Source organism: Streptomyces sp. NPDC002232 (genome assembly GCF_042890295.1).
Classification (GTDB): Bacteria; Actinomycetota; Actinomycetes; order Streptomycetales; family Streptomycetaceae; genus Streptomyces.
Map to the genome: position 1 here is coordinate 56,049 of NZ_JBIARV010000002.1, position 55,712 is coordinate 111,760.

General features: G+C 74.9%; 50 protein-coding genes and 1 riboswitch (2 of these 51 cut by a window edge). Of the genes, 26 read left to right on the top strand and 24 right to left on the bottom strand.

Annotation, left to right across the window (positions count from 1 at the left end):
* Both ACFYXU_RS07030 and ACFYXU_RS07035 read left to right on the top strand, forming a co-directional pair.
* Positions 1 to 1,692, top strand: the 3' portion of a protein-coding gene (locus ACFYXU_RS07030; RefSeq protein ID WP_389408364.1) for a glycoside hydrolase family 15 protein. 93 nt of this gene lie to the left of the window's left edge; only the last 1,692 of its 1,785 coding nucleotides appear in the window; its start codon lies off the left edge, out of view; it ends in the stop codon at positions 1,690 to 1,692.
* Positions 1,693 to 1,697: 5 nt separating this feature from the next.
* Complete coding sequence (locus ACFYXU_RS07035; protein WP_376508843.1) at positions 1,698 to 2,453, top strand: SDR family oxidoreductase; 756 nt, start codon at positions 1,698 to 1,700, stop codon at positions 2,451 to 2,453.
* Between the two features lie 67 nt (positions 2,454 to 2,520).
* Here the strand turns inward: ACFYXU_RS07035 and amaP are convergent, their stop codons facing one another.
* Genes amaP through ACFYXU_RS07060 form a run of 5 tightly spaced genes read right to left on the bottom strand, consistent with a single transcriptional unit; the run spans position 2,521 to position 4,842 of the window.
* A complete protein-coding gene (amaP, locus tag ACFYXU_RS07040; RefSeq protein ID WP_376508841.1) occupies positions 2,521 to 3,108 on the bottom strand; it encodes an alkaline shock response membrane anchor protein AmaP in 588 nt (195 codons plus the stop codon).
* A 22-nt stretch (positions 3,109 to 3,130) separates the two neighbouring features.
* On the bottom strand, positions 3,131 to 3,760 hold the full coding sequence (locus ACFYXU_RS07045; RefSeq protein ID WP_389408363.1) for a DUF6286 domain-containing protein: 630 nt from the start codon (positions 3,758 to 3,760) through the stop codon (positions 3,131 to 3,133).
* Entirely contained in the window at positions 3,757 to 4,122 is a 366-nt protein-coding gene (locus tag ACFYXU_RS07050; protein WP_389408362.1) for a hypothetical protein, read from the bottom strand. Before ACFYXU_RS07050 ends, ACFYXU_RS07045 begins: the two co-directional genes overlap by 4 nt.
* Before the next feature lie 9 nt (positions 4,123 to 4,131).
* On the bottom strand, positions 4,132 to 4,323 hold the full coding sequence (locus ACFYXU_RS07055; RefSeq protein ID WP_361399670.1) for a hypothetical protein: 192 nt from the start codon (positions 4,321 to 4,323) through the stop codon (positions 4,132 to 4,134).
* Positions 4,324 to 4,365: 42 nt separating this feature from the next.
* The gene (locus tag ACFYXU_RS07060; RefSeq protein WP_329856399.1) at positions 4,366 to 4,842 is read right to left on the bottom strand and encodes an Asp23/Gls24 family envelope stress response protein; all 477 of its coding nucleotides are present in this window, start codon (positions 4,840 to 4,842) and stop codon (positions 4,366 to 4,368) included.
* A 92-nt stretch (positions 4,843 to 4,934) separates the two neighbouring features.
* On the opposite strand from ACFYXU_RS07060, the gene ACFYXU_RS07065 reads away from it, so the two are divergent.
* Positions 4,935 to 5,666, top strand: coding sequence for a hypothetical protein (locus ACFYXU_RS07065; protein ID WP_389408361.1), 732 nt, complete (start codon positions 4,935 to 4,937; stop codon positions 5,664 to 5,666).
* Positions 5,667 to 5,676: 10 nt separating this feature from the next.
* On the opposite strand, the gene ACFYXU_RS07070 is transcribed toward ACFYXU_RS07065, so the two are convergent.
* The 3 genes from ACFYXU_RS07070 to ACFYXU_RS07080 form a co-directional block, all read right to left on the bottom strand.
* Complete coding sequence (locus ACFYXU_RS07070) at positions 5,677 to 6,477, bottom strand: enoyl-CoA hydratase/isomerase family protein (RefSeq protein ID WP_384570849.1); 801 nt, start codon at positions 6,475 to 6,477, stop codon at positions 5,677 to 5,679.
* A gap of 131 nt (positions 6,478 to 6,608) precedes the next feature.
* The gene (locus ACFYXU_RS07075; protein WP_006123601.1) at positions 6,609 to 6,830 is read right to left on the bottom strand and encodes a helix-turn-helix domain-containing protein; all 222 of its coding nucleotides are present in this window, start codon (positions 6,828 to 6,830) and stop codon (positions 6,609 to 6,611) included.
* 366 nt (positions 6,831 to 7,196) lie between these two features.
* Positions 7,197 to 8,795 (bottom strand): ABC-F family ATP-binding cassette domain-containing protein, encoded by a 1,599-nt coding sequence (locus ACFYXU_RS07080; RefSeq protein WP_329856404.1) that lies wholly within the window; start codon positions 8,793 to 8,795, stop codon positions 7,197 to 7,199.
* Positions 8,796 to 9,094: 299 nt separating this feature from the next.
* Here ACFYXU_RS07080 and ACFYXU_RS07085 point away from each other — a divergent pair, with 299 nt between their 5' ends.
* Positions 9,095 to 9,985 (top strand): neutral zinc metallopeptidase, encoded by an 891-nt coding sequence (locus ACFYXU_RS07085; RefSeq protein ID WP_329856405.1) that lies wholly within the window; start codon positions 9,095 to 9,097, stop codon positions 9,983 to 9,985.
* 56 nt (positions 9,986 to 10,041) lie between these two features.
* Entirely contained in the window at positions 10,042 to 10,446 is a 405-nt protein-coding gene (locus ACFYXU_RS07090) for a VOC family protein (protein WP_329856406.1), read from the top strand.
* Between the two features lie 116 nt (positions 10,447 to 10,562).
* On the opposite strand, the gene ACFYXU_RS07095 is transcribed toward ACFYXU_RS07090, so the two are convergent.
* Positions 10,563 to 11,960, bottom strand: a complete 1,398-nt coding sequence (locus tag ACFYXU_RS07095; RefSeq protein WP_376508830.1) for a hypothetical protein — start codon at positions 11,958 to 11,960, stop codon at positions 10,563 to 10,565.
* An 89-nt stretch (positions 11,961 to 12,049) separates the two neighbouring features.
* Positions 12,050 to 13,177 carry an alpha/beta hydrolase gene (locus tag ACFYXU_RS07100; RefSeq protein WP_389408360.1) on the bottom strand — a complete coding sequence of 376 codons (1,128 nt, stop codon included), beginning with the start codon at positions 13,175 to 13,177 and terminating at the stop codon, positions 12,050 to 12,052.
* 399 nt (positions 13,178 to 13,576) lie between these two features.
* Between ACFYXU_RS07100 and ACFYXU_RS07105 the strand changes: the two genes are divergently transcribed.
* The 7 genes from ACFYXU_RS07105 to ACFYXU_RS07135 all read left to right on the top strand — a co-directional run bounded on the left by ACFYXU_RS07105 (position 13,577) and on the right by ACFYXU_RS07135 (position 21,993).
* Positions 13,577 to 14,842 (top strand): inorganic phosphate transporter, encoded by a 1,266-nt coding sequence (locus ACFYXU_RS07105; protein WP_361399685.1) that lies wholly within the window; start codon positions 13,577 to 13,579, stop codon positions 14,840 to 14,842.
* Positions 14,843 to 14,858: 16 nt separating this feature from the next.
* The gene (locus tag ACFYXU_RS07110) at positions 14,859 to 15,062 is read left to right on the top strand and encodes a hypothetical protein (protein WP_389456803.1); all 204 of its coding nucleotides are present in this window, start codon (positions 14,859 to 14,861) and stop codon (positions 15,060 to 15,062) included.
* A gap of 121 nt (positions 15,063 to 15,183) precedes the next feature.
* Positions 15,184 to 15,316: riboswitch (cobalamin riboswitch) on the top strand.
* Between the two features lie 34 nt (positions 15,317 to 15,350).
* Positions 15,351 to 16,325 carry a cobalamin biosynthesis protein gene (locus ACFYXU_RS07115; protein WP_389408359.1) on the top strand — a complete coding sequence of 325 codons (975 nt, stop codon included), beginning with the start codon at positions 15,351 to 15,353 and terminating at the stop codon, positions 16,323 to 16,325.
* Entirely contained in the window at positions 16,322 to 17,830 is a 1,509-nt protein-coding gene (locus ACFYXU_RS07120; protein ID WP_376508824.1) for a cobyric acid synthase, read from the top strand. The genes ACFYXU_RS07115 and ACFYXU_RS07120 overlap by 4 nt, the downstream gene beginning before the upstream one ends.
* A gap of 118 nt (positions 17,831 to 17,948) precedes the next feature.
* Complete coding sequence (locus ACFYXU_RS07125) at positions 17,949 to 20,000, top strand: putative cobaltochelatase (RefSeq protein WP_376508822.1); 2,052 nt, start codon at positions 17,949 to 17,951, stop codon at positions 19,998 to 20,000.
* The gene (gene cobO, locus ACFYXU_RS07130) at positions 20,000 to 20,608 is read left to right on the top strand and encodes a cob(I)yrinic acid a,c-diamide adenosyltransferase (protein WP_329856419.1); all 609 of its coding nucleotides are present in this window, start codon (positions 20,000 to 20,002) and stop codon (positions 20,606 to 20,608) included. The genes ACFYXU_RS07125 and cobO overlap by 1 nt, the downstream gene beginning before the upstream one ends.
* Positions 20,602 to 21,993, top strand: coding sequence for a cobyrinate a,c-diamide synthase (locus ACFYXU_RS07135; RefSeq protein ID WP_389408358.1), 1,392 nt, complete (start codon positions 20,602 to 20,604; stop codon positions 21,991 to 21,993). The genes cobO and ACFYXU_RS07135 overlap by 7 nt, the downstream gene beginning before the upstream one ends.
* A 2-nt stretch (positions 21,994 to 21,995) precedes the next feature.
* Here the strand turns inward: ACFYXU_RS07135 and ACFYXU_RS07140 are convergent, their stop codons facing one another.
* The gene (locus ACFYXU_RS07140) at positions 21,996 to 22,724 is read right to left on the bottom strand and encodes a ZIP family metal transporter (RefSeq protein WP_329856422.1); all 729 of its coding nucleotides are present in this window, start codon (positions 22,722 to 22,724) and stop codon (positions 21,996 to 21,998) included.
* A gap of 66 nt (positions 22,725 to 22,790) precedes the next feature.
* Between ACFYXU_RS07140 and cobC the strand changes: the two genes are divergently transcribed.
* Positions 22,791 to 24,305: an Rv2231c family pyridoxal phosphate-dependent protein CobC gene (gene cobC, locus ACFYXU_RS07145; protein ID WP_389408357.1), complete on the top strand. Its 1,515-nt coding sequence runs from the start codon at positions 22,791 to 22,793 to the stop codon at positions 24,303 to 24,305.
* Positions 24,306 to 24,421: 116 nt separating this feature from the next.
* Here the strand turns inward: cobC and ACFYXU_RS07150 are convergent, their stop codons facing one another.
* The 3 genes from ACFYXU_RS07150 to ACFYXU_RS07160 form a co-directional block, all read right to left on the bottom strand.
* Positions 24,422 to 25,417, bottom strand: a complete 996-nt coding sequence (locus ACFYXU_RS07150; protein ID WP_376508816.1) for an SCO1860 family LAETG-anchored protein — start codon at positions 25,415 to 25,417, stop codon at positions 24,422 to 24,424.
* A gap of 288 nt (positions 25,418 to 25,705) precedes the next feature.
* The gene (locus ACFYXU_RS07155; protein WP_384565209.1) at positions 25,706 to 26,425 is read right to left on the bottom strand and encodes a siderophore-interacting protein; all 720 of its coding nucleotides are present in this window, start codon (positions 26,423 to 26,425) and stop codon (positions 25,706 to 25,708) included.
* A 69-nt stretch (positions 26,426 to 26,494) separates the two neighbouring features.
* Positions 26,495 to 27,580 carry an amidohydrolase family protein gene (locus ACFYXU_RS07160; protein ID WP_376508812.1) on the bottom strand — a complete coding sequence of 362 codons (1,086 nt, stop codon included), beginning with the start codon at positions 27,578 to 27,580 and terminating at the stop codon, positions 26,495 to 26,497.
* Positions 27,581 to 27,811: 231 nt separating this feature from the next.
* Between ACFYXU_RS07160 and ACFYXU_RS07165 the strand changes: the two genes are divergently transcribed.
* Positions 27,812 to 28,909: a pyridoxal-phosphate-dependent aminotransferase family protein gene (locus ACFYXU_RS07165; protein ID WP_376508871.1), complete on the top strand. Its 1,098-nt coding sequence runs from the start codon at positions 27,812 to 27,814 to the stop codon at positions 28,907 to 28,909.
* Positions 28,910 to 28,965: 56 nt separating this feature from the next.
* Here the strand turns inward: ACFYXU_RS07165 and ACFYXU_RS07170 are convergent, their stop codons facing one another.
* Positions 28,966 to 30,036, bottom strand: a complete 1,071-nt coding sequence (locus tag ACFYXU_RS07170) for an alkene reductase (RefSeq protein ID WP_389408356.1) — start codon at positions 30,034 to 30,036, stop codon at positions 28,966 to 28,968.
* A 113-nt stretch (positions 30,037 to 30,149) separates the two neighbouring features.
* Between ACFYXU_RS07170 and ACFYXU_RS07175 the strand changes: the two genes are divergently transcribed.
* Positions 30,150 to 30,659: a MarR family winged helix-turn-helix transcriptional regulator gene (locus ACFYXU_RS07175; protein ID WP_329856430.1), complete on the top strand. Its 510-nt coding sequence runs from the start codon at positions 30,150 to 30,152 to the stop codon at positions 30,657 to 30,659.
* Between the two features lie 215 nt (positions 30,660 to 30,874).
* Here the strand turns inward: ACFYXU_RS07175 and ACFYXU_RS07180 are convergent, their stop codons facing one another.
* From ACFYXU_RS07180 to ACFYXU_RS07195, 4 genes are all read right to left on the bottom strand, one after another.
* Entirely contained in the window at positions 30,875 to 31,933 is a 1,059-nt protein-coding gene (locus tag ACFYXU_RS07180; RefSeq protein ID WP_389408355.1) for an aminotransferase class V-fold PLP-dependent enzyme, read from the bottom strand.
* A 90-nt stretch (positions 31,934 to 32,023) separates the two neighbouring features.
* Positions 32,024 to 32,731, bottom strand: coding sequence for a DsbA family oxidoreductase (locus ACFYXU_RS07185; RefSeq protein WP_389408354.1), 708 nt, complete (start codon positions 32,729 to 32,731; stop codon positions 32,024 to 32,026).
* A gap of 65 nt (positions 32,732 to 32,796) precedes the next feature.
* On the bottom strand, positions 32,797 to 33,273 hold the full coding sequence (locus ACFYXU_RS07190; protein ID WP_361399724.1) for a GNAT family N-acetyltransferase: 477 nt from the start codon (positions 33,271 to 33,273) through the stop codon (positions 32,797 to 32,799).
* A gap of 67 nt (positions 33,274 to 33,340) precedes the next feature.
* A complete protein-coding gene (locus ACFYXU_RS07195; RefSeq protein ID WP_376508804.1) occupies positions 33,341 to 34,324 on the bottom strand; it encodes a GlxA family transcriptional regulator in 984 nt (327 codons plus the stop codon).
* 70 nt (positions 34,325 to 34,394) lie between these two features.
* On the opposite strand from ACFYXU_RS07195, the gene ACFYXU_RS07200 reads away from it, so the two are divergent.
* Positions 34,395 to 35,756 carry an MFS transporter gene (locus tag ACFYXU_RS07200; protein ID WP_376508802.1) on the top strand — a complete coding sequence of 454 codons (1,362 nt, stop codon included), beginning with the start codon at positions 34,395 to 34,397 and terminating at the stop codon, positions 35,754 to 35,756.
* A gap of 106 nt (positions 35,757 to 35,862) precedes the next feature.
* On the opposite strand, the gene ACFYXU_RS07205 is transcribed toward ACFYXU_RS07200, so the two are convergent.
* On the bottom strand, positions 35,863 to 37,428 hold the full coding sequence (locus ACFYXU_RS07205; protein WP_389408353.1) for a phosphatidylinositol-specific phospholipase C domain-containing protein: 1,566 nt from the start codon (positions 37,426 to 37,428) through the stop codon (positions 35,863 to 35,865).
* A gap of 85 nt (positions 37,429 to 37,513) precedes the next feature.
* Entirely contained in the window at positions 37,514 to 38,428 is a 915-nt protein-coding gene (locus ACFYXU_RS07210) for an AraC family transcriptional regulator (RefSeq protein WP_376508798.1), read from the bottom strand.
* A 90-nt stretch (positions 38,429 to 38,518) separates the two neighbouring features.
* Between ACFYXU_RS07210 and ACFYXU_RS07215 the strand changes: the two genes are divergently transcribed.
* The gene (locus ACFYXU_RS07215; protein ID WP_376508797.1) at positions 38,519 to 39,526 is read left to right on the top strand and encodes a zinc-dependent alcohol dehydrogenase family protein; all 1,008 of its coding nucleotides are present in this window, start codon (positions 38,519 to 38,521) and stop codon (positions 39,524 to 39,526) included.
* Positions 39,527 to 39,626: 100 nt separating this feature from the next.
* Here ACFYXU_RS07215 and ACFYXU_RS07220 read toward each other — a convergent pair whose 3' ends face one another.
* Complete coding sequence (locus ACFYXU_RS07220; RefSeq protein WP_389408352.1) at positions 39,627 to 41,120, bottom strand: aldehyde dehydrogenase (NADP(+)); 1,494 nt, start codon at positions 41,118 to 41,120, stop codon at positions 39,627 to 39,629.
* A gap of 150 nt (positions 41,121 to 41,270) precedes the next feature.
* Here ACFYXU_RS07220 and ACFYXU_RS07225 point away from each other — a divergent pair, with 150 nt between their 5' ends.
* Positions 41,271 to 42,041, top strand: a complete 771-nt coding sequence (locus ACFYXU_RS07225) for an IclR family transcriptional regulator (RefSeq protein ID WP_376508793.1) — start codon at positions 41,271 to 41,273, stop codon at positions 42,039 to 42,041.
* A gap of 9 nt (positions 42,042 to 42,050) precedes the next feature.
* On the opposite strand, the gene ACFYXU_RS07230 is transcribed toward ACFYXU_RS07225, so the two are convergent.
* On the bottom strand, positions 42,051 to 42,548 hold the full coding sequence (locus ACFYXU_RS07230) for a cupin domain-containing protein (RefSeq protein WP_376508791.1): 498 nt from the start codon (positions 42,546 to 42,548) through the stop codon (positions 42,051 to 42,053).
* Positions 42,549 to 42,711: 163 nt separating this feature from the next.
* On the opposite strand from ACFYXU_RS07230, the gene ACFYXU_RS07235 reads away from it, so the two are divergent.
* From ACFYXU_RS07235 to ACFYXU_RS07245, 3 genes are read left to right on the top strand one after another with little or no spacing between them, the layout of a single operon-like run.
* The gene (locus ACFYXU_RS07235) at positions 42,712 to 43,710 is read left to right on the top strand and encodes a hypothetical protein (protein WP_389408351.1); all 999 of its coding nucleotides are present in this window, start codon (positions 42,712 to 42,714) and stop codon (positions 43,708 to 43,710) included.
* A complete protein-coding gene (locus ACFYXU_RS07240) occupies positions 43,707 to 44,939 on the top strand; it encodes a sensor histidine kinase (RefSeq protein ID WP_389408350.1) in 1,233 nt (410 codons plus the stop codon). The genes ACFYXU_RS07235 and ACFYXU_RS07240 overlap by 4 nt, the downstream gene beginning before the upstream one ends.
* The gene (locus tag ACFYXU_RS07245) at positions 44,936 to 45,595 is read left to right on the top strand and encodes a response regulator (RefSeq protein ID WP_389408349.1); all 660 of its coding nucleotides are present in this window, start codon (positions 44,936 to 44,938) and stop codon (positions 45,593 to 45,595) included. The genes ACFYXU_RS07240 and ACFYXU_RS07245 overlap by 4 nt, the downstream gene beginning before the upstream one ends.
* A 156-nt stretch (positions 45,596 to 45,751) precedes the next feature.
* Here ACFYXU_RS07245 and ACFYXU_RS07250 read toward each other — a convergent pair whose 3' ends face one another.
* The gene (locus ACFYXU_RS07250) at positions 45,752 to 46,834 is read right to left on the bottom strand and encodes a hypothetical protein (protein ID WP_376508787.1); all 1,083 of its coding nucleotides are present in this window, start codon (positions 46,832 to 46,834) and stop codon (positions 45,752 to 45,754) included.
* 145 nt (positions 46,835 to 46,979) lie between these two features.
* Here ACFYXU_RS07250 and ACFYXU_RS07255 point away from each other — a divergent pair, with 145 nt between their 5' ends.
* From ACFYXU_RS07255 to ACFYXU_RS07275, 5 genes are all read left to right on the top strand, one after another.
* A complete protein-coding gene (locus ACFYXU_RS07255) occupies positions 46,980 to 48,428 on the top strand; it encodes a peptidoglycan D,D-transpeptidase FtsI family protein (RefSeq protein WP_389408348.1) in 1,449 nt (482 codons plus the stop codon).
* Between the two features lie 157 nt (positions 48,429 to 48,585).
* Entirely contained in the window at positions 48,586 to 48,981 is a 396-nt protein-coding gene (locus ACFYXU_RS07260; protein WP_376508869.1) for a hypothetical protein, read from the top strand.
* An 80-nt stretch (positions 48,982 to 49,061) separates the two neighbouring features.
* Positions 49,062 to 50,228, top strand: a complete 1,167-nt coding sequence (locus ACFYXU_RS07265) for an MFS transporter (RefSeq protein ID WP_389408347.1) — start codon at positions 49,062 to 49,064, stop codon at positions 50,226 to 50,228.
* 687 nt (positions 50,229 to 50,915) lie between these two features.
* A complete protein-coding gene (locus tag ACFYXU_RS07270; protein WP_361399761.1) occupies positions 50,916 to 52,982 on the top strand; it encodes a SpoIIE family protein phosphatase in 2,067 nt (688 codons plus the stop codon).
* Positions 52,979 to 55,712, top strand: partial view of a SpoIIE family protein phosphatase gene (locus ACFYXU_RS07275; protein ID WP_376508780.1) — the 5' portion only. 38 nt of this gene lie beyond the right edge of the window; the window shows 2,734 of its 2,772 coding nt (coding positions 1-2,734); its start codon is at positions 52,979 to 52,981; its stop codon lies beyond the right edge, outside the window. The genes ACFYXU_RS07270 and ACFYXU_RS07275 overlap by 4 nt, the downstream gene beginning before the upstream one ends.

The window sequence follows — 55,712 nt, forward strand, 5'->3', positions numbered from 1 at the left end:
CCCCGCTTCGACTCCGCCGCCTGCTTCGCCGCCGTCCTCGGCGACGAGGACAACGGCCACTGGACGATCGCGCCCAAGGGCGCCACGACCTGCGCCTCCCGCCGCTACGCCGGGGACTCCCTCGTCCTGGAGACGTACTGGGAGACCCGCACCGGCACGGTCAAGGTCGTCGACTTCATGCCGCAGCGGGACAGCGCGCCCGACCTCATGCGGATCGTGGAGGGGATCAGCGGCACCGTCGAGATGACCTCCGTGCTGCGGCTCCGCTTCGACTACGGCTCGATCGTGCCCTGGGTGCGCAGGGCCGACGGCCACCGGGTCGCGGTCGCCGGACCCGACTCCGTCTGGCTGCGCAGCGAGCCCGAGGTGAAGACCTGGGGCCAGCAGTTCTCCACCCAGTCCGCCTTCACCGTCACCCCCGGCGAGAAGGTGGCCTTCGTGCTGACCTGGCACCCCTCGCACGAGCCGCGCCCCGACCTGGTCGACCCCCACGAGGCCCTGGAGGGGTGCCTCGCGGACTGGCGGGAGTGGTCGGCCCGCTGCACCTACCGGGGCCCCTACCGGGAGACGGTGCTGCGCTCCCTGATCACCCTCAAGGCGCTCACCTACGCCCCCACCGGCGGGATCATGGCCGCCCCCACCACCTCCCTGCCGGAGGAGATCGGCGGCGTGCGGAACTGGGACTACCGCGCCTGCTGGCTGCGGGACTCCTCCCTCACCCTCGGCGCGCTGCTCGCCGCCGGATACGAGGACGAGGCCGCCGCCTGGCGGGACTGGCTGCTGCGCTCGGTCGCCGGAGACCCCGCCGACCTCCAGATCATGTACGGACCGGCCGGGGAGCGCCGGCTGCCCGAGACGAACCTGCCCTGGCTGCGCGGCTACGCGGACTCCGCGCCGGTCCGGACCGGGAACGCCGCGGTGGACCAGTTCCAGCTCGACGTGTACGGCGAGGTCATGGACTCCCTGCACCGGGCGCGCGAGGCCGGGATCCCCTCGGAGCGGCACGCCTGGAACCTCCAGCTGAGCCTGCTCGGCTTCCTGGAGTCCACCTGGCGGGAGCCCGACGAGGGACTCTGGGAGGTCCGCGGCCCGCGCCGCCACTTCACCCACTCGAAGGTGATGGCCTGGGTCGCCGCGGACCGCGCGGTCCGCACCCTGGAGGCCGACCCCTCGCTCCCGGGGGACGCGGCCCGCTGGCGGACGATGCGGGACGAGATCCACGCCCAGGTGTGCGCGCGGGCGTACGACCCCGTGCGCAACACCTTCACCCAGGCGTACGGCTCGACCGGGCTGGACGCCGCCACCCTCCTCATCCCGCAGGTCGGCTTCCTGCCGCCGGACGACCCCCGGGTGGTGGGGACCGTGGACGCCGTGCGGGACGAGCTGATGCACGGCGGCTTCCTGCGCCGTTACAGCCCCGACTCCACCTCCCTGGACGGGCTGCCGGGGCAGGAGGGGACCTTCCTGGTGTGCTCGTTCTGGCTGGCGGACGCACTGCGGCTGACCGGCCGCGTCGAGGAGGCCCGGGAGCTCTTCGAGCGGCTCGTCGCCCTCACCAACGACGTGGGGCTCCTGGCCGAGGAGTACGACCCGGTGGCAGGCCGTCAGCTGGGGAACTTCCCGCAGGCGTTCAGCCACATCGGACTCGTGGGGACCGCCATCGCGCTCGACGCCGGGGAGACGGCAGGATAGGTCCCATGGATCTGGGACTGAAGGACCGTGTGTACGTGGTGACCGGTGCGACGCGGGGGCTCGGCCGTGCCTCGGCCGAGGCGCTGCTCGCGGAGGGCGCGAAGGTGCTGGTCACCGGGCGCGAGGAGAAGACGGTCGCCGAGGCGGTGGCCGAGCTCGGCGAGGGCGCGGCGGGCATCGCCGCCGACAACACCGACCCGGGCACCCCCGCCCGGGTGATCGCCGAGGCGCGCGCCCGCTTCGGCGGCTTCGACGGCATCCTCATCAGCGTCGGCGGCCCGGCGCCCGGCTTCGCGGCGGACAACACCGACGAGGAGTGGGCGGCCGCCTTCGACACCGTCTTCCTGGGGGCGGTGCGGCTGGCCCGGGCGGCCTCCGAGACGCTCGGCGAGGGCGGGGTCATCGGCTTCGTCCTGTCCGGTTCGGTCCACGAGCCGATCCCGGGCCTGACCATCTCCAACGGGCTGCGCCCCGGCCTCGCCGGCTTCGCCAAGTCGCTCGCCAACGACCTGGGCCCGCGCGGGATCCGGGTCGTCGGCCTGCTGCCGAACCGGATCGACACCGACCGGGTCCGCTCCCTGGACGCGCTCTCCGGCGACGCGGACGCGGCCCGCGCGGCGAACGAGCTGACGATCCCGCTGCGCCGCTACGGCACCCCGGCGGAGTTCGGGACCACGGCGGCCTTCGTGCTCTCCCCGGCCGCCTCCTACCTGACGGGCCTGATGCTGCCGGTGGACGGCGGGGCGCGCGCCGAGTTCTGAAGCCGGGGCTGTCGCCCGGGGCACGCTCCGACTTCTCAGGGTCGGGGCGCGCCCTCAGCGACGGTGCTCAGGCGACCCGGCGGGCGCGGTGCTTGACCGCGCGCAGCCGCGCCTCGGTCGGCAGGGCGGACAGCCCCGTCGCCGTACGGGCGTGGGCGAGGGCCTCGGTGCTGAGGGCGGTGAGGGCGTCGCCCGGCGCGGCGTGCGGCTCCAGGAGGAGCGCGACCCGGGTGCGGGGGGCTCCGCGGCGGCCGGTGAGCGAGACCTTGGCCCGGGCCACGCCGTCCTGCGCGGCGGCGTCCGCCTCCAGGACGTCCTCCAGGGCGCGGCCGCGCAGGACCGCCTCCTCGCCGTCGCCGGTGTCGACGAGGACCTCGGCGAGCCGGGCCCGCCGGAACTGGGCGACCAGCCACCACAGGGCGAGCAGGACGACGATCCCGAGGACGGCGATGACCACCGGCCACCACCAGCCCTCGTTCCGCCAGCGCTGGCGCTGGGCGGTGGTGAGCAGGACGTCGGAGGGGCCCGACCAGGGCCACCAGGACGGTACGGGCAGGTCGGTGGCGGCCGCGAGGACGGCGCCGCCGCCGACCACGAGGATCAGCCCGGCGAGCCCGAGCAGGACGCGGTTGACGCGCCGGAGGACGACGGTCACGGGCGGTTCCCTCTCCGGTTCCTCACGAGGCCTTCCCTTCCTTCCGGGGCGGCCGGGCCACCCGTACGGTCAGCGCGAGCGGATGGGCAAGGCCCAGTTCGTCGACGCCGCGGGCCGTCACCGCCTCCACGTCGGCACGGACCTCGTCGAGCGCCCGGAAGTGGGACACGGCCCGGACGGCGACCTTGGCGCGGCCGACGCGCACCCGGACCGACCGCACGCCGGAGACCTCCATGACGCGGTCCCTGAGGGTGAGGGCGGCGGCTTCCCGGTCGAGTCCGGCCCGTACGTCGGTGTGCTCGCGGCGCATCGGCAGGATGCCCCGCAGCCCCGGGGTGAGGGCCAGGACGATCAGCCAGAGGCCGAGCGCGACGGCGACGGCCGCTCCGGCGACGACCGCCGTGTCGTCGAGCGGCCGGGTCGCGAGGGCGTGGGCGAGCCGGGTCCGCCAGGACATCGCCGGGCGGTCGGCGCGGACGGCCGCCACGTCGTAGAGGAGCAGTCCGGCGCCGCCGAGGACCACGGCCGCGAGCAGGGCGGCCGGGACGCGGCGGACGGCCCAGAAGCGGCGGACGCGCGCCGTGCCTCCGCCGTCCGCGGCGCGGGCGGGTGCCTGCGTCCCGGGGGCGCCGCCGGGGGTCGTGGTGCTCATGCGAGGCGCCCCCTCGGGGTGGTGTGGCGGGTGTGCGCGGAGTGGAGGTGCTCGACCTGGACGCTCACCTCGTGGACCTCCAGCCCGACGAGCTGCTCCACACGGGCGCGCACCCGGCTCCGGACGGCGCCGCACCGGCGGCCGACGTCGGAGGGGTAGTCGAGGTCGAGGCTCACCGAGACGCGGGCGATCTCCCGGTGGACCACGACCGAGGCATGGGGCCTCGATCCTCCTTCGGGGACCGCGTCGAGCGCCTCCCGGGCCGCCTGGGCGGCGATCTTCGCGACGACCCGGTCGGCGACGGTGGTCGCCCCCCGGTCCCGCGCTCCGTCCCGCACCGGGCCCTCTGCCGGTTCCGTCACCACCCCGCGTCACCGCCGCCGTTCGCCGCGTTCGCGTCCCCGGAACAGATCCCCGGCCTCCAGGTCCCCGTCGAGGAACCGGCCGGCCACGAAGCCGACCGCCCCGAGGGCCGCGACCAGCAGAAACGCTCCGAAGCCGCCGAAGTATCCGGCGAATGCGAGTGCCATGCCGGCCACCAGGCCGACCGCCGCCATGCTCATACCGAGCCCCTTTCCTGGCCCCCGTCGCCGGGGTTCCGACGACTACTGGAGCCGGGGCTCCGGCTCCTCGTCCTCTTCCTCGGGCAGCTTCACGTCGCTGACCGCGATGTTGACCTCGACGACCTCGAGGCCGGTCATCCGCTCCACGGCGGCGATGACGTTCTCGCGCACGTCGCCGGTGACGTCGGCGATGGAGACGCCGTAGTCCACGACGATCTCCAGGTCCAGGGCCGTCTGCACCTCGCCGACCTCGGCCTTGACTCCGCGGGTGGCGTTCGACTTGGCGCCGCCTCCGCCGGGGACACGGTCGCGGACGGCGCCGAAGGTGCGGGAGAGACCGCTGCCCATGGCGTGGACGCCGACGACGTCACGCGCGGCGAGACCCGCGATCTTCTCCACGACGCCGTCGGCGATCGTGGTCCGGCCCCGGGAGGCCGGTGCTCCGCCGCCCCGCTTGGTCACCGAGGTGCGGCGCGGTTCCTCCGCCACGAGGTCCCCGGACTGAGTGGTGTCCGTCATGAGTTCAGACCCTTCTGGGATATTTCAGGGTTCTTCGCCCACATTAAGGGCGCTTGCCCGAATCCGCCCCGGGGATGCGGCAGGCTGGGGGAATGACGACGGCTGAGGGTTGGACGGCGGCGGTCCGGGACCGCCTGGCACCGGGCAGGCTGCTGCCGCTCGGGACGGCCGGGGACGGCGCGTGGATCACGGAGCGCGCGGCCCGGGGCGTACTCGCCCCGGCCGCCGCGGCGGTACGGGGAGCGGTCCCGGGCACGCTGCGGATCGGCCCCGATCCGGCGGAGGCGGGCGACGGGCCCGGGGGCGCGGCTGACGATCCGGCGGAGGCGGGTGACGGCCCGGCGGACGCGGGGCCGTTTCCGGTCCCGGCGGGCGGGCTGGGTCCGGGGCCGCTGCGGATCACCGCGGACTTCGGTGCGGTGGCGGGCCGGCCGCTGCCGGAGCTGTCCGAGGAGCTGCGGGCGGCCCTGCTCGGGGCGGCGCGCGACGGCGTCGGGCTGCGCGTGACGGCGGTGGACCTGCGGGTGACGGAGCTGCTCGACGCGGAGCCTCCGGAGGCGGAGCCGGCCCCTCCCCCACCGGGGCGCCCGGCTCCGGCGACGGACGACCCGGTGGCCCTGGCGGTGCTGCGGGTCGCGGGCGTGGCCGGGGTGACGGACATCTGGGGGCCGCCGGTGCACCGGAGCCCGGGCCAGGTGCGGGTGGAGCTGGCCGTGACGGCCGGCCACCGGCCGCTGGACGTGGCACGCGCCGCCCGGAGCGCCGCGACCGCGGCCGCCGAAGGGGCGACCGCGGTCACGGTGCTGGTGTCGGAGCTGCGCTGAACCCGCCGGGTCAGTCGCCGAGGCCCGCCAGGTCGCGCAGGCGGCGGGCCTGGGCGGCGCGCTCGGCGGTGCGCTGCTCCTCGTAGGAGCGGCCGGAGACGCCCTGGAGCAGTGCCTTGGTCTCGGTGACCGCGTCGCGGGGCGCCGCGAGCAGGGCGGCGCCGAGGTCCCGTACCGCCGCGTCGAGCTCCTCGGCGGGCACGGCGAGGTTGGCGAGGCCGATGCGCTCGGCCTCCTCCGCGTGCACGAAGCGGCCGGTGGCGCAGATCTCCAGGGCGCGGGCGTAGCCCACCAGCGAGACGAGCGGGTGCGTCCCGGTCAGGTCCGGGACGAGGCCCAGGCTGGTCTCGCGCATGGCGAACTGCACGTCCTCGGCGACGACCCGCAGGTCGCAGGCGAGGGCGAGCTGGAAGCCCGCGCCGATGGCATGGCCCTGAACGGCCGCGATCGACACGAGATCGCTACGGCGCCACCAGGTGAACGCCTCCTGGTACTCGGCGATGGCCGCGTCGAGCTCCGCGTCGGAGCCGCGCGCGAGGTCGAGGAAGGACGGCTCGCCGTCGAAGCCCTCGGGCGTGAACGCCTGCCGGTCGAGTCCGGCGGAGAAGGACTTGCCCTCGCCGCGCAGCACGACGACCCGCACGCTGCCGGGCAACGACCGGCCGGCTTCCGTCAACGCCCGCCACAGAGCGGGAGACTGGGCGTTGCGCTTCGCCGGGTTGGTCAGGGTCACCGTGGCAACGGCGTCCTCGACGGTGAGCCGTACACCGTCCTTGTCGAATACGAGCTCAGAGTCGTCGAGCGTAGTCATGGGGCGCCTCCGGTTCCGGTGCAGCACTGCATCGAGATGCTAAGTGACTGCACAGTAACCACCTGGCCGGCCACAGGGCCGACCGGGTGTCCACCGGGAGGTCCCGGTGGACCGGTCGAGCCGCCCCGATGTCAGGCCGAGGCCGCCTTCTTGCCCCGGGTCGCTCCGCCGCGTCCGCGCAGCGTGACTCCGGACTCGCTCAGCATCCGGTGGACGAATCCGTAGGAGCGGCCGGTTTCCTCGGCCAGCGCCCGGATGCTCGCACCGGAGTCGTACTTCTTCTTCAGGTCTGCCGCGAGCTTGTCGCGCGCGGCGCCGGTCACCCGGCTGCCCTTCTTCAGAGTCTCGGCCACCCGTGCCTCCTCATGGGAAGTGCGCTCTGGACTTCTCATGATCACCCCTCCCGTCCGTCCTGGCCACCCATTCGACAAGGTCGGTGCCGCCGGGTTTGTCGACGAGTACGCCGTCAACACGAACGGAAGCCGATATTCCGCACGAAGGAGAACGTCTCTCCGGGCCGTGCGATACGGAAAGTCGCAGGTCAGCGGCGCAGGGGGAACACACGTGCGGCGCGGGTCTGCCGGAAGGATTCGGCAGAGCACCGCGCCGGGATGTACGAGAGACCCTCACTCAGATGAAGGATCACGCATGAGCCGAATGATCCAGCCCGGGATGATCGTCCGGGGGCATCGGAGCCCCGGGACGCCGACCCCGAGAGGTCAGGCCAGGGCCACCAGGTCCGCGTAGTCCGGGCCCCACAGGTCCTCGACGCCGTCCGGGAGCAGGATGATCCGCTCCGGGTCGAGCGCCTCGACGGCGCCCTCGTCGTGGGTGACGAGGACGACGGCGCCCTTGTACGTGCGCAGCGCGCCGAGGATCTCCTCGCGGCTGGCCGGGTCGAGGTTGTTCGTGGGCTCGTCGAGGAGCAGCACGTTCGCCGAGGAGACGACCAGGGTCGCGAGGGCGAGCCGGGTCTTCTCGCCGCCGGAGAGCACGCCCGCGGGCTTGTCGACGTCGTCGCCGGAGAAGAGGAAGGAGCCGAGCGTCTTGCGCACGTCCACCAGGTCGAGGTCGGGCGCGGCGGAGCGCATGTTCTCCAGGACGGTCCGCTCGGGGTCGAGCGTCTCGTGCTCCTGGGCGTAGTAGCCGAGCTTCAGACCGTGGCCCGGGGTGACCTCACCGGTGTCGGGCGTCTCGACGCCGCCGAGGAGGCGGAGCAGGGTCGTCTTGCCGGCGCCGTTGAGGCCGAGGATGACGACGCGGGAGCCCTTGTCGATCGCGAGGTCGACGTCGGTGAAGATCTCCAGCGAGCCGTAGGACTTGGAGAGCCCCTCGGCGGTCAGCGGGGTCCTGCCGCAGGGCGCCGGGTCCGGGAAGCGGAGCTTGGCGACCTTGTCGGAGACGCGCACCGCCTCCAGGCCGGAGAGCAGCCGCTCGGCGCGCTTGGCCATGTTCTGCGCGGCGACGGTCTTGGTGGCCTTGGCGCGCATCTTGTCGGCCTGCGAGTTCAGCGCGGCGGCCTTCTTCTCGGCGTTCTGGCGCTCGCGCTTGCGGCGCTTCTCGTCGGCCTCGCGCTGCTGCTGGTAGAGCTTCCAGCCCATGTTGTAGACGTCGATCGTGGAGCGGTTGGCGTCCAGGTAGAAGACCTTGTTGACCACGGTCTCCACGAGGTCGACGTCGTGGGAGATGACGATGAAGCCGCCCCGGTAGGTCTTCAGGTAGTCGCGGAGCCAGATGATGGAGTCGGCGTCGAGGTGGTTCGTGGGCTCGTCGAGGAGCAGGGTGTCGGCGTCCGAGAAGAGGATCCGGGCGAGCTCGACGCGGCGGCGCTGACCACCGGAGAGGGTGTGCAGCGGCTGGCCCATGACCCGGTCGGGCAGGCCCAGGGCGGCGGCGATGGTGGAGGCCTCGGCCTCGGCCGCGTAGCCGCCCTTGGTGAGGAACTCGGTCTCCTGGCGCTCGTACTGCCGCAGCGCCTTGTCGCGGGTGGCGCCGGCGCCGGTGGCGATGCGCTCCTCGTTCATCCGCATCTTCTTGATGAGGGTGTCGAGGCCGCGGGCGGACAGGATGCGGTCGCGGGCCAGGACGTCGAGGTCTCCGGTGCGCGGGTCCTGCGGGAGGTAGCCGACCTCGCCGGAGCGGGCGATGGTGCCGCCGGCGGGCTGGCCCTCGCCGGCGAGGCACTTGGTGAGGGTGGTCTTGCCCGCTCCGTTGCGGCCGACGAGGCCGATGCGGTCGCCCTTGGCGACGCGGAAGGAAGCGGACTCGATGAGGACACGGGCGCCGGCGCGCAGCTCGATGCCGGAAGCGGTGATCACGGACAGACTCCAGGGCGGTGGGAAACGGCGGAAGAGACGACTGGTGGCAGGCTTCGACGCCGCTAATGCACCCAGGGAAGAATGTCCCAGGGGATCAGGTCCCAGGGGAGAATGTCCATACGGCCATTCTAACGGGCGTCTGCAACTGGTTTTCGGCCACGCGGGCACGACGGCCGAACTCGGATCTTTGTCACATTCCTTCCAATGCTGGGCAAAAGGGGCGGATCACGGGAGATCGTCCGATACTCGGCGCAGGGCGGCGGCCACCGCCGTGGCAGCGACGAGGAGGGTGGTGGACCGTGCAGTTCGACGACGACGCCGACCTGGACACCTCGGAGGTCAAGGACGTCCGGGGCAGCCGCATCCCGGGCGGCAGGGCGACCGTCGGCGGCGGCATCATCGGCCTCATCGCGCTGGTCCTGGGCGTGCTCTTCGGGGTGGGTCCCGACCAGCTCGGACTCTCCTCGGGCGGGGACGCCCCGGTCGCGAGCTCCTCGTCCGCGGCCCAGGTGGGCCAGACCTGCAAGAAGGGCTCCGACGCCAACGCCCGCGAGGACTGCCGGATCGTCGCCGTCGTGAACAGCGTCCAGGACTTCTGGCGGCGCGAGTACGCCCGCCGGGGCGGCACCTACGGGAACGCCACGACCGTGCTCTTCACCGACCGGGTCAACACCGCGTGCGGCCCGGCGACCTCGGCGGTCGGGCCCTTCTACTGCCCCGGCGACCGGCAGGTCTACCTCGACCTGGGCTTCTTCGACGAGCTGCGGACCAAGTTCGGGTCGAACGGCGGCCCCTTCGCCCAGGCGTACGTGGTGGCGCACGAGTACGGCCACCACATCCAGAACCTGATGGGGACCCTGAGCCGCGCCCAGGACGGCCGCACCGGGGCGAACTCCAACGCCGTGCGGGTCGAGCTCCAGGCCGACTGCTACGCGGGCGTCTGGGCGCGGCACGCGACGACCACCCCCGACGACAGGACGGGCCGCCTGCTGCTGACCCGGCTCACCGACCAGGACATCCGGGACGGCCTGGACGCGGCGGCGGCCGTGGGCGACGACCGGATCCAGGAGCGGTTCCAGGGCCGGGTGACACCGGAGAACTGGACGCACGGCTCGGCCGCGCAGCGTCAGCAGTGGTTCTACGAGGGCTACCGGACGGGCGACATGGCCCGCTGCAACACCTTCCGCTGACGCGTCGGCGGTGACCGCGAGACTGAGACCCACGTCACAGAGAGGGAGTGATCGGGATGGCTGGGACCCCCGACATCTGTCCGACACTGCGCTACCAGGACGCCAAGGCGGCCATCAGACAGCTCACGGAGGGCTTCGGCTTCTCCGAGCACGCCGTGTACGAGGGCGAGGACGGCCGCGTCATGCACGCCGAGCTCGCCTGCGGGAACGGCATGGTGATGCTGGGCAGCAAGGGCAGCGGCACCGCGTTCGACCGGCTGATGGCCGACGGAGGACCGGCCTCGGTGTACGTGCGCGTGGACGACGTCGACGAGCACCACGCCCGGGCGGTGGCGCACGGCATCGAGATCGTGATGCCCCCGACGGACCAGGAGTACGGCTCCCGGGACTACACGGCCCGGGACGCCGAGGGCAACGTGTGGAGCTTCGGCACGTACGCCCCGGGCGCCACCGCCGGGTAGGTCCGCGCCCGGCGGGGCCCGCCGGTCACGCCGACCCGGCGCCGCCGGCGGCCCTCCGACGACTTGCCGGAGCCCTAGGGCGGCCCCTCGGCGAATGGCCGGGGGCCTCCGGCGCCTCAGGCTCCCCCGGTGTGGACCTGGAAGGCGGCCCGGCGGACCGCCTTGGCCAGGGCCGGGTCCGGGTGGGCGGCGGCGAGGGCGACCAGGACCTGCACCGTGCGGGGGTGGCCGACGGCGCGGATCTCGTCGAGCAGCGCCGGGACGGTGCCCTGCACCGCGGAGTCCAGGTGCCGGACGAGCAGCTCGGTCTCGCCGTGGTCGGCGACGGCGGCGGCGGTGTCGACCCAGAGCCAGGTGGACTCCTCGCGGGTCAGCACCTCCTGGGCGTCGTCGGGGTCGGCCCCCTCGTACTCGGCGATCCAGAGCAGCGCGTACGGGCGGAGCGAGGGCTCGGCGACGGTGGCCCGCACCTCGGCCTCGGCGGGCGCCCCGACGACGCGGAGCGCCTCGAAGGCGAGCCCGCGCAGCAGGGCGTCCTCGCCCCGGGCGACGGCCAGGAGCTCGGCGACGGCGCTGGACAGGGTGCGGGCCGCGAGCCAGGCGCGGTACTCGGCGCGGGCCGGGCCGGGGGTGAGCCGGGCGCAGCCGCGGAGCATGTCCTCGGCGGACTGTTCGATGTTCCCCGCAGGGCTCTGCGCGGCCACGCAGATCTGCTCCAGCTTGACCCAGACCGCCCAGTTGCCGAGCGGCGTGAGGGTGGCCTGGCGTCCTTCGGTGCCGGGGTCCAGGGTGAGCGCGCCGACGGCGGCCAGGCCCTCCAGGGCCCAGTCGAGCAGCGCGGGCAGCCCGTCGCCCTCGGCGGTGGCGGCGGCCTCGGCGGCCGGCGCGGCCGAGGGGACCTCGCAGCGCTCCTCGCGGAGTTCCTCGACGCGCTGGCCGAGGAGGTCGAGGAGGGCGGGGACGAGGACCGGGCCCTGGGAGAGCTGGAGCAGCGAGAGCACCTGCGGGAGGGCCTCGACGACCTCGGCGACGGCGCTCGGCGCGACCCCCTCGGGGGACGGGTGCACGAGGGACCAGGCGTCGAAGAGGGCGACCCAGCCGCGCAGGACGGCGGAGTCGTCACGGTCCCAGGCGTGCAGCCGCCAGCCGGGACGGGCGGTGTCGCCGTGCAGCTCGACGAGCCCGGCGAGCCGGGCGCGGTCCCAGCCGGCCCGGATCTGGCCGGGCGTCAGGGCGAGTGCGGCCGCGGCCCGTTCCTGGGCGGGACCGGTGCGGGGTGCCGTGGCGGCGCCGCGCTCGACGGCGGCCCAGCGGGCGATCCGTACGGCGTCGGCGAGGACGTGCCGGGCCTGGCGCGCGAGCTCCGCGCGGGGCGGGGTGCCCTCGGGCGGCCGCGGCGCCGGCCGGGTGCGCCGGGTCGTCACCGCCCGTCGGGCGGTGGCCAGCGCCCGCGGGCGGACGAGTCGGAGTCTGGAGTTGCGCGCCAATGGTTCATCGGGCTTTCGAGACGTCACGGGGGCAGTCTTCCCGCTGACGGCCCGAAAGCCCAATCGGAATCGGACGCCCCGTCGGAGCGGGCGCCCCGGCGGCCCCGGGACCGCCGTCAGAACAGGGGGGTCAGGAAGCGGCGGACGGACTCCTCGTAGCGGACCGGATCGGCGTTCCACGGGGCGGCGTGGGGGGCGCGCCGCACGGTCTGGAGGCTGACCAGGTCGGGTCGCCGGGCGGCGAGTTCCACGGACGGCTCCCAGGGGGCGATCGTGTCGTCGGGGCCGTGGAAGAGCAGGGTGGGGACGCGCAGCGCGCCCGGCTCCGAGACGGTCCGGAGGAGGTCCCCGTGCGGGCCGGTCCTGCCCTGGGCGGCGCGGACGGCGAGCGGGAGCAGGGGCTTGGGGACGTGGCGGGCGGCCGCGAGGTTGCGCAGGGTGGCCTCCCAGTCGAGGACCGGGGAGTCGAGGACGAGGCCGCCGATCCGGTCGCGCACGCCCGACTCGGCGGCGGCCCGCAGGGCCATCGAGGCTCCGGTCCCCCAGCCGTGCAGGACGACCTGCCGGGCGCCCCGGCGGACGGCGTAGCGGATGGCGGCGTCGACGTCGCGCCACTCGGAGTCGCCGAGGTGGGCGAGGCCGTCCGGGGAGGCGGGCGCCCCTTCGTCGCCCCGGTAGGCGGGGATGAGGACGGGGATCTTGCGCCGGTGGAAGAAGGGGACGAGGTTGAGCGGGTGCTCCCGGGTGGTGCCGAGCCCGTGCAGGGCGATCACCCAGGTGGTGCGGGGGCCGGCCACCAGCCAGGCGGGCAGGGGCCCGAGCTCGCCGGGGATCTCGACGTCCTCCTGGGCGAGCCCGAGGGCGCTGATCGGGGTGCCCCGGTGCAGCTGGGGGGTGAGCCGGACGCGGGCGCCGGGTCCGAGGACGCCGAGCTCGACGCGCTCCAGGCGGCGGACGACGGTGTCGGCGGTGTGCGGGACCCGTTCGAGGACGGGGCCGAGCACGGCGTGCAGGCCGGGTGCCTCCATCCCGTACGTGCCGGGGCGCAGCGAGGCGAGGCTGCGGGTGAGGGTGACGCGTTCGGGTCCCGTGGCGTGCACGGTGAGCCGGGGGTCTCCGGGCAGGGGCCGTCCGGACGGCGCCCTCAGGGCGACGTCGCTGGCGTACCGGCCGGCCGCGATCGCGGCCGCGCCGACACCGATCAGGGTGGTGACGGCCGCTGCCGTCGCTGTAGCCGGGCGCACGATCCCAGTGTCGGCAGGGCGGGGCGGGGCTGCCACCGGACGGACCCGGACGGACCCGGCACGCGCCGGGCGCGGAGCGGAAGCGGAGGGAGCCGGAGGGATCCCCCGGCGGAGTGACATGGGTCTCCTCCTGGCGGTCCCCCGGCCGGATGGTTCTGTCCAGGGAGCGGAACGGGACGGCGGGGGAGGAAGCGGGTCAGGTCGTACGTGCCCCGGAAGGGCCCGGATCACCCGTGGTTGCCGGGTGACCGCATCGTGGACACCCCGGCACCCGGGGGCCACAAGCGGAACCTCTTGACACCGGATAGGGACACCACGCCGCCCGCGTCAGTTCATCTTCCGTTCACCCAGGTTGCTTACGTTCGACGAGCCACTGACGTCGAACGATTGCCTGGGTAAATGGAACACATCACGCTGCTGCTCGCCATTGTGGTCGTGACAGCTCTCGTGTTCGATTTCACGAACGGTTTCCACGACACCGCGAACGCGATGGCCACGACCATCTCGACCGGTGCTCTCAAGCCCAAGACGGCGGTGGCCATGTCCGCCGTGCTGAACCTCGTCGGCGCCTTCCTGTCCGTGGAGGTCGCCAAGACGATCTCCGGCGGGATCATCAACGAAGAGGGCATTCGCACAGAAGTGATCTTCGCGGCGCTCGTGGGCGCCATCCTGTGGAATCTGCTGACCTGGCTGCTCGGTCTGCCGTCCAGCTCGTCCCACGCGCTCTTCGGCGGCCTCATCGGCGCCGCGGTCATGTCGGCCGGCTGGTCCGCCGTGAACGCCCCGACCATCGTCACCAAGGTCCTCATCCCGGCCGTGGCCGCGCCCATCGTCGCCGGTCTCGCCGCGATGCTGGCCACCCGCCTGACGTACCGGATCGGCGCGAAGACCGACGAGAAGCACACCGCCAAGGGCTACCGCGTCGGCCAGATCGCCTCCGCCGGTCTCGTCTCCCTCGCCCACGGCACCAACGACGCCCAGAAGACGATGGGCATCATCACCCTCGCCCTGGTCACCCAGGGCGTCGTCGCCCCCGGCTCGAACCCGCCCCTGTGGGTCATCGTCTCCGCCGGTGTGGCCATCGCGCTCGGCACCTACCTCGGTGGCTGGCGCATCATCCGCACCATGGGCAAGGGCCTCACCGACCTCCGGCCGCAGCAGGGCTTCGCCGCCCAGACCAGTGCCGCCACGGTCATCCTCGCCTCCTCGCACCTCGGCTTCTCCCTCTCCACCACCCAGTCCTGCTCGGGTGCCGTGATGGGTGCCGGTCTCGGCCGCAAGGGCGGTGTCGTCCGCTGGTCGACCGCCACCCGGATGTTCGTCGCCTGGGGCCTGACGCTGCCCGCCGCCGCCCTGGTCGGCGCCGGTGCCGAGTTCCTCACCAAGCAGGGTCCCTGGGGCATCGTCGCCGTCGCGGTCCTGCTGGTCGCCGGCTCCGCCGTGATCTGGTCCCTGTCCCGCCGCAAGCCGGTCGACCAGCACAACGTCACGGCCGACGACCTGGACGGCGACGCCGAGCCCGCGGGCGTCGTGACCACCGCGATCGCGGCCGTCACCCCGCCGCCGGCCGGCTCCGTCGCCGCCGTCGCGGACCTGAAGACCACCATCCCCGCGCCGGTCCCCACGGACCCGGCCGCTCCCCCGGCCCCCGCCGCCGCGGTCTAAGGAACTGGAACCAAGCATGAAGATCGACTGGGCAGCTCTCGGCTCCGTCTTCGGAGTCAGCCTCGTGGCGACCGTCGCCCTCGTGGGCCTCTTCACCCTCGGTGTCATCGGCCTCTCCAAGCAGGAGCAGGCCGCCGCCCTGGCCCGCACCGGCGCCTACGCCTGCTTCGCCCTGTGCCTGGCGGCCGTGGCGTACGGCATCTACCTGATCGTCGCCTGACGCGTCGGGCGTGACCGGCGGGGCGGTCCGCACCTTCGGGTGCGGGCCGCCCCGCCGTCGTGTCTGTGGTGCTTCGCACAGTGACGCGGTGCAGGTCAAGGGTGAGTTGACGGCTGTTCTCGGCCCGTGGTGGACTGCCGAGGCCATTACGGCGGCAGTAGAGGAAGTCCGGTGCGATTCCGGCGCGGTCCCGCCACTGTGACCGGATCCGACGGGTCCGGCAGTCAGGAACTCTCGCCGCCGGTCACGTCGATCCAGGGCGCGGACCCTGAGTGAGGACACAGCGCCATGCCCGGCCGCACCCCCCTGTTCTCCAGAGCCACCGCCGCCTTCGCGTACGGCGCGGCCGCCGGACTCGCCGTCGACCTGCTCGTCGGCGACCCCCGCCGCGGCCACCCCGTCGCCGCGTTCGGCCGGGCCGCCGCCCGGGTCGAGGACGCCCTGTGGCGCGACCACCGGGGCCGGGGCGCCCTGCACACCGCCGTCTGCGCCGGTACCGCCGTCGCGGCCGGTGCCCTCGCCACCCGCGCGGTGCGGGGCAGCCGCGCCGGGTCCGCCGCGCTCACCGCCGCCGCCGTCTGGTCCGTCGTCGGCGGTACGACCCTGGGGCGCGAGGCCCGCGCGATCGGCGGCGCCCTCTCCGTCGGCGACCTGGAGGTGGCCCGCGAGCGGCTGCCCCACCTGTGCGGGCGCGACCCGCAGTCCCTCGACGGTCCGGCGATGGCCCGCGCGGTCGTCGAGTCCGTCGCCGAGAACACCTCCGACGCGGTCGTGGGCGCCCTCTTCTGGGGAGCGGTCGCGGGCGTGCCCGGCCTGGTGGGCTTCCGCGCGGTCAACACCCTCGACGCGATGGTCGGCCACAAGTCCCCCCGGTACCGCCGGTACGGCTGGGCCTCGGCCCGCCTCGACGACCTGGCCGGCTGGCCCGGCGCCCGGCTCACCGCCGCCCTCGCCACCGTCGCCGGACCGGACCCGCGCGGCGCCGTACGGGCCTGGCGGGCGGACGCGGGGCGGCACCCCAGCCCGAACGCGGGCCCCGTCGAGGCCTCCTTCGCGGGCGCCCTCGGCGTGCGCCTCGGGGGCACCCTCTCCTACGCCGGGCGGGTCGAGCACCGGCCCGTCCTCAACGGGGAGGGACGGCCCGTCGAGGTCGCCGACATCGACCGCGCGGTCCGGCTCTCCCGCCGGGTCACCGGACTGACCCTGGTCGCCTGCGTGGGCGGCCGCATGATCGCGAGCGCGCTGAAGCGGAGGAACGCATGAGGGGTGGGGGGCTGCTGGTCGCCGGGACCACGTCCGACGCGGGCAAGAGCGTCGTCACGGCCGGAATATGCCGCTGGCTGGTCCGGCAGGGCATCAAGGTCGCGCCGTTCAAGGGGCAGAACATGTCCCTGAACTCCTTCGTCACCCGGGAGGGCGCCGAGATAGGCCGCGCCCAGGCCATGCAGGCCCAGGCCGCCCGGGTGGAGCCGACCGCGCTGATGAACCCGGTCCTGCTCAAGCCCGGCGGCGACCGCTCCAGCCAGGTCGTCCTCATGGGCAGGCCGGTCGGCGAGATGAGCGCGCGGGGCTACCACGGCGGCCGGCAGCAGACCCTGTTCGAGCCGGTGATGGCCTGCCTGGAGGAGCTCCGGGGCACGTACGACGCCGTGATCTGCGAGGGGGCGGGGAGCCCGGCCGAGATCAACCTGCGGCGCACGGACATCGTGAACATGGGCATCGCGCGCGCCGCGCGGCTGCCCGTGGTCGTCGTCGGGGACATCGACCGGGGCGGGGTCTTCGCCCAGTTCTTCGGGACGACCGCGCTGCTGTCCCCGGAGGACCAGTCGCTGGTGGCCGGTTACCTGGTCAACAAGTTCCGGGGCGACGTCACCCTGCTGGAACCGGGCCTCGACATGCTGCACGGGCTCACCGGCCGCCGGACCTTCGGCGTCCTGCCGTACGCGCACGGGCTCGGCATCGACGAGGAGGACGGCCTGCGGGTCTCCCTGCGGGGCACCGTCCGCGAGTCGGTCGTCGCGCCGCCGGTCGGCGCGGACGTGCTGCGGGTCGCCGTCTGCGCCGTCCCGCTGATGTCCAACTTCACCGACGTCGACGCGCTCGCCGCCGAGCCGGGCGTGGTCGTCCGCTTCGTGGACCGGCCCGAGGAGCTCGTCGACGCCGACCTCGTGGTCGTGCCCGGCACCCGGGGGACGGTCAAGGCGCTCGCCTGGCTGCGGGAGCGGGGCCTGGCGGACGCCCTCGCGCGGCGCGCGGCCGAGGGCCGGCCGGTGCTCGGCGTCTGCGGCGGCTTCCAGGCCCTGGGCGAGCGCATCGAGGACGACGTCGAGTCGAAGGCCGGCGTGGTCGACGGCCTCGGGCTGCTGCCCGTACGGGTCCGGTTCGGGGTCGAGAAGACGCTCGCCCGGCCGGTCGGCGAGGCGCTCGGCGAGCGGGTCGAGGGGTACGAGATCCACCACGGCGTCGCGGACGTGCTCGGCGGCGAGCCGTTCCTGGACGGCTGCCGGGTCGGCTCCGTGTGGGGCACCCACTGGCACGGCTCGCTGGAGAGCGACGGCTTCCGCAGGGCCTTCCTGCGGGAGGTCGCCGCGGCGGCGGGCCGGCGGTTCGTGCCGGCGCCCGACACGTCCTTCGGCGCGCTGCGGGAGGAGCAGCTCGACCGGCTCGGCGACCTGATCGAGGAGCACGCGGACACCGACGCGCTGCTGCGCCTGATCGAGCGGGGCGCCCCGGAGGGCCTGCCGTTCGTGCCGCCGGGCGCGCCGTGAGCACGGCCCCGGGACCGCACCGGGCGCGGGCGGGCCGCCGCGCGTCGTCCGCGACCGCCGCGGCATCGCGGCGGCGCCCCGCACACCAGCCGATCGAACTCGAGGAAGGAACCACCCGATGAGCACCCGGTATCCGTTCACCGCCGTCGTCGGCATGGACGACCTGCGGCTCGCGCTGCTGCTGAACGCCGTCAGCCCGGCCGTCGGCGGCGTGCTCGTGCGCGGCGAGAAGGGCACCGCCAAGTCCACCGCCGTCCGCGCGCTCGCCGAGCTGCTGCCGGAGGTCCCGGTGGTCGCCGGCTGCCGGTTCAGCTGCGACCCGGACTCCCCCGACCTCGGCTGCCCCGACGGCCCGCACGGCAACGCTCCCGGCACCGCACGGCCCGCCCGCATGGTCGAGCTGCCCGTCGGCGCCTCCGAGGACCGGCTCGTCGGCGCGCTCGACATCGAGAAGGCGCTCGCCGACGGCGTGAAGGCCTTCGAGCCGGGGCTCCTCGCCGCCGCGCACCGGGGCATCCTGTACGTCGACGAGGTCAACCTGCTGAGCGACCACCTCATCGACCACCTGCTGGACGCCGCGGCCATGGGCGCCTCCCACGTCGAGCGCGAGGGCGTCTCCGTGCGGCACGCCGCCCGCTTCCTGCTCGTCGGGACCATGAACCCCGAGGAGGGCGAGCTGCGGCCGCAGCTGCTCGACCGGTTCGGGCTCACCGTGGAGGTCGCGGCCTCCCGGGACCCCGAGCAGCGGGTCGAGGTCGTCCGGCGGCGGCTCGCCTTCGAGGACGACCCGGCCGCCTTCGCCGCCCGCTGGGCCGGCGAGGAGAGCGCCCTGCGCGAGCGGATCGTCGCCGCCCGGACGCTGCTGCCGCGGGTGGCCCTCGGGGACGCCGTCCTGCTCCAGATCGCCGCGACCTGCGCCGCGTTCGAGGTGGACGGCATGCGCGCCGACATCGTGATGGCCCGTGCGGCGACCGCGCTCGCCGCCTGGGCCGGACGGACCGAGGTCACCGCGGAGGACGTCCGCCAGGCCGCGCTGCTCGCGCTCCCCCACCGCCGCCGCCGCTCGCCCTTCGACGCGCCCGGTCTCGACGAGGACAAGCTCGACGAGACCCTGGAGCAGTTCGGGGGCGGCGCGCCCGACGACGATCCCGAGCCGGAGGGCCCCGGGGACGGCGGCCCCGGCGGCGGCCCGGACGGCGGCGGCGGGGGCGTCCCGCCGCAGGGCGAGGGCCCCGAGGGGCCGGCCCCCGAGTCCGCCGAGGTCCCGGACCGCGCGCCCGCGCCCGCCCCGCAGGGCTCCGGCGCCGGGGAGCGGGCCGCCGTCAAGGCCGCCGAGCCCTTCCGTACGAAGGTGCTGAGCGTGCCCGGACTCGGCGAGGGCGCGGCCGGACGCCGCTCCCGGGCCCGCACCGAGCACGGCCGGACCACCGGGTCCACCCGGCCCCGGGGCGCGCTCACCAAGCTGCACCTGGCGGCGACCGTCCAGGCCGCGGCCCCGCACCAGCGGGCGCGCGGCCGGTCCGGTCCGGGTCTTGTGGTCCGCCGGGACGACCTGCGGCAGGCGACCCGGGAGGGGCGCGAGGGGAACCTGGTGCTGTTCGCCGTGGACGCCTCCGGCTCCATGGCGGCGCGGCAGCGGATGAGCGCCGTGAAGGGCGCGGTGCTGTCGCTGCTGCTCGACGCCTACCAGCGGCGCGACAAGGTCGGCCTGGTCACCTTCCGGGGCCGGGACGCCGAGGTCGCGCTGCCCCCGACCTCGTCCGTGGACGCGGCCGCCGCCCGTCTGGAGAAGCTGCCGACCGGAGGCCGCACGCCGCTGTCCGCGGGGCTGCTCAAGGCCCATGACGTGCTGCGGGTCGAGCGGCTGCGGGACCCCTCGCGGCGCCCGCTGCTGGTCGTCGTGACCGACGGGCGGGCGACCGGCGGCGGCGCGGACCCGGTGGCCCTCGCGGCCCGCGCGGCGCGGCTGCACGCCGCCGAGGGCACCGCCTCGGTGGTCGTGGACTGCGAGACCGGGCCGGTGCGGCTCGGGCTCGCCGGGACGCTGGCGCGCGAACTCGGCGGCACCGCCGTCACCTTGGACGAGCTGCGCGCCGACTCGATCGCCGGGCTCGTCAGGGACGTACAGGCAGCAGATCGGACAACGCAGACAGCATGGAGGGCCGCTTAATGCCGCAGGGACAGCCGACCGTCGTGCCCGACGACGGTCTCACCACCCGTCAGCGCCGCAACCGGGCGCTGGTGATGGTGCACACCGGCGTCGGCAAGGGGAAGTCGACCGCCGCGTTCGGCATGGCGCTGCGCGCCTGGAACCAGGGCTGGCCGATCGGGGTGTTCCAGTTCGTCAAGTCCGCCAAGTGGAAGGTCGGCGAGGAGAACGCCCTGAAGGCGCTCGGCGAGACCGGCAAGGGCGGCACGGTCACCTGGAACAAGATGGGCGAGGGCTGGTCCTGGATCCAGCGCGAGGTCGCCGAGGGCGAGCAGTCCCACGAGGAGAAGGCCCGCGAGGGCTGGGAGCAGGTCAAGCGGGACCTCGCCGAGGAGCGGTACAAGTTCTACGTCCTCGACGAGTTCGCCTATCTGCTCCACTGGGGCTGGATAGACGTCGCGGAGGTCGTCGAGGTGCTGCGCGACCGTCCCGGGCAGCAGCACGTCGTGATCACCGGCCGCAACGCGCCGGCGGAGCTGTGCGAGTTCGCCGATCTCGTGACCGACATGTCCAAGGTCAAGCACCCGATGGACGCCGGTCAGAAGGGCCAGCGGGGCATCGAGTGGTAGCACGTCTCGTCATCGCCGCGCCGTCCTCCGGCGCGGGCAAGACCACGGTCGCGACCGGTCTGATGGCCGCGTTCGCCGGCCGTGGTCTGGCCGTCTCCCCGCACAAGGTCGGCCCCGACTACATCGACCCCGGCTACCACGCGCTCGCGACCGGCCGTCCGGGCCGCAACCTCGACGCGTACATGTGCGGTACGGGGCTGGTCGGGCCGCTCTTCCTGCACGGGTCGCGCGGCTGCGACCTGGCCGTGGTCGAGGGGGTCATGGGCCTGTACGACGGGGCCGCCGACCAGGGCGAGCTGGCGTCCACCGCGCAGGTGGCGAAGCTGCTCAAGGCGCCGGTGGTCCTGGTCGTCGACGCGTCCTCGCAGTCCCGGTCGGTGGCGGCGCTGGTGCACGGCTTCGCGTCCTGGGACCCGGAGGTGCGGATCGGGGGCGTGATCCTCAACAAGGTGGCGACGGACCGCCACGAGCACCTGCTGCGGGACGCGCTCGGGGAGTCGGGGGTGCCGGTGCTGGGCGTGCTGCGGCGGGCGCCGGCGGTGGCGACGCCTTCGCGGCACCTCGGGCTCGTGCCCGTCGCGGAGCGGCAGGCCCAGGCCGTCGAGGCGGTGGCCGCGCAGGCGGAGCAGGTGCGGGCCGGGTGCGACATGGAGGCGCTGCTCGCGCTCGCGCGGTCGGCGCCTCCGCTGGGCGCGGAGCCGTGGACGGCCGAGCCCGGGGAGCGGCCGCTCGCCGGTGGCTCCGCCGGGCCCGCCCGTGCCGTCGCGGCGGTGGGGGCGGGCACGGCGAGGCCGGTCGTCGCCGTCGCCGGCGGGGCCGCGTTCACGTTCTCGTACGCCGAGCACACCGAGCTGCTGAACGCCGCCGGCGCCGAGGTCGTCACCTTCGACCCGCTCCGGGACGAGCGCCTCCCCGAGGGGACGAGCGGGCTCGTCATCGGCGGCGGCTTCCCGGAGATGTACGGGGCCGAGCTCTCCGCCAACGAGCCGCTGCGCAGGGCCGTCGCCACGCTCGCGGCCTCCGGCGCGCCGGTCGCCGCCGAGTGCGCCGGGCTGCTGTACCTGGCGCGGTCGCTGGACGGCACGCCGATGTGCGGGGTGCTCGACGCCGACGCGCGGATGTCGGAGCGGCTCACGCTCGGGTACCGGGACGCGGTCGCCGTGAACGACAGCGTCCTCGCGCCGGCCGGGGCGCGGCTGCGGGGCCACGAGTTCCACCGCACCGTGATCGAGCCGGGTGCCGGGCCGCTGGCGGCCTGGGGGCTGCGGCAGCCGGAGCGGCGCGTGGAGGGCTTCGTGCGGGGCGGGGTGCACGCCAGCTACGTGCACACGCACTGGGCGGGGTCCCCGGAGGTCGCCGCGCGGTTCGTGGAGCACTGCGCGTGAGCTCAGCCGCCGGAGACGCCCACCACCAGCCAGATGAAGGCCACCCCCGCCACCGTGCACAGCAGGGTGGAGCGGGCCGGGTGCGTGTGGTGGGCCTCCGGCAGGATCTCGGCGGCGGCGAGGTAGAGCAGGGCGCCGCCGAAGAAGCCGAGATAGCCGCCGAGGAGTTCCTCCGGAAGGGTGAACAGCAGGGTGGAGGCGGCGCCGACGAGCGGGGCGACGGCGTCCGCGACGAGCATGGCGAGGGCCTTGCGGCGGGCGTTCCCGTAGAGACTCGTGATCGTGTAGGTGTTGAAGCCGTCGGCGAAGTCGTGGGTGATGACGGCGAGGGCGACGGTGGCGCCCATCCCGCCGCCGACCTGGAAGGCGGCGCCGAGCGCGATGCCGTCCATGAGGCTGTGGAGGACCATCGCGGCGGCGGCCGTGAGACCGACCTGGGGGACCCGTTCGTCGGCGCCGACGCCGTGTGCCGCGCGGCGGACGGCGAGGAGCCGCTCGACGACGTGGGCGAAGAGGAAGCCGCCGACGAAGAGCAGAAGGGCCTCGGGGACGCCGAAGACCTCCCGTCCCGCGGCCTGGAGGGCCTCCGGCAGGAGGTCGAGTCCGACGACGCCGAGCATGAGTCCGCCGGAGAGGCCGAGGACGAGGTGGCGGCGGTCGGTGACGCGCTGCGCGACCCAGCCGCCGAACAGCGTCATGAGGAACGCGCCGAGCGCGACGACTACAGCCATGGGCCTTTGCTATCGGATGGGGCGGCGTCCGCGCACCTCGGCGTCGGGGCCCGGTCGGGCGCTCCGGTGGACGAGGTCCTGGCGCTCGTCGGCGCGGTGCTGCGGGAGGCGGGCCTGACGCGCGCCGGGATCGGGTCGCTGGCCACGCTGGAGGCGCGGGCGGCGGAGCCGGGGATCGTGGCGGCCGCGGCGGCGCTGGGGGTGCCGGTACGGGCCTTCCCGGCCGGGGAGCTGGCGGCCGTGCCCGTACCGCATCCGTCGGCGGCGCCGCTGTCCGCGACGGGGACGGCGTCCGTGGCGGAGGCGGCGGCGCTGCTGGCGGCGGAAGCGGGCGGGGAGCGGGGCGTCCTGGTCGTGCCGAAGCGGAAGTCCCGGTCCGCAACGTGCGCCCTCGCCGTTTCCGTCCCGTTTCTTCCGAACGAAGAGGCCCCAGGCGTACGGTTGTTGCCCCGAACCCACGGGTACATCGCTGGCGAGCCTGGCTCACCCCCCACCATCCCCACCCCCCACACGACGGCGGCCATGGACATGCACACGCATACCGACGCCCACGACCTGCGCCACCACGGTGACGCCGAGGTCAGGGACGAGAAACTCATCGATCTGGCGGTCAACGTCCGGACGAACACCCCGCCGGACTGGCTGCGGGAGCGGATCGCGGACTCGCTGACCGGACTCGCGGCCTATCCCGACGGCCGGGCCGCGCGGGCGGCGGTCGCCGAGCGGCACGACCTGCCGCCGAACCGGGTGCTCCTGACGGCCGGTGCGGCGGAGGCGTTCGTGCTGCTCGCGCGGGCGCTGCCGGTGCGGCGGCCGGTGGTGGTGCACCCCCAGTTCACCGAGCCGGAGGCGGCGCTGCGGGACGCCGGGCACGCGGTGGGCCGGGTGCTGCTCCGCGAGGAGGACGGCTTCCGGCTGGATCCGGCGGCGGTGCCGGAGGACGCGGACCTCGTGGTGATCGGGAACCCCACGAATCCGACCTCCGTGCTCCATCCGGCCGCCTCGGTCGCCGCGCTGGCCCGCCCGGGGCGGATCCTGGTCGTGGACGAGGCGTTCATGGACGCGGTGCCGGGCGAGCGGGAGTCGCTGGCCGGGCGGACGGACGTACCGGGCCTCGTGGTGCTGCGGAGCCTCACCAAGACCTGGGGGCTCGCCGGGCTGCGGATCGGGTACGCGCTGGCCGAGCCGGAGACGGTCGCGGCCCTGGAGCGGGCGCAGCCGCTGTGGCCGGTGTCGACGCCGGCGCTCGTGGCGGCGGAGGCGTGCGTGTCGCGGGCGGCGCTCGCGGAGGCGGAGCACGCGGCGCACCGGATCGGGGTGGAGCGGGCCCATCTGCTGGCCGGTCTTGCGGAGTTCGACGAGGTGCGGACGGTCGGCGGGGCGGAGGGCCCCTTCGTGCTGCTGCGGATCGACGGGGCGGACGCGGTGCGGGAGCGGCTGCGGTCGCTCGGGTTCGCGGCCCGCCGGGGCGACACGTTTCCGGGCCTCGACCGGAACTGGCTGCGGATCGCGGTCCGGGACCGGGCGACGACGAACCGCTTCCTACAGGCGCTGGACCAGGCGCTGCTGATCGGCGGCTGAGCCGCCGGGCCGCGCGGCGGACGCGGAAGGGTCCGGGGAGGGCGGTGTCGTCACCGCCGCCCTCCCCGGACCCTCGCTTCCCTCCCGGCGCCCCCCGGCGCTTCCCCCTCGGGCCGTCAGCCTCGGGAGCGGCCGCGCGTGCGGGTCACGACGAGGGCGCCGCCGCCCGCGACGAGCAGGGCGAGCGCTCCGATGGCGAGGTACGGGGTGGAGGAGCTGCCGCCGGTCTCGGCGAGGTGCTCGGTGGGCTTGGTGCCGCCGTTGTCGGTCTTGATGCCCCCGGCGTCGCTCGGCCCGGCCGAGGGCTGCTGGGTGGGCTGCTCGGGGCGCTCGGTCGGCTTCTCGGTGGGCTTCTCCGTGGGCTTCTCGGTCGGCTTCTCGGTGGGCGCGGTGCCCCGGGGCGTCTCGCAGGTGGCCTCGGCGAGGGTCACCGTGCCGTCGACCCGGGCGACGCCGAGCTTCAGCGGGTCGACGGCCACCTTGAGTTCGAGCGCGGTGGCCGCGGCGGTGCGGGAGGTCGTGGACGTGCGGGAGAGGTCCAGGGTGACCTCGCCGACGCCGGGCACGCTGACCTGGGTGCGGCCGGCCGCGGACAGGGTGGTCTTCTTGCCGAACACGGTGACGTGGCCGAGGACGTTGGACTCGGCGACCGGCTTCTTCCCCACCTCGCACAGCGCCTTGGAGGTGACCTTCTCCACCTCGACGAGGGAGAGCAGCGGGATGCCGGGGACGTGCACCCGGGCCTTGACGAGGTTGACGTGGCCCTCGGCCTTCTTGTCGTCGACGGTGGCGTCCGCGGTGGCGACGTCGGCCTTGAGGATGTCGACCGGCTCCCCGCCCTCGGCCCCCTGCACCTTCACCGAGAGCGCGGTCTCGTTCTTGCTCGCGGGCGCCTCGACCTCGTTGAGGGAGACCCGGACCGGCACGTCCACGGCCTTGCCGAGCAGGGAGACGTCGAGGCCGGTCCGCAGCACGACGGCGGTGGCACGCCCTTCGCCGCCCGAGGCGTGCGCCGCCGGGGCCGCGAGGAGCACGGGGCCGACGGCCAGGGCGGCGACGGTCGCGGCGGCGGCGGAGCGACGTACGGGCATGCGGAAGGTGTTGCTGTTCAAGATGGTGGAACCCCCACAGGAGACATGGCGTCGCCGGCCGCTCACCACGGGGACGGTGGGTCGGTGCGGCCTCAGCGACTTGAGACACCGGAATCTTTACGCACGGAGAGTGAACTGGCAGTCACCTGACGGGACTTCACTCGGAAGGGGGGTTTCCGTGTTCATTTTCGATTTTTCTCTATACAACCGTTCCCGGTTGTCCCGCGTGTTTCGTACGGGGAGCTCCGCACGGAAGGGGTGAGAACGATCCGCAGGCCTCCCGGGTCACGGATCGTCAACCCGGTGCACTCAGCCCGCGCGCCAGTATCCGAGCGCGTGGACGCGCTCCCTGGGCAGCCCGAGCTCCTTGCGCGCGTATCCGGCGAGGGCCCGGGTGGTGGCGGTGTCGCAGGCGATCCAGACGTACGACCGGGCGTCGGCGAGCGCGGGCAGTTCGGCCTTCACCCGGGCGACGAGCGCGGCGCCCCGCTCCTCGCGCGGGATCCGGCGCAGCTCGTGCCGCGCGGGGTCGAGCCGTACCGGCAGCTCCTCGTCCGAGGGGTGCTGGGTCTCGAACCACAGGGTGGCCGGGACGTCGGGGAACGCGTCGAGCAGGGAGTTCACGGCGGGGAGGGAGGCCGGGTCCCCGACGACGAGCAGCCGCTCCGGGAGCGGGTCGGGGGCCTCGAAGCCGGTGCCCTGGAGGGTGGCGTCGACGGTGTCGCCGGGGGCGCAGGCGCGGGCCCAGCGGCTGGCGACCCCGTCGTGGAGGGCGAACTCCAGGCTGAAGGTGCCCGCCTCCGGGTCGGGGTCGACCAGGGTGTAGGCGCGCTGGTGGGGCCGACCGGCGTCGTCGAACCAGACGCGGACCCACATCGTGGGGTGGACTCCGGCGGCGGCGAGCAGCCCGCCGTCCGTGAAGCGCACCCTCCGGTAGTCCTCGGTGACCTGCTCGGCGCCGGTCACCGTGAACGTGAAGTCCTTGCCGCGCATCAGCCTGAGCACCGCGCCCTGCCAGCCGTGACCCACCGGGACCCCTCCCCCACTTCAGCGATTAATTCAGGTAAGCCTAACCTAACCGCCGTTCGGGTTCGCGGCTCAGCCCACGATCCGGCCGTTGACGACCACCCGGCGCGGTGCCGCGAGGACGCGGACGTCCGCGCGCGGGTCCTCGCCGTAGACCACCAGGTCGGCCGGCGCGCCCTCCTCCAGGGAGGGGCGGCCCAGCCAGGCCCTGGCCCCCCAGGCGGTGGCCGACAGCGCGTCGATCGGCGGGATCCCGGCGCGGGTCAGCTCCTCGACCTCCTCGGCGACGAGCCCGTGGGCGAGCGAGCCGCCCGCGTCGGTGCCGACGAAGACGGGCACGCCCGCGTCGAAGGCGGCGCGGACGGTGTCGTACCGGCGCTCGTGGAGCCGTCGCATATGGGCCGACCAGCGGGGGAACTTCTCCTGGCCGCCGTCAGCGAGGTGCGGGAAGGTCGCGATGTTGACCAGCGTCGGGACGATCGCGACCCCGCGCTCCGCGAAGAGCGGGATCGTCTCCTCGGTCAGCCCGGTGGCGTGCTCGACGCAGTCGATCCCCGCCTCGACGAGGTCCCGGAGCGAGTCCTCGGCGAAGCAGTGCGCGGTGACGCGGGCCCCGAGCCGGTGCGCCTCCGCGATCGCCGCCTCCACCTCGGCGCGCGGCCAGCAGGCGGTCAGGTCGCCCACCTCGCGGTCGATCCAGTCGCCGACCAGCTTGACCCAGCCGTCGCCCCGGCGGGCCTCGCGGCCGACGTACGCCACGAGGTCGGCGGGCTCGATCTCGTGGGCGTAGTCGCGGATGTAGCGGCGGGTCCGGGCGATGTGCCGCCCCGCCCTGATGATCTTCGGCAGGTCCTCGCGCTCGTCGATCCACCGGGTGTCCGAGGGCGAACCCGCGTCCCGGATGAGCAGGGTGCCCGCGTCCCGGTCGGTGAGCGCCTGCTTCTCGCTGGTGGCCTCGTCGACGGGGCCGTGCCGGTCGAGGCCGACGTGGCAGTGGGCGTCGACGAGACCGGGGAGCGCCCAGCCCTCGACGGTCACCGACTCGGCGGCGGGCCGCTCGAAGGTGATCCGCCCGTCGACGCACCACAGTTCGTCCCGGACGTCCTCCGGGCCGACGAGCACCCGCCCCTTCACATGCAGCACCACGTGATCGCTCATACCGGCACTCTACGAGCCGTGTCGAGCGGGCCGGGCCGGCCCGCGGTCCCCCCGGGCCCCGGCCGGCCTCCGGGGCCGTGCGCACGGCCGGGACGGCGCCGTCGCCCCGCCCGGTCCCGCCCGGGACCCCGCGCGCCCGCCGGGCGGCGACGGGACGGCTTAGGCTGGCACGCGTCGCGTCCCGATGCATGCGACACGTATCCGACCGCGAAGAAGGAACCCCCCGTGACCGTGACACATCCGCTGCTGGACCTGGCCCCGCTGACCGCCGCGCACTTCGCGTCGATCGAGCGCCGGGTCGCCGCGCTGCTCTCCACCGAGCAGGACGTGGTGATCACCCAGGGCGAGGCGCTGCTGCCCCTGGAGGGGTGCATCCGCAGCGGCGCGCGGGCCGGTTCGACCGCGCTGAACGTCGTCACCGGCCCGTACGGACAGACCTTCGGGAACTGGCTCCGGGACTGCGGGGCGACCGTGGTCGACCTGGCGGTGCCCTTCCACACGGCGGTGACGGCGGAGCAGGTGGAGCGGGCGCTCGCCGAGCACCCGGAGATCGACTTCGTGTCGCTCGTGCACGCGGAGGCCGCGACCGGGAACACCAACCCGGTGGCGGAGATCGGCGAGGTCGTGCGGGCGCACGGCGCGCTGTTCTACCTGGACGCGGTGGCGTCGATCGGCGCCGAGCCGGTGCTGCCGGACGCCTGGGGCGTGGACATGTGCATCATCGGCGCCCAGAAGGCGATGGGCGGCCCCGCCGGCGTCTCGGCGGTGTCGGTGAGCGCGCGGGCCTGGGAGCGGTTCGCCGCCAACCCGGCCGCGCCCCGCCGCTCGTACCTCTCCCTCCTGGACTGGAAGGAGCGCTGGATCGACGGTGGCCGGAAGGCGCTCCTGCACGCTCCCGCGCAGCTGGAGATGCTCGCCCTGGAGGCCTGCGTGGACCGGATCGAGGCCGAGGGCCTGGACGCGCTGATGGCCCGGCACGCCTCGGCGGCCGCCGCCACCCGCGCGGGCGCGCGGGCCCTGGGCGGCGGTCTGGAGCCGTACGTGCGCGAGGCGAAGGACGCGGCGCCGGTGGCGACGACGCTGCGCGTGCCCGCGGACCTCGACGCCTCGGAGCTGGTCGCGAAGGCCCTCGCGGCGGATCCGTCGCTGCCGCTGATCGCGGGCGGCGGGGCACTGGCCCAGGAGATGATCCGGGTCAACCACTACGGGGTGGACGCGACCCCGGGGGCCGTGCAGTCCTCGCTGGCCGCCCTGGGCGCGGCGCTCGGCGAGTCGGGCCGGACGGTGGACCTGGAGGCGGCGCGCCGGGCGGTCACGGAGGCCTGGTAGTCCGTACGGGAAAGGGGCGGGGGTGCGCGGCCCCCGCCCCTTTCGCGCGCCCGGGTTCAGAGCGCGGGGTAGTCGATGTAGCCCTCGGGGCCGCCGGCGTACATGCCGGCGGCTTCGGGGGTGTTGTAGGGGCCGCCGGCGCGCAGGCGGGCGGGCAGGTCGGGGTTGGCGATGAAGAGCCTGCCGAACGCGACGAGGTCGGCGGTGCCGTCCTCGATCAGCGCGAGGGACTCGGCGCCGGTCGGGGCGGCGCCGGTGGCCGGGTTGAGGATGAAGGTGCCGGCGAACCGCTTGCGCAGGTCGAGCACGAGCGGGCGGAGCTCGGGGGCGGTCTCCAGGACGTGGAGGTAGGCGATGCCGACGGGCTCGATCGCGGTGACGAGCCGGGTGTAGATCTCCTCGGTGTCGGTCTCGCTGATGTCGTTGAGGGTGTTGGCCGGGGAGATGCGCAGGCCGGTGCGCTCGGGGCCGATCTCGGCGGCGACGGCCTTGACGACCTCGATCGCGAAGCGGACGCGGTTCTCGACGGAGCCGCCCCACTCGTCGGTGCGGTGGTTGGAGCCGGAGGCGAGGAACTGCTGGATCAGATAGCCGTTGGCTCCGTGGATCTCGACGCCGTCGAAGCCGGCCTCGACGGCGTTGCGGGCGGCGGAGACGAAGCCGGCGATCGCCTCGTGCACCTGCTCGCCGGTGAGCTCGCGCGGGGCGACGTACGCCTTGGGGCCCTCGTGGGTGTAGACCTGGCCGGCGGCGGCGATCGGCGAGGGGCCGACGGGGTGGAGGTCGCCGTCGAGGAGGTCGGGGTGGCCGATCCGGCCGGAGTGCATGAGCTGGGCGAAGATCCGGCCGCCGCGCTCGTGGACGGCGGTGGTGACCTCGCGCCAGGCGGCGATCTGCGCGCGGCTGTGGAGGCCGGGGGTGTCGGGGTAGCCCTGGCCCTCGGGGACCGGCTGGACGCCCTCGCTGATGATCAGGCCCGCGGAGGCGCGCTGGGCGTAGTACTCGGCGACGATCGCCGGCGGGGTGCCGTCGTCGCCGTTGGCCCGGCTGCGGGTCATGGGGGCCATCGCGATGCGGTTCGCGAGGCGGGTTCCGGCGAGGTCGATGGGGTCGAATGCAGTGGTCACGGCTGTCCCTCACAAGAATATGTGGTCGGCCAACTAAACGGGCCGCTGCCACTGTAACCCATTCATTGGCCGACCAAGGTAATCTGGTGGGAAAGCCGTCCCGAGGAGCCCCCGTGTCAGGAACCGACCCCGTCTGTACCGCCCCGCCCGCCGGGCCGCAGCCCTCCGGCGCGTGCACCGGGACCGTCAGTCACACCCTGGCGTGGGTCGCCCGGCTGCACCGGATCGCCATGGGCCGGCGCCTGCGGGACCTGGGCCTCTATCCGGGCCAGGAACTGATGATGATGCGCCTCTGGGACTGCGGGGCGGTCCGGCAGTCGGAGCTCATCCAGTCCCTGGGCCTGGACCCCTCCACGGTGACGAAGATGCTCCAGCGCATGGAGCAGTGCGGCTACGTCCGCCGCAGCCCGGACCCGGCCGACCGGCGCGCGGTCCGGGTCGAGGCGACGGACGAGGGCCTCGCGCTGCGCGCCGGGGTCGAGGGGGCCTGGCGGGACCTGGAGGAGTGCACGCTGACCGGGCTCGCCCCGGCCGACCGGACGGAACTCGCCCGGCTCCTCGGCCTGGTGGGCGAGAACCTGGCGAAGGAAGCGGGCGAGGAGGGCGAGGGCGGCGTCTGCTGACGCCGGGGCCGGGGCGGCGGTGGGGTGCCAGGCGATCTGGCGCGGCGGAGCCCGGTGTCGGACGGGAGTGGCCGGTGGACCGCCGGGCGACCCTGCCGTGGAGCCCGGCGTCGGACCGGAGTGGCCGGTGGATCGCCCGCCGGTGGACCGGACCCGGCCGGTGCGGCGGCCAGGTGGGCGGCGGCCCCGGTCCGCGGGCCCGGGGCCGGCGGCGCTCAGTCCGCCAGGACCTCCAGGACGCGGTCCACGTCCGCCGCCGTGTTGTACAGGTGGAAGGACGCCCGCAGGTTCCCCGCGCGGGCCGACAGCAGGACGCCCGCCTCGCGCAGGGCGTCCTCCCGGTCGCCCAGGCCGGGGACGGCGACGACCGTCGAGTCGTCCATGACCGGCGCGTGCCCGAGGGCGAGCAGCCCGGAGCGGAAGCGGGCCGCGAGCCCCTTGTCGTGGGCCTCGATCCGCTCGATGCCGATCTCCTCCAGGAGGGCGAGCGAACGGGCCGCCCCGTAGTACGAGAGGAAGGCCGCCGGCTCGTCGAACCGGCGGGCGGAGCGGGCCAGTTCGCGGACCGGACCGTAGCTGTTGACCCACAGCTCCTCGCCCGTCACCCAGCCCGCGTGGATCGCGAGGAGGGAGTCCTGCGCCTCCTCCGTGACGGTGAGGAAGGACGCCCCGCGCGGGCAGAGCAGGTACTTGTAGCCGCCGGCGACCGTGTAGTCCCACTCCCCCGCGCGCAGCGGCAGCCAGCCCGCCGACTGGGTGGCGTCCAGGAGGGTGCGCGCGCCGTGGGCGGCCGCCGCCGCCCGTATCGCCGCGAAGTCGGCCGTGCGGCCGTCCGCCGACTGCACGGCGGAGAAGGCGACGAGCGCCGTCCCGGGCCTGACGGACTCGGCGAGCCGTTCCAGCGGCGCGAAGCGGATCTTGAGGTCGCCGCGGATCGTGAAGGGGGTGATGACCGAGGAGAAGTCCCCCTCGGGGAAGAGGACCTCGGACCCGGCGGGCAGCGACTGGGCGATCATCCCGCAGTGGACCGCGACCGAGCTGCCGACGGCGACCCGCTCGGGGGCGACTCCGGCGATCCGCCCGAAGGCGGCACGGGCCTCGTCCACGATGTCGAAGTCGCCCGCGCCGCCGGGGCGGCCGTCGGCCGTCTCCTCGGCGAGGAGCGTGACGGCCTCCACGGTCCGGCGGGGCAGCAGGCCGCACGCGGAGGTGTTCAGGTAGGTGTTCTTGGGCGCGAACTCCGCGCCGCCGAGCGGCTGATCAAGGGATTCCATGCTCCCACCCTGGATTCCCCGCGATCACCCGTCAATGGCGTTTCGACCGTGGGGAGACCCAAGACGCGCTGATCGGCGCAGGTCGGAAGCTCAGGCCTGCGGGACCTCGCAGGCCCCGTCCGGGCCGCAGACCTCCGCGTCGGTGCCGACCGGCTGGAGGACGCGGCCCTGCCAGGCCTGCTCCAGGGCCCGGGTGAAGACCTCGGCGGGCTGGCCGCCGGAGACGCCGTAGCGGCGGTCGAGGACGAAGAACGGCACGCCGTTGGCGCCGAGTTCGGCGGCCTCGCGCTCGTCCTCGCGCACGGCGTCGGCGTACGCGGTCGGGTCGGCCAGGACGGACCGGACCTCGGTCTCGTCGAGACCGGCCTCCACGCCGAGCGTCACGAGGGTCTCGGCGTCGAAGACGGAGCGCTCCTCGGCGAAGTTGGCCCGGTAGGCGAGGTCCAGGAGCTCGCTCTGGCGGCCGCGCTCCCGGGCGAGGTGGAGGAGCCGGTGGATGTCGAAGGTGTTGCCGTGGTCGCGGCCCTCGGTGCGGTAGCCGAGGCCCTCGGAGCGCGCGTTCGAGGCGACGTGCTCCTCCATGGCGCGGGCCTCGTCGAGGGTGCGGCCGTACTTCGTGGCCAGCATCTCCAGGACGGGCCCGGTGTCGCCCTTGGCGCGGTTCGGGTCGAGCTCGAAGGAGCGGTGCACCACCTCGACGTCGTCGCGGTGGGCGAAGGCCGCGAGCCCCTTCTCGAAGCGGGCCTTGCCGATGTAGCACCAGGGGCAGGCGATGTCGCTCCAGATCTCGACGCGCATGTGACTTCTCTCCGAGGGGTTGCCGGTGGGGTGTACGTCTGCGGGAACGTGCGCGCGGGTCCGGTTCATTCCGGTTCCGGCCCCGGTGTGAGCCGGAGCACCAGGTGCCGGCCGGCGCGCGGGGTGTCCGGGTCCGGCGTCCAGCCGTGGGCCGCGTAGAAGGCCCGGGCGCGCTCGTTCCGCTCGAAGACCTCCAGGCGGGCCGAGGTCACCCCGGCGGCGCGCCAGGCCGCGACGCAGGCCGCGTGGAGCTCGCCGCCGACGCCCCGGCGCCACTGCGCGGGGGCGACGTGCAGCTGGCTGAGGACGGCGGCGGCGCCGTCGACGCGGTGGGCGGCGACGCCGGCGATCACGCCCTCGCGCTCGGCGCAGAGCACGGCGCCCCGGCCGACGGCGTCCGCCCAGCGCTCGCGGGCGGCGGCGACCGCCTCGGGGCCGAGGAACTCGGCGGGCGGGAGGTGGCCCTGGTAGTAGGTGGCGCGGGCCTCGGTGTGGAGGGCGACGACGGCGTCGACATCGGCGGCGGTGGCGAGTCTGATCACGGACGTTCGAACGCCGGAGCGACCGATCCGGTTCCTGGTGGCCGCTGCCCGGGCGGCCCGGCGGCCTTCAGCCGGTCCCTGCCCCCGCGCCCGTCAGCCGGCTGAAGGTGGCACGGTAGGCGCTGGGTGTGAGGCCGGTGCGGCGCAGGAGGTGCTGCCGGAGCGAGTCGGCGGTGCCGAGGCCGCTCGCGCGGGCCACCTGGTCCATGGCGAGGGAGGTCGTCTCCAGGAGCTCCTTCGCGCGCTCGACGCGCTGGTGGAGCAGCCACTGGAGCGGACTGACGCCGGTCTCCGCGTGGAAGCGGCGCGACAGGGTGCGGACGGAGACGCCGGCGTGCCGGGCGAGGTCGGTGAGGCCGAGGGGCTCGTCGAGGTGCTCCATCGCCCACGCGCGCGTGTCGGCGAAGGAGACCCCGCGCTCGGGAGGCAGCGGGGTCTGGGTGAACTGGGTCTGGCCGCCGGGCCGGACGGGCGCGACGAGGGCGAGCCGCGCGACGGCGTTGGCGACGGCGGCGCCGTGGTCGGTGCGGATGACGTGCAGGCAGAGGTCAATGCCCGCCGCGTATCCGGAGGAGGTGAGGACGGGGCCGTCCTGGACGAAGAGGACGTCGTCCTGGAGGTCGACGGCCGGGTGCCGGGCCGCGAGCAGCGGGCGGTACGCCCAGTAGGTCGTCGCCGTCCGGCCGTCGAGCAGGCCCGCCTCGGCGAGGGCGAACGCGCCGGTGCAGATGGAGGCGATCCGCTTGCCCCCGTCGGCGGAGGCGCGCAGGACGTCGAGGACGCGCGGGTCGGGCGCCTCGTAGGCACCGCTGCCCGCGAGGATCACGGTGTCGGCCCCGGCGACGGCCTCCAGTCCGTGCGGGATCACCAGGTCGAGGCCGCCGGTGGTGGCGACGGGCCCGGGGTCGGGGGCGCAGATGACCGTCTCGTACCCCGGCCGGCCGTCGATCTCGACCTTGCCGAAGAGCATCTCCGGGATGGCGAGGTTGAACATCGAGACGGGCGGGGCGGCGATCACGGCGACGCGCCGGACCCGGGAATCGACGGGCATGGCCAGAACCTCCGGTCGTATGGCATTCCAGCCACTACTGTACGGCCGCGCGGCTCACGAAGCTGGACGCATGTCCTCAACAGTCCAGATCCAGGCCCCCGTTGTGCGGCCGGGTGCTCCCTCCCCCGGTCCCGCGCTCGCCGCCGCCATGCTCGGCTTCGCGCTCATCACCCTCGACACGTCCGTCGTCAACGTCGCCCTGCCCGCGATCGGAGCCGATCTGCGGGCCGGTATGACGGGCCTCCAGTGGGTGGTCGACTCGTACGCGCTGGCCTTCGCCGCGCTGCTGCTCTCCAGCGGGGCCCTCGCCGACCGGGTCGGGGCGAGCCGGGCGTACGGCGCGGGGGTCGTCGTCTTCGCCCTCGCCTCGGCCGCCTGCGGTCTGGCCCCGGGCCTCGCGGGGCTCCTGGCGGCCCGGACCGCGCAGGGGGCGGCGGCGGCCGTGATGCTGCCGGCCTCGCTGGCGCTCGTACGGGAGGCGTACGGCGATCCGGTGCGGCGGGCCCGGGCGGTGTCGCTGTGGGCGGCGGGCGGCACGGTCGCGGTGGCGCTCGGCCCGGTCGCGGGCGGGGCCCTGACCACGGCCTGGAGCTGGCGCGGGATCTTCTTCGTCAACCTGCCGCTCGGGATCCTCGCGCTCGCCCTGCTGACCCGGGTGGCCCGCTCCGAGCGGCGGCCGGCCCCGCTGGACCTGCCGGGGCAGCTGACCGCGATGACGGCGCTCGGGGCGCTGACCTTCGCGGCGATCGAGGGCGGTACGGAGGGCTGGTGGGCGCTGGGCGTCGCGGTGGTGGCCTTCGCCGCGTTCCTGCGGGTCGAGTCGCGGCGGCGGCGGCCGATGGTGCCGCTCGGGCTGTTCCGGAACACGACGGTGGCGGTGGCGGTGGCGGCCGGTTCGGCGAACAGCGTCGCCTTCTACGGCATGGTCTTCGTGTTCGGCCTCTTCTTCCAGCAGGTGCTGGGGCTCTCGGCGCTCGGCGCGGGGCTGATGTTCCTGCCGATGACGGGGCTGCTGGCCGCGGTGAACGTCCTGTCGGCGCGGGTGGCGGCGCGGTACGGGGCGCGGCTGCCGATCGTCGTGGGCCAGGCGGTCGCGGTCGCCGGACTGCTCGGCCTGCTGACCGTGGACGCGGGCTCCTCACGGGCCGCGCAGGCGCTGCTCCTCGTCCCGCTCGCGCTCGGCGCCGGCTTCTCGCTGCCGCCGCTGATCGCGGCGATGATGGAGGCCGTCCCAGCCGAGCGGGCCGGCACGGCGGCGGGCCTCCTGAACGCGATCCGGCAGACGGCCGGTGCCCTCGCGATCGCGGTCTTCGGCTCGCTCGCGGCCCGGGACATGGCGTCGGCGATGCGCACGAGCCTCCTGATCAGCGCGGGGCTGCTGACCGTGACGACCCTGGCCTCGCTGCGGCTGCCGCGCCGCCGCACCCCCTAGAGGACGGTCCCGCCCGGGGGAAAGAGCCAGGCCGCCCTTCGGGGGAAAAGGACGGCCTGGGGCGTGGGCGGGGCGGGCGCGTGGTGCGCCGGGCCCCGGGCGGGCGTCACTTGGAGCAGGTCTCCTGGGTCACCTTGCCGCCCGCGGTGGCGGCGGTGGCCGGGTCCATCGAGAGGCACAGGCCCGTCCAGTTGTTGATGAACTGGTAGGCGGGCCGGGATCCCGTCGCGGTGGCGAGCTTGGTCGGGATGACGTTCCACAGCTGGTTGCCGGAGAACCAGCGGGTCTCGCAGTCCCACCAGAAGAGCTGGGTGCCGGAGCCCGGCGGGGTGCCGTCGTTGTAGGGCACGGTCAGGCACTTGCCGTTGTTCGCCTTGATCCAGTAGTAGCCCTTGCCGTCGTACGTCGAGGGCTTCTCGGCTCCCCACTGGTGGCTGCTGGGCGGGGTCGACTGGCACTCGCGCTGGGTGACCAGGCCGCCGGTCCTGGAGCTGTCGAACTCGGGGCCCCGCACCATGCAGCGGCCGTACAGGCTGTTGACGTAGGTCTTGTCGGCGTTGACCAGCCAGACCGTGCGGTTGCCGCCCACGACGGCGTTGTCGGCGTTGTGGTCGATGATCGCGTTGACCAGGCCCCAGCCGGGGAAGTCCGTCATGACGATGCCGACGCGGCCGGTGGTGCCGTTGAGGTGCTTCATCAGCTGGAGGTTGACACCGGGCTCCTCGTGGACGATGTCACCGTTCTCGTTGCCCAGCTTCCAGCCGCCGGCGTAGTCGGCGGGCAGGAGGCCGAAGGGGGCCTTGGACGCGGACGTGTACGTCACATACATGTCACCGGGGCGGCCGGAGCGCGCCCGGTCGACGTTGCCCTTGACGTAGCCCCACTTCTCCGCGACGGTCTCCGCCGCCCAGTGGTCCTCCGTACGGTCGTTGAAGCCCTTGATCCCGTAGCCGTCGCTCTCGACGCTGTCGAAGCTGCCCAGGACCAGCTTCCCGCGGACCTGGCCGAGCGTCGGGACGTCCGCCCGGCCGGAGCCCGAGGCCGACGGCGCGTAGAAGAGGCCGGGGTACTTCGCCACGTAGCCGGCGAAGATCGACCGGACCGTCGCCGGGGTCACCGACTTCGGGTCGTGCGCGCAGTCGAAGGTGCCCGCGCCCGAGTAGGGGCACTCGGACTTCAGCCGCATCACGATCGTCTCGGTGGGATGCGCGCGGAGGAAGGACTGCGCCTTGGTCAGGACGTCGTCGAAGTTGGCCTGCTGGTAGTACACGGCGTGGTGGATCGTGAAGGCCGCGCCCCCGGAGACCCGGGCCCGGATGTCGATGGCCCGGATGCCCCTCTCCAGCTGCGCCGTCAGGGTCGCCGCGCCGTCGCCCCAGTCCTCCTGCGTCTGCGCGCTGGTGCCGCCGTGGAGGGAGAGCGTGTCGTGGGTGCCGGGGATGGAGAGGTTCGACAGCGGGGTGTCGCTCGCGACGCCCCACATCCACTCGGCCCGGTCCGGCTGCCCGATGTTCCGGTAGGCGTCCTGGTTCGTGGACCCCGCCGCGTCGGCGGTGACGGGCGTCAGCAGCGCGGCTCCCAGGGCGAGACAGGCGGCCGTCATCAGGCCGGTCAGCCTGCGGGCGCGCCGGGACGGTCCGGTGCCCGTGGCACGGGGGGTGGGGCGGGACATGAGACTCCAGTCCGGGTCGGGGTGGCGGTGCGGGCCCCAAGTCTGGCCGCCACCCCTGGCGTTCCACTGACGTTCCGCTAACGCCCTACGCGCTCCTGCGGTAGTGACCGGGCGCGACCCCGTACTCCCGCTTGAAGGCCTTGGCGAAGGCGAACTCCGAGGAGTAGCCGGAGCGTTCCGCGACCGCGCGGAGCGGGAGGTCCTCGGCACGGAGCAGCCGGCCGGCCGTGGTCATGCGCCACCACGTGAGGTACGCGAGCGGCGGGCGGCCCACGAGGGCGGTGAAGCGGCGGGCGAAGGCGGCGCGGGAGAGGCCGCCGAGCGCGCCGAGCTCCTCGACCGTCCAGGGCCTGGCCGGGTCGCCGTGCAGGGCGCGCAGGGCGCCCGCGACGGCCGGGTCGTTCAGGGCGGCCGACCAGCCGGTGGAGCGGTCGCCGCACTCGGTGAGCCACCAGGTGCGCAGCAGGTACAGCAGCAGGGTGTCGAGGAGGGCGGGGACGATGGCGTCGGATCCGGGCTGGGGCTCGGCGAGTTCGGCGCCCAGCAGGTCGACGGCGGCGCGCAGCCGGGGGTGGGATCCGACCCGCGCGGGGAAGTGGACGTACGGCGGCAGGCCGCTGAGCAGGGGGTGCGCGCGGGCCCGGCTGAGCTGGTACGCCCCGCACAGGAGCAGGGTCTCCTCGGCGTCGACCGGGCCCCGGTCGGAGCGGGTGGGCCAGGAGCCGTCGGCGGCGGGCAGGGCGTCGACGAGTGGGGTGCCGGGCCGGTCGGCGAGGCCGTGGCCGGTGCCGTGGGCGAGGAGGACGACGTCGCCGGGACCGAGCCGGACGGGGGCGTCGTCGTCCGGGGGCAGCAGCCAGGCGGTGCCCTGGAGGACGACGTGGAATCCGGCGCCCTTGCTCGGCGGGAAGCGGAAGCCCCAGGGGGCGAAGCGGACGGTGCGGGAGGAGTGGGGGCGCCCGGTGCGCATGGAGGCGATGGCATCGCTCAGTACGTCCATGGCCCGAACGGTAGCGTGCGAGACGATCGGACATGAGGGGAAGCCGGGGAGACATGGATCGTCCGTCCGGCCGGTCCTAACGTCGGGGGCATGACGACAACAGGCATGACGACGAAGGCGGTTCTCTTCCACGAGCTCGGCGGCCCCGAGGTGCTGCGGGTCGAGGAGGTGCCGCTGCCGGCGCCCGGTCCCGGGGAGGTGCTGGTCCGGGTCGAGGCGATCGGGCTCAACCGCGCCGAGGCGCTGTTCCGCGCGGGCGCCTACTACTACCCGGCGACGCTGCCGGGTTCACGGCTCGGCTACGAGGCGGCGGGCGTGGTCGAGGCGGTCGGCGCCGGGGTCACCGCGTACGCCCCGGGCGACCCGGTGATGGCGGCGGCCAACTTCGACTTCGGGATCCACGGCGTGTACGCGGAGCGCGTGGTGCTCCCCGAGGCGTACGTGGTGGCCCGGCCGGAGGGCGTGGACGCGGTGACCGGGGCGGCGGTCTGGCTGAGCTACTTCACCGCCTACGGCGGGATGGTGCTGACCGGCGGCCTCGGCGCGGGCGACCACGTGGTGATCACGGGGGCGTCCAGCTCGGTGGGCACCGCCGCGATCCAGACCGCGCTGCGGGTGGGCGCGGTCCCGATCGCCACCACCCGGGGCGAGGCGAAGCGGAAGGGGCTCCTCGACGTGGGGGCCGCGCACGTGATCGTCACGGACACCGAGGACCTGGTCGCCGAGGTGCGGCGGATCACCGGTGGGACGGGCGCGGACCTGGCCTTCGACGCGATCGGCGGGCCCGGCTTCGCCACCCTCGGGGACGCGCTGCGGCCCGGCGGCACCGCCGTCCTGTACGGCTGGCTGGACCCCCGGCCGACGGAGCTCTCGAAGAACTGGCCGCTGACCACGCACGGGTACGCGAACGGGGCGCTGGCCAGGACCGAGGAGGGACGCCGGCGCGCGGCCGGGTTCATCGGCTCGGGGCTGCGGGACGGCACCCTGGCGCCGGTGATCGCCGAGACCTTCGACGGCCTGGAGCGGATGGCCGACGCCCACCGGCTGATGGAGTCGAACACGCACCTCGGGAAGATCGTGGTGCGGGTCGAGCACTGACCTCCGGGACGGTGGCGGGGAGCGGGCGGGGGCTCGGCGCGGTGTGTCCGCGCTCGGGCCCGGGGCCGGCCTGCGGCCCGGGGCGCGGGCGCCCGGGGCCTCAGCGCCTCGGCAGCCCCAGGGGGTTGCCGTCGCGGAGTTCCGGCGGCAGGAGGTGGCCGGGGGTCGACTGGTACGTGACCGGGCGCAGCCACCGCTCGACGGCGGTCGCGCCGACCGAGGTCGAGGGGGAGGTGGTGGCCGGGTAGGGGCCCCCGTGGTGCTGGGCGGGGGCGACGGCGACGCCGGTGGGCCAGCCGTTGACGAGGACGCGGCCGGCCAGCGGGGTGAGGGCGGCGAGCAGGGGGGCCGCCGCCGCGTCCTCCTCGGCGAGGTGCAGGGTCGCGGTGAGGTTGCCGGGCAGCAGGCCGAGGACGGCGGTCAGCTCCTCGCGGGTGGAGTAGCGGGCGACGACCGTGACCGGTCCGAAGCACTCCTCCAGGAGGAGGCGGTGGCCGTCGCCGTGGAGCGCGGCCGCCTCGACGGCGAGGACCCCGGCGCTGACGGTGTGGGCGCCGCCCGCGCCGGGGGTGAGCGGGGTCTCGACCCCGGCGAGCGCGGCGCGCTCGGCGACCCCTGCGACGAAGGCGTCCCGCATCCGGCGGTCGAGCATGACGGCCGGTTCGGTCTCGCTGACGGCGGCCGTGAGGGCGGCGAGGAAGCGGTCGCCGTCCGCGCCGCGGGGGGCGAGGACGAAGCCGGGCTTGGTGCAGAACTGTCCGGCGCCCAGGGTCAGCGAGCCGGCCAGCCCGGCCCCGATCTCCTCGGCCCGCTCCGCGGCGGCGGCCTCGGTGACCACGACCGGGTTGAGGGAGCCGAGTTCGCCGTGGAAGGGGATGGGGACGGGCCGGGCGACGGCCGCGTCGAAGAGCGCCCGGCCGCCGCGGAGCGAGCCGGTGAAGCCCGCCGCCGCGACGAGCGGATGGCGGACCAGCTCGACGCCCGCGTCGAAGCCGTGGACGAGGACGACGACGTCTTCGGGGAGTCCGGCCTCGGCGGCGGCGCGGCGCAGCAGGGAGGCGCAGAGCTCGGAGGTGGCCGGGTGGCCCGGGTGGGCCTTGACGACCACGGGGCAGCCGGCCGCGAGGGCGCTCGCGGTGTCGCCGCCGGGGACGGAGAAGGCGAGCGGGAAGTTGCTCGCGGCGTAGACGGCGACGACGCCGAGCGGGATCTTCCAGCGGCGCAGGTCGGGCCGGGGCGGGACGGCCTCGGGGTCGGGCAGGTCGATACGGACGTCGAGGAAGGAGCCGTCCTCGACCACCCCGGCGAAGGCCCGCAACTGGGCGCTGGTGCGCGCGAGTTCCCCGGTGAGGCGGACGGGGCCGAGGGCGGTCTCGGCGTCGGCCGCCTCGACGACGTGCTCCCCGGAGGCGTCGAGGAGGTCGGCGGCGGCGCGGAGGAAGGCGGCCCGTGCGGCGCGGTCGGCGAGGGCCTCGCGGGCGGCGTGCGCCGCCCGGACGGCGCGGTCGACCTCCTCGGCTGTGGCCTCCACCGCAACCTGCTCGCGCGGCTTCCCCGTCCGGGGGTCCACACTCCACACTGGTTCTGCCGCCACCGCCACGCCCCTGTTCGCTATTCTGAACGCAGTTCCCGTAGATGAACGCATCTGGCACGGGACTCTATTGACGGCCCGGCCGTCTCCACAAGGGCTCCCTCCGGCCGGGGCGGCCGGTGGGGGCCGGACAACGGAAAAGGGGCGAGGGCCATGGCGACTGCCGACGCGGGTGGGGCACAGGTGAAGTCCGCGGTGCGGACCGTGGAGCTGCTCGAGTACTTCGCGGGGCGCCCCGGAATGCACTCGCTCGCCGCCGTCCAGGAGGCCGTCGGCTACCCCAAGTCCAGCCTGTACATGTTGCTGCGGACCCTGGTCGAGCTGGGCTGGGTGGAGACGGACGCGACGGGCACGCGGTACGGGATCGGGGTGCGAGCGCTGCTCGTGGGCACCTCGTACATCGACGGCGACGAGGTGGTGGCCGCCTCACGGCCCACCCTCGACCGGCTCTCCGACGACACGACCGAGACCATCCACCTGGCACGGCTCGACGGCACGAACGTGGTCTACCTGGCGACCCGTCAGTCCCAGCACTACCTGCGGCCGTTCACCCGGGTCGGGCGCCGGCTGCCCGCGCACTCGACGTCGCTGGGCAAGGCGCTGCTCGCCACCCACAGCGACGAGCAGGTCCGCAAGCTGCTGCCGGAGACGCTCCCGGCGCTGACCGAGCACACGACCACCGACCGCGAGCGGCTCATCGAGGAGCTGCGCGTCATCCGCGAGCAGGGCTACGCGGTGGACCGCGAGGAGAACACCCTGGGGCTGCGCTGCTTCGGCGCCGCGATCCCCTACCGGACCCCGGCGCGGGACGCGATCAGCTGCTCGGTGCCGGTGGCGCGGCTCACCCCGGCCCACGAACAGATGATCAAGGACGCGCTGCTCGACGCGCGGGACCGGCTGACGCTGGCGACCCGCCGCCTCTGACCCCCGGGGTCACGCCCGGTCGGCGAGGGCCCGCTGCCAGACGGGGCTGTCGACGTAGTGGTTGTCGTACTGCTCCGAGGAGGCCTTGATCTCCTCGAAGCTCGCCTCGCCCCGCATGACGCGGCCGAGGAGGCGCAGGTAGTCGAAGCGGGCCATCCCGGGCGTGAAGACGAAGAGGACGTCGGCCTCGGCGCCGGGCGCCGCCGCGAAGGCGTGCGGGGTGTGCGGCGGGACGAGGAGGAAGTCGCCCTGCTCCAGGACGGTCAGCTCCTCGCCGACCAGGACCTGGAGCGAGCCGCCGAGCACGAAGAACATCTCCGAGGCCTTGGTGTGGAAGTGCGCCGGGGCGCCGACCGCGCCCTTCGCGAACGAGGAGCGGTAGCTGGTGAGCTGCCCGCCGGTGGTGTCGGAGTCGGCGAGGAGGGTCATCACGCTGCTCGGGTCGGCCGTGGTCTCGGCGGTGGCGGCGCGGGTGAGGAGCGGGGCGAAGGTCTCGATCTCGTTCATGATCACTACTTTAGGGGCCCATTGACCCGCCGGGCAGGGCCAATCGATCACCGAAAAGTGGGGTCAATTCGGCGGCGGGAGGAGGGGCGCTCCCCCGTGCGGCGGAGGCGGTTCAGCACCCGGAAGGAGGTGGCGGCCGGGCTCCGCGCGGGAGCGTGGAGCCATGACACCGACCGCGTCCTCCCTCGCCCCGGCACCCGCCGCCGGCCGTCACCGGCCGGGGGCCGCCCGGCGGGCGCTGCGCGCCCTCGCGATCCTCGCGTGCCTCCCGTACATCTCGCTCAAGGTCGTCTGGGTGGCGGGCGGCAGGCTCGGCATCCCGGACGGCAGCGGGCTCCTGGAGCATCCGCGGCTGATGGTGACCGCCAACGCGGTCTCGGTCGTCGCCGACGTCCTCGTGATCGTCCTGGCCCTGCTGCTCACCCAGGCCTGGGGCCGGCGGTTCCCCGCCTGGCCGCTCGCCCTCCCCCTGTGGGCGGCGACCGGACTGCTCGCCCCGATCATGGCCGGGTACCCCGCGCAGCTCGCGGTCGCCCTCCTGACCGGCGACGAGGAGGCCGCCGCACCCGCCGAACCCTTCCTCGACCCGTGGGTCTTCGGGGTCGTCTACGGCGGGTTCATCCTCCAGGGCCTCGCCCTCGGCACCCTCTTCGCCCTGTACGCCCGCGACCGCTGGGGCCACCTCTGGCAGGGGCACCTCGGCGAGCTGCCGGCCCGCGCCTCCGGGCCCGGGGCGCGGGCCCTCGCCGTGGCCGGCGCGGTCGCCGCCCTGGTGCCCGCCGCGCTGCACCTGCTGTGGGCCACCGGCGCGACCACGGGTCTGTCCCCGAGGATGATCGCCGCGCGCGACTCCGACGACCACGTCCTGGAGGCCGACCGCTTCCTGTTCCTCGTCGTCGCCGTCGCCCTGACCCTCTTCCTGGTGCTGCGCCGGCCCGCCCGGCTCCGGGTCCGCACCACGCTCGCCCTGGCCTGGACGGCCTCGGGCGCCGTGGGCTGCTGGGGCGCCTACCTGTCCCTCGTCTCGCTGCTGCCGGACCCGGATCCCGCGAAGCGCGTCCCCGGGCTCGTACAGCTGTCCTACGCTGGCGACATGATCACCGGGTTGCTCCTCGCCGCGTGCCTGGCGGTCTTCCTGCGGCGCCGGAGCGCCGGGGCGTGAGACCGGCGCGGGCCCTCTTCGGGCAGCGGGCCAGGCTGCGCTGGCTCCATCTGATCCTGGGCGGCGCGCTGTTCATGCCCTTCTGGATGGTCGGCACCGTGGCCGCGGGGCCGCTCCTCGGCGGCCGCGGTCTCTTCACCGGCGACCTCGGGGTGCAGTTCCTGGCGTACGCCCTGGGGCTGCCGATCGCCGCCGTCGTCGCGCTCTTCCCGCTGGCCCGGCCGATGTCGGTGGCGGCGGCGCGGACGCTGTGCGGGGTGGACGCCGAGCGGTTCGCGGACGGCCCGGCCCGCGGCGGGGCGGCCAGGGCCCGGACCGCCGCCTGGTTCACCCTGCACCTGGGCGCCGGGGCGCTGATCAGCGGGGCGACCCTGGCCCTGCCGCCCTTCGCGGTCGTGGTCATGGCTCTGCCCCTCTCGCCGGGCCTCCGGGAGTCCGAGCTCGGCCGCCACTGGGGCCTCGACCGGTTCTGGGTCTGGGCGACGCCGCTCGCGGGCCTCCTGATGCTGCTCGCGCTCGCGGCCGTCGCCGCCGCGACCGGCGCCCTGCTCGCGCGGCAGGCGCCCCGGCTGCTCGGGCCGAGTCCGGCGGACCGGCTGGCGGCGGCGGAGCGGCGCGCCGCCGAGGCGGAGTCCCGCAACCGGCTCGCCCGCGAGCTGCACGACTCGGTGGGCCACGCCCTCAGCGCGGTCACCCTCCAGGCGGGCGCGGCCCGCCGGGTCCTCGACGGGGACGCGGCCGATCCCGGGTTCGTGCGGGAGGCGCTGGCCGCGATCGAGGAGACCGCCCGGCGCACCGTCGGCGACCTGGACCGGGTCCTCGGCCTGCTGCGGGACGAGGAGACGACGGAGCAGGGCCCGGGGCCGGGGCTCGACGCCCTGGAGGCCCTGGTGCGGGGCGCGGGGCCGCGGGTGGCGCTGACCGTGCGGGGCGCCCTGGGCTCCGTACCGGAGGCGGTGTCCCGGGAGGCGTACCGGATCGTCCAGGAAGGGCTGACGAACGCGGCCCGGCACGCGGGCGGCGCGCCCGTCACCGTACGGCTCGACGCCCGTACCGAGCGGTTGGAGATCACCATGGAGAACCCCCTGCCCGGCCGTCCCCCGGTCACCCGGCCCGGCGGCGGGCGCGGCCTGCGCGGGATCGGCGAGCGGGCCCGGCTCCTCGGCGGCACCGCCGGGGCGGGCCCGGCGGACGGCGTCTGGCGCCTCTCGGTCAGGATCCCCCGGTGAGCGGCCCGGTCAGGATCGTCCTCGCCGACGACGAGCGGATGGTGCGGACGGCGCTGCGGGTCATCCTGGACGCCGAGGACGGCCTGGAGGTCGTCGGGGAGGCGTCCACCGGCGCCGAGGCGGTGGCGGTGGTGCGGGCGGAGCGGCCGGACGTCGTCCTCATGGACGTGCGGATGCCGGAGATCGACGGGATCCGGGCGACCGAGCAGATCCTCGCCGGGATGGCGGAGCCGCCGCGGATCGTGGTGGTGACGACCTTCGAGAACGACTCCTACGTGTACGACGCGCTGCGGGTCGGCGCGGCCGGCTTCCTGCTGAAGCGGGCGGCGGCGGAGGAACTGGTGAGCGCGGTGCGGCTGGTCGCGCGGAGCGACTCGCTGCTCTATCCGGCGGCGGTACGGGGCCTGGCCGCCGAGCACGCCCGCCGCCGGCCGCGGGCGGCGCCGCCCTGGGCGGGGCGGCTCACCGAGCGGGAGGCGGAGGTGCTGCGCCGGGTGGCGACGGGGCTCACGAACGCCGAGATCGCCGACCGGATGGGCGTCGGCCCCGCCACGGTGAAGACGCACGTGGCGGCGGTCCTGGCGAAACTGGGCGCCCGCGACCGCACGCAGGCGGTGATCCTGGCGTACGAGTCGGGCTTCGTCGGACCGCTCTGAGGCCCCGGCCACCCCCCGAGGGGCGCGCGGGGCCGGGACCGTACGGGCCCGGCGGCCCCGGGTCAGGAGCGCGTCGCGGGCCGGGACCGCACGGGCCCCGCGGGCCGGGTCAGGAGCGCGTCGCGGGCCGGGACCGTACGGGCCCCGCGGGCCGGGTCAGGAGCGCGTCGCGGTCGCGCAGTCGCCGTGGCCCTCGGTGATCGGGGCCGTGCGGTCGTACGGGTCGAGCGTCCCGGCGCTCGGGTCGGTCTCGGGGCCTCCGCCGCCGAACTGGGGCCGGAAGGACCCCGTGGTGACGCCGCAGCCGCCGTTCGTCATGTCGGTCCGGTACGACAGCAGGCTGAACGTCCCCTTCCGGGTGACGACCTTCGCCGGATCGTCCCAGTTCACCACGGTCTCCCGGCGCACGATGACCCGCACGACCTCGTCGCCGCCGCCGGCCGGCGCGACCGGGTAGACGTACGTGACGTCGGCGGTCACCTCCAGGGCTCCGAGCCGCCCCTCCCGGTAGGAGAGACGGCCCCGGGTCTTCACCACGTCCCCGGCCGGGCGCGCCTGCGCCGGGTCGAAGCGGCTGAAGAGGAGCAGCGGGTCGTGGTCCGCGTCCGGGCTGCGCAGCGCGGACGTCACGAAGTCCGTGACGTCCTTCTGGTGCGGGTTCATCAGGGCGATGGCCCGCTCCGGGCGGGCGCCGCGCCGCACCGCCGGGTCCAGGTTGGACAGGACGAGGAAGTCGCGGGTCCGCGCGAGGGCCCGCTCCACCCCGGCCCGGTCCATCCAGCCGGTCGCCTTCGCGGGGGGCACGGTGATGCCGGCCGCGCCGTCCGCCCAGCGCGCCGCCGGGGAGCCCAGGAAGGGCTCGTCGAGGGTGGCCCGCCCGCCGGGCTCCGCGGGCGGCGCCTGCTCCGGCCGCGCCGACTCCGCCGCGAGGGGCGTGGGGTCCGCGTCGCCGCCGGACCAGCCGACGAAGCCTCCCGGGTCCACGGCCACGACCAGCAGCGCCAGCGCGGCCACGAACCCCGCCACGTACCAGCCCTTCCGCCGCCGGGGCCGCGGCGGCGCGGGCGCGCGCCAGGGCGTCGGCTCCCCGGGCCGGTCCCGCAGCCGGCCCGCGACCTCGCGGGCCCGTGCGGACGGCTCCTTCGGCGCGTCTCCGGCGCCCTCGGCAGAGGTCCGCAGGAACTCCGCCCACACCTCGTCCGGTACGGACGAGCCGTCCTTCTCCCCGCTCGCGGTCACGCCGATCCCCCACCCCGTACGTCTCCGGCCCCTCCCCGGGGCCCTTGCCCCTCGATGATCACACGGCGGCCGGAGATGAAGGTTCGCTGAGAAACCGGACACATCCGGAACGTACGGCACCGGATCGTTCGTCCCCAGGAGTGCGATGAACAAGACGATCAGGCACGCGTCGGTCTTCGTCCTGGCCCTGGTGCTCGCCCTTCTCGGGCGGGCCACCTGGGTGCAGGGCTACGAGGGCAAGGCGCTCGCGGACGACTCGAAGAACCGGCGGAAGACGATCGCGCAGTACGCGCAGCCGCTCGGGAACATCGTCGTGGCCGGCTCGCCGGTCACCGGCTCGAAGAGGACGGAGGGAACGGACCTGGCGTACAAACGCACCTACACGGACGGCGAGCTGTACGCGGCGGTCACCGGCTACAGCTCGCAGGCCTACGGCGCCACGCAGCTGGAGGGCATCTACTCCGATGTCCTCGACGGCACGGACGACCGGCTGAAGAACCCCGTGGACGCCGTCACCCGCAAGCAGCAGGAGCCGGGCACGGTGGTCACCACGATCGACCCGGACGTGCAGAAGGCCGCCTACGAGGCGCTCGGGAGCAAGAAGGGCGCGGCGGTCGCCGTCGACCCGGCCAGCGGCCGGATCCTCGCCATGGTCTCCACCCCGTCCTACGACCCGTCGAAGATCTCCGGGACGAACGACGGGGACGCCTGGAAGAAGCTGACCGCCGACGAGGACAAGCCGCTGGTGAACCGCGCGCTGCGGCAGCCGCTGCCGCCCGGCTCCACCTTCAAGCTGGTCGTCGCGGCCGCCGCCCTGGAGGACGGCCTGTACGGCTCGGTGGACACGGCGACGAAGAGCCCCGACCCGTACACGCTGCCGGGCACCCGGACGGTGCTGAGGAACGAGAACGCCTCGGCGCCCTGCGAGAACGCCACGATCCGCACCGCGCTCCGGTACTCCTGCAACAACGTCTTCGCCAAGATGGCCGCCGACCTGGGGCAGGACAAGGTGAAGGCGATGGCGGAGAAGTTCGGCTTCAACGACGCCGAACTGGACGTCCCGGTCCGCGCCTACGCGAGCGTGTACCCCTCCGGTATGGACAAGGCTCAGACGGCGCTCACCGGCATCGGCCAGTTCGACGTGACCGCCACCCCGCTCCAGATGGCGATGGTCTCGGCCGCGATCGCGAACGACGGCCTGCTCGCCGCCCCGCACATGGTCCAGCAGGTCGTCGACTCCGACGGGGACGCGCTGAACTCGTACAAGGACGGGGACACCGAGCGGGTCGTCTCCTCCTCGACGGCCGAGCAGCTGCGGAGCGCGATGGTGACGGTGGTGGAGCAGGGCACCGGCAGCAACGCGGCCGTGGACGGCGCCGAGGTCGGCGGCAAGACCGGCACCGCGCAGCACGGCGAGAACAACAGCAAGACGCCGTACGCCTGGTTCACCTCGTACGCCAAGGACCCCTCGACCGGGAAGCGGGTCGCCGTCGCGGTGATGATCGAGGACTCGGGCGCGGCCCGCTCCGAGGTCAGCGGCAACGGCCTGGCGGCCCCGGTGGCGCAGAAGATGATGGAGGCGGCGCTGAAGTGACAGGGGCCGGGGCCCGATTGGCCGCCGGGTCCCGTCGCACGATATGCAGGGGCACACCCCGTGATTCGTATGTGTACTCGAATCACGGGGTGTGCCCCTGCTCTTCGTCCCTCGGAGGACCGTCGTGCGCCTGCCCCGTTCCCTGTCCGGCTGGACCATGGCGGTCTTCGGCGTGCTCGCCGCCGCCCTGGGCGTGGTGGGTCTGGTCGCCCCGGACGTCCTGCTCACCGTGATGGGCTTCGAGCCGGTGCCCGAGGGCGGGCGCGCGGACGGGGACCACACCCTGGTCTTCCTGACGGCCTCCTCGATGGCCGCGCTGAACATGGGCGTCTACTACGTCCTGGCCGCCCTGGCCGACTGGAAGGCCTTCTTCCGCTGGACGGTCCCCTTCCGGCTGCTGACCTGCGCCGTCTTCACCCTGGCGGTCGTCACGGGGCGCGCCCCGGCCGGCTTCATCGGCGTGGGGCTCTGGGAGGGCCTCGGCGCGGTGGTGACGGGGCTGGCGCTGCGGTACGAGAAGCGGGCGGTGCCGGGGACGCGGGCCCCGGCGTGATCCGATCGCGCGTCGCCGACCAGGGGATCTAGGGCAACCGACCGATCCGGCCGGGCCACCTCAGACCGCAGTCTTCGGCCATGCGTTGGTATCTGACAGGTGTCGTGGTGTCCGGATTCGGCACGACGGCGATGTGGCTGGTGTCCGGTGTCTGGGTCAAGTCCCTCACGGGCTCCGACAGTCTCGCGGCCCTCGCCGCCTTCGCCCTCTGGGCGCCCGTGCTGCTCGGGCCGCTGCTCGGCCCGCTCGCCGACCGGGTGCGGCGCAGACCGCTGCTCGTCGTCCTGGACCTGGCGATGGCGTGCCTGCTGCCCCTGCTGCTGTGGGTGGAGTCGGCGGACCGGGTGTGGCTGCTCTTCGCGGTGCTCGTGCTGTACGGGGCGCAGGGCGCCGTCCACGACGCGGCCGAGCAGGCGCTCGTGTCCTCGGTGCTCGACGGGAGGCGGCTCGGCACGTTCAACGGACTACGGATGACGGCGAACGAGTCCACGAAGCTGATCGCCCCGCTGGTCGCGGCGGGCCTCTTCGCCGCGTACGGCGGCGGGACCGTCGCCCTCCTCGACGCGGCGAGCTTCGCGGTCGCGGCGGCCGTGTTCGCCCTGATGCCGGTCCGGGAGGCGCGCCCCGCCCGGGCCGCGTCACGGAGCTGGTGGGGCGAGACGGCGGAGGGCGTCCGCCTCCTCCGGGGCTCGCGGGTGCTGCGGCCGCTGGTGGCGACCGGGGCCTTCACGATGCTGCTCGCCGGGGTGAACGGGGCCGCGATCTACGCCGTGGTCGACCGGGGGCTCGGGCAGTCGCCCGCGTACGCCGGGGTGCTGTACGCGGTGCAGGGCGTGGGCTCGGTCCTCGCCGGGCTGGTCACCGGCCCCCTCCTGCGCAGGATGCCGGAACGCACCCTCGCCGCCGCCGGTCTGGCGCTCTTCGCGGTGGCGATGGGCGTACGGGGCGCACTGCCGTACGAGGCGACGGCCCTCGCGGCGAGCGCGGTGATCGGCCTGGGGATGCCGTGGGTCCTGGTCGCGGTGATGACGGCGGTCCAGCGGGAGGCCCCGGCGGAGGCCGTCGGGCGGGTGGCGGCGAGCGCGAACACCCTGGTCATGGCGCCGAACGCGCTGGCCATCGCGGCCGGCGCGGGCCTGCTCGCGGTGACGGACGTCCACGTCCTGCTGCCGCTGCTCGCGGCGGCGGGGCTGGTGGGGTCGTGGACGCTACTCCTGACCGCCGAGCCGGCCGGGGCGCGGGGATGACCCCACCGCTGTAGCCCCGCCCCGGGCCGCACCCGCCACCCCGTTGGCCCGCGCCCGCCACCCCGCGTGCCTGCGCCCCGCCCTCGCGTGCCTGCGGCCGCCGCCCGCGGAGCCGCGCCGCCGCCACCCCCGTGTGCCTGCGCCTCGCACCCGTGGGCTTGCGCCCCGCCCTGGCGGGCCTGCGCCCGCGCCCGTGTGCCCGCGCCCGCTTCGGGCGGTGCCCGTCGGCCACCCCCCGTGTGGGCAATCGTCCCGCTGGGCGGGACGGGTGGGCACACGGGACGGCGCCCCTTAGCGGCGCCTCCGCGTTCTGTGCCCTGGCCCGCACCACCTGTGACGGCACCGGGGTGGTGCGGGTTCGGGCGCAGGAGCCTCTGGCGCCGGCAGGGCGCGGGTCCGTTGTGCCCACCCGTTCCGCCCTTGCGGAACGCCTGCCCACAACGGGGCCGGAGAGCGGGCCGCCCACGGCGGGCGGGGCGCGGGCCCACGACGGGGGCCGACGGGGGCGCCCGCAACGGAGCGTGGAACGCCTGCCCACAACGGGCGGGGCGCGGGCCCACAACGGCGGGGCGCGAGCCCACGACGGACCCGGCGGGAGTGCCGCCCGCAACAGCAGGGCGCGGCTCACAACGGGCGGGGCGACCCGTCGGCGGGGAGCATGGAGGGAGGCGGCGGGAGGAGGGAAGTGTGACGGCCGGTTCCTTCCCGGGGACAGCGGGGCGGGTCGGTGTGCCCCTCGACGGCAAGGGGCTCCTCGACGTGCTCGGGGTCGCCGCCGTCGTCGTCGACGGCCGGGGCCGCATCGTCCTGTGGAGCCCGCAGGCCGAGACGCTCTTCGGCTTCCGCGCCGACGAGGCCCTCGGCCAGTACGTGGCCCGGCTGATCGTCGGCGCGGACCACCGGGAGGAGGCCATGCGCCTCTTCGGCGAGGTGCTGCGCGGCGGCCCGTCCTGGGCGGGCACCTTCCCCGTACGGCACAAGGACGGCTCGGTCCGGCGGGTGGAGTTCCGCAACATGCGGCTCACCGACGACCTGGGCGACCTGTACGCCCTGGGCATCGCCGCCGACGCCGCCGCCGTCGAGCGGATCGAGACCGAGCTCGCGCTCTCCGACCGGCTGGTGTCCCAGTCGCCGATCGGCCTCGCCGTCCTGGACACCGAGCTGCGCTACGTCCTGGTGAACCCCGCCCTGGAGCGGATCAACGGGCTCCCGGCCGCGGAGCACCTCGGACGGCGGATCGGCGACATGCTTCCGCAGGTCGACGCCGAGGCCCTGGAGGAGGCGCTGCGCGGGGTGCTGGCCACGGGCACGCCCCTGCTCGACCACGCGACGGCGGGCCGGACCCCGGCGGACCCGGAGCACGAGCACACCTGGTCGCTCTCCTTCTACCGCCTGGAGGGGCCCGACGGCCGGGTCCAGGGCGTCGCGGCCTCGGTGATCGACGTGACCGAGCGGCACCGGGCGGACGCGGACGCCGACCGCTCCCGGCGACGGCTCGCGCTGATCGCGGACGCCTCGGCACGGGTGGGCACCACCCTGGAGGTGGAGCGGACGGCCGACGAGCTGGCCTCGGTGGTGGTGCCGGAGCTCGCGGACATCGCGGCCGTCGACGTCCTGGACTCCGTCCTGGCGCTGCGCAGGCCCGGCGCGCCCGAGGAGGGGCCCGAGCTCTTCCGGGCGCTCGCCGTGAAGGCCGAGGGCCGCACGGAGGCCCTGCCGGCGGCGGACCCGCCCGGCGAGGTCGCGATGTACGGGGCGGACCGGCTCGTCACCCGCTGCGTGCACACCGGGCTGCCGGTCCTGGTGGAGCACGTGGGGCCGGGCGACCTGTCGCGGATCGCCCGGAGCCCGGAGGCCGCCGAGCTGCTCGCCCGGGCCGGGGTGCACTCGTACCTGGCGGTGCCGCTGATCGCGCGCGGCGAGGTGCTGGGCGCGCTCGACCTCAAGCGCGACCGGAACGCGCTGCCCTTCGACGGGGACGACGTCCTGCTCGCGACGGAGCTGGCGGCCCGGGCGGCCGTCAGCATCGACAACGCCCGCTGGTACCAGAGCGTGCGGAACTCGGCGGTGACGCTCCAGCGCAGCCTGCTGCCGGGGGATCCTCCGGAGCGGGCGGGTCTGGAGGTGGCCGCCCGCTACCAGCCGGCGCACGCGTCGAGCGAGGTCGGCGGTGACTGGTACGACGTGATCGCCCTGCCCGACGACAAGACGGCGCTGGTCGTCGGGGACGTGATGGGCAGCGGGATCGACGCGGCGGCGACGATGGGCCGGCTGCGGACGGCGACCTGCGCCTTCGCCGACCTCGATCTCTCCCCGGCCCAGGTGCTGCGGCACCTGGACCGGATCACGGCGGGCCTGGAGCACTACATCGCGACCTGCCTCTTCGCCGTGCACGACCCGGTGCGCCAGCGGTGCCGGATCGCGAACGCGGGCCACCTGCCGCCGGTGCGGGTCCCGGCGGACGGGCCGGCCGAGCTGGTGCGGCTCTCCACGGGGGTGCCGCTGGGCGTCGGCGGAGCGGGCTTCCGGACGACCCGGGTGGCGTTCCGGCCCGGGGACCTGCTCGTGCTCTACACCGACGGCCTGATCGAGACCCGCACGGATTCGATCGACGACCGGCTCGCCCTGCTCGTACGGCTCCTGGACGAGACGCGCGGCCCGCTGGAGGAGACCTGCGACCGGCTGCTCCGGGCCCTGCGCCGGCCGGGCGCGCCCGACGACGTGGCACTCCTCATCGCCCGGAGCACGGGATGACCCGGGTCCGCCGGCCGGGGCGGGGCACGGGCGACGAGCGCGGTACGGGGCTGCGGAGCGTCGCCGGGCAGGTGTTCGCCCTGGAGGCGCTGATCGCGCTGCTGGTGATCGCGGCGGCCGTGATCGTGACGTTCTACCAGGCGCGCGGCGACACCGAGCGGGACGCCCGCGTCCGGTCGCTGGCGGTGGCCGAGGCCTTCGCGCACGCGCCGGGCATCGACGCCGCGCTGGGCTCGCCCGATCCGACGGCGCAGTTGCAGAGCCGGGCGGAGGCGACCCGGAAGGCGACGGGCGTGGACTTCCTCTCGGTCCTGAGCCCCACGGGGGTGCGGTACACCGACTCGGACCCGGCGCTGATCGGGCAGAAGGCGACCGGTGACCTGTCGAAGGCGGAGGTGGACAAGGAGGCGTTCACGGAGCTGTTCCGCGGCGCGCCGAACGACGCGGTACGGGCCGTGGTCCCGGTCCTGGGCGACCGGGGGCAGCTGCTCGGCATGATCAGCAGCGGCATCGAGGTGGAGAGCATCTCGCACGCGGTGCAGGGACGGCTGCCGCTGCTCGTCGGCGTGGCGGGCGGCGCGCTCGCGGCGGCCGTGGGCGGGGCGGCGCTGGTGAGCCGGCGGCTGCGGCGGCAGACGCACGGGCTCGGGCCGGCGGAGATGACCCGGATGAAGGAGCACCACGAGGCGGTGCTGCACGCGGTGCGGGAGGGCGTCCTGATCGTGGGCCCCGACCACCGGCTGCTGCTCGCCAACGACGAGGCGCGCCGGCTGCTCGGCCTGACGGCGGACGCGGAGCGGCGGCACGTGGCCGAGCTCGGCCTCGATCCCCGGACGGTCGAGCTCCTGGAGTCGGGGCGGTCGGCGACCGACGAGGTGCACCGGGCGGGCGACCGGCTGCTCGCGGTGAGCGTGCGGCCCACCCTGCCGCACGGCTCGGAGTCGGGCTGCGTGATGACGATGCGGGACACCACCGAGCTGGCGGCGGTGACCGGGCGGGCGGCGGTGGCGCGCGGCCGGCTCCAGCTGCTGTACGAGGCGGGGGTCCGGATCGGGACGACGCTGGAGGTCGTACGGACGGCGGAGGAGCTGGCGGAGGTGGCGGTCCCCCGGTTCGCGGACTTCGCGACGGTGGAGCTGCTCGAACCGGTGCTGCGCGGGGAGGAGCCGCCGGAGGCCGGCGGCTCGTCCACGTCCACGGAGATGCGGCGCACCGCGCTGAGCGGGCTGCGCCCCGACCAGCCGCTCCAGTCGGTCGGGGACACCATCCACTTCGACGTGACGAGCACCCCGATGGCGAGTGCCCTGCACGCGGGGCACGCGGTGGTGCAGGCGGAGCTGGCCGCCGCGGAGGGCTGGCGGGCGCAGGATCCGGAGGGGGCGGCGCAGGCCCTCGCGTACGGGATGCACTCGCTGCTCACGGTGCCGCTGCTGGCCCGCGGGGTGGTCCTGGGGATGGCCAACTTCTGGCGTGCGGACACCCCGGAGCCGTTCGGGGACGAGGACCTGTCGTTCGCGGAGGAGCTGGCGGCGCGGGCGGCGGTGGCCATCGACAACGCGCGCCGGTTCACCCGGGAGCACGCGATGGCGGTGACGCTCCAGCGGAGCCTGCTGCCGAGGGTGCTGCCCGATCAGAGCGCGGTGGAGGTGTCGTACCGCTACCTTCCGGCGAAGGCCGGGGTGGGCGGCGACTGGTTCGACGTGATCCCGCTGCCGGGGGCGCGGGTGGCGCTGGTGGTCGGGGACGTGGTGGGGCACGGGCTGCACGCGGCGGCGACGATGGGGCGGCTGCGGACGGCGGTGCACAACTTCTCGACCCTGGACGTGCCGCCGGACGAACTCCTGGGCCATCTGGACGAGCTGACGGGCCGGATCGAGGACCGGGAGTCGGAGGGGACGGACGGCGAGGGGCGGCGGCGGGACGAGGGCATCACGGGCGCGACCTGCCTGTACGCGATCTACGACCCGGCGTCCGGGCACTGCACGCTGGCGAGCGCGGGGCATCCCGGGCCGGCGCTGGTGAGTCCGGACGGGCGGGTCGAGTTCCCCGAGCTGTCGCCGGGCCTCCCGCTGGGCCTGGGCCTGGGGGACGCCCCGTTCGAGTCGACGGAGCTGATCCTGCCGGAGGGCAGCAAGCTGGTGCTGTTCACGGACGGGCTCCTGGAGGACCACGGGCGGGACATGGACACCGGGCTCGGGCTGCTGCGCTCGACGCTGGCCCGGCCGGACCGGAACCCCGAGCAGACCTGCGCGGACGTCCTCGCGACGCTGCTCTCGCCGACTCCGCGCGACGACATCGCGCTGCTCGTGGCCCGGACCCGGCTGCTCGACCGGGAGCGGATCGCCGAGTGGGAGGTGCCCCGGGACCCGTCGGCGGTGTCGCCGGTGCGGAACGCGGCGGCGGCGAAGCTGTCGGAGTGGGGGCTCGACGGGCTCGCGTTCACCGCGGAGCTGATCCTGAGCGAGCTGATCACGAACGCGGTGCGGTACGGGGCGGACCCGGTGCGCGTGCGCCTGCTCCACGACCGGACGCTGATCTGCGAGGTCTCGGACGGCAGCAGCACCTCCCCGCACCTGCGGCACGCGGCGACGACGGACGAGGGCGGGCGCGGGCTCTATCTGGTCGCCCAGTACGCGGAGCGGTGGGGCACGCGGTACGCCCGGCGGGGCAAGACGATCTGGGCGGAGCTGCGGGTGAGCGGGGACGGCTCCGAACCGGTGGCGATGGTCG

What these genes read in the sequence shown, in the direction of transcription:
- ACFYXU_RS07035 (WP_376508843.1), top strand. Translation starts at nt 1,698, where the DNA reads ATGGATCTGGGACTGAAGGACCGTGTGTACGTGGTGACCGGTGCGACG.
- ACFYXU_RS07045 (WP_389408363.1), bottom strand. Translation starts at nt 3,760, where the DNA reads ATGAGCACCACGACCCCCGGCGGCGCCCCCGGGACGCAGGCACCCGCC.
- ACFYXU_RS07055 (WP_361399670.1), bottom strand. Translation starts at nt 4,323, where the DNA reads ATGAGCATGGCGGCGGTCGGCCTGGTGGCCGGCATGGCACTCGCATTC.
- ACFYXU_RS07060 (WP_329856399.1), bottom strand. Translation starts at nt 4,842, where the DNA reads ATGACGGACACCACTCAGTCCGGGGACCTCGTGGCGGAGGAACCGCGC.
- ACFYXU_RS07065 (WP_389408361.1), top strand. Translation starts at nt 4,935, where the DNA reads ATGACGACGGCTGAGGGTTGGACGGCGGCGGTCCGGGACCGCCTGGCA.
- ACFYXU_RS07070 (WP_384570849.1), bottom strand. Translation starts at nt 6,477, where the DNA reads ATGACTACGCTCGACGACTCTGAGCTCGTATTCGACAAGGACGGTGTA.
- ACFYXU_RS07090 (WP_329856406.1), top strand. Translation starts at nt 10,042, where the DNA reads ATGGCTGGGACCCCCGACATCTGTCCGACACTGCGCTACCAGGACGCC.
- ACFYXU_RS07105 (WP_361399685.1), top strand. Translation starts at nt 13,577, where the DNA reads ATGGAACACATCACGCTGCTGCTCGCCATTGTGGTCGTGACAGCTCTC.
- ACFYXU_RS07110 (WP_389456803.1), top strand. Translation starts at nt 14,859, where the DNA reads ATGAAGATCGACTGGGCAGCTCTCGGCTCCGTCTTCGGAGTCAGCCTC.
- ACFYXU_RS07115 (WP_389408359.1), top strand. Translation starts at nt 15,351, where the DNA reads ATGCCCGGCCGCACCCCCCTGTTCTCCAGAGCCACCGCCGCCTTCGCG.
- ACFYXU_RS07120 (WP_376508824.1), top strand. Translation starts at nt 16,322, where the DNA reads ATGAGGGGTGGGGGGCTGCTGGTCGCCGGGACCACGTCCGACGCGGGC.
- ACFYXU_RS07125 (WP_376508822.1), top strand. Translation starts at nt 17,949, where the DNA reads ATGAGCACCCGGTATCCGTTCACCGCCGTCGTCGGCATGGACGACCTG.
- cobO (WP_329856419.1), top strand. Translation starts at nt 20,000, where the DNA reads ATGCCGCAGGGACAGCCGACCGTCGTGCCCGACGACGGTCTCACCACC.
- ACFYXU_RS07140 (WP_329856422.1), bottom strand. Translation starts at nt 22,724, where the DNA reads ATGGCTGTAGTCGTCGCGCTCGGCGCGTTCCTCATGACGCTGTTCGGC.
- ACFYXU_RS07160 (WP_376508812.1), bottom strand. Translation starts at nt 27,580, where the DNA reads ATGAGCGATCACGTGGTGCTGCATGTGAAGGGGCGGGTGCTCGTCGGC.
- ACFYXU_RS07180 (WP_389408355.1), bottom strand. Translation starts at nt 31,933, where the DNA reads ATGGAATCCCTTGATCAGCCGCTCGGCGGCGCGGAGTTCGCGCCCAAG.
- ACFYXU_RS07185 (WP_389408354.1), bottom strand. Translation starts at nt 32,731, where the DNA reads ATGCGCGTCGAGATCTGGAGCGACATCGCCTGCCCCTGGTGCTACATC.
- ACFYXU_RS07195 (WP_376508804.1), bottom strand. Translation starts at nt 34,324, where the DNA reads ATGCCCGTCGATTCCCGGGTCCGGCGCGTCGCCGTGATCGCCGCCCCG.
- ACFYXU_RS07200 (WP_376508802.1), top strand. Translation starts at nt 34,395, where the DNA reads ATGTCCTCAACAGTCCAGATCCAGGCCCCCGTTGTGCGGCCGGGTGCT.
- ACFYXU_RS07205 (WP_389408353.1), bottom strand. Translation starts at nt 37,428, where the DNA reads ATGTCCCGCCCCACCCCCCGTGCCACGGGCACCGGACCGTCCCGGCGC.
- ACFYXU_RS07210 (WP_376508798.1), bottom strand. Translation starts at nt 38,428, where the DNA reads ATGGACGTACTGAGCGATGCCATCGCCTCCATGCGCACCGGGCGCCCC.
- ACFYXU_RS07215 (WP_376508797.1), top strand. Translation starts at nt 38,519, where the DNA reads ATGACGACAACAGGCATGACGACGAAGGCGGTTCTCTTCCACGAGCTC.
- ACFYXU_RS07225 (WP_376508793.1), top strand. Translation starts at nt 41,271, where the DNA reads ATGGCGACTGCCGACGCGGGTGGGGCACAGGTGAAGTCCGCGGTGCGG.
- ACFYXU_RS07230 (WP_376508791.1), bottom strand. Translation starts at nt 42,548, where the DNA reads ATGAACGAGATCGAGACCTTCGCCCCGCTCCTCACCCGCGCCGCCACC.
- ACFYXU_RS07235 (WP_389408351.1), top strand. Translation starts at nt 42,712, where the DNA reads ATGACACCGACCGCGTCCTCCCTCGCCCCGGCACCCGCCGCCGGCCGT.
- ACFYXU_RS07255 (WP_389408348.1), top strand. Translation starts at nt 46,980, where the DNA reads ATGAACAAGACGATCAGGCACGCGTCGGTCTTCGTCCTGGCCCTGGTG.
- ACFYXU_RS07260 (WP_376508869.1), top strand. Translation starts at nt 48,586, where the DNA reads ATGGCGGTCTTCGGCGTGCTCGCCGCCGCCCTGGGCGTGGTGGGTCTG.
- ACFYXU_RS07265 (WP_389408347.1), top strand. Translation starts at nt 49,062, where the DNA reads ATGCGTTGGTATCTGACAGGTGTCGTGGTGTCCGGATTCGGCACGACG.